This is a genomic window from Actinoplanes couchii (assembly GCF_016862075.1).
Classification (GTDB): domain Bacteria; phylum Actinomycetota; class Actinomycetes; order Mycobacteriales; family Micromonosporaceae; genus Actinoplanes; species Actinoplanes couchii.
In genome coordinates, this window is the sequence record NZ_BOMG01000056.1 from 54,470 (window position 1) to 110,479 (window position 56,010).

General features: G+C 68.6%; 56 protein-coding genes, 4 tRNA genes and 1 pseudogene (2 of these 61 only partly in view). 19 read left to right on the forward strand and 42 right to left on the reverse strand.

What is annotated here, in order from left to right:
* The 15 genes from Aco03nite_RS22665 to Aco03nite_RS22735 form a co-directional block, all read right to left on the reverse strand.
* On the reverse strand, positions 1-496 hold the 5' end (the start) of the coding sequence (locus Aco03nite_RS22665) for a DNA-directed RNA polymerase subunit beta' (RefSeq protein ID WP_203797603.1). It extends 3,398 nt beyond the left edge of the window; the window shows 496 of its 3,894 coding nt (coding positions 1-496); its start codon is at positions 494-496; its stop codon lies off the left edge, out of view.
* A 91-nt stretch (positions 497-587) separates the two neighbouring features.
* Positions 588-4,028, reverse strand: a complete 3,441-nt coding sequence (gene rpoB, locus Aco03nite_RS22670) for a DNA-directed RNA polymerase subunit beta (protein ID WP_203797605.1) — start codon at positions 4,026-4,028, stop codon at positions 588-590.
* A gap of 601 nt (positions 4,029-4,629) precedes the next feature.
* Positions 4,630-5,010, reverse strand: a complete 381-nt coding sequence (gene rplL, locus Aco03nite_RS22675) for a 50S ribosomal protein L7/L12 (protein ID WP_203797607.1) — start codon at positions 5,008-5,010, stop codon at positions 4,630-4,632.
* A 53-nt stretch (positions 5,011-5,063) separates the two neighbouring features.
* The gene (rplJ, locus tag Aco03nite_RS22680; RefSeq protein ID WP_203797609.1) at positions 5,064-5,609 is read right to left on the reverse strand and encodes a 50S ribosomal protein L10; all 546 of its coding nucleotides are present in this window, start codon (positions 5,607-5,609) and stop codon (positions 5,064-5,066) included.
* Positions 5,610-6,012: 403 nt separating this feature from the next.
* On the reverse strand, positions 6,013-6,729 hold the full coding sequence (gene rplA, locus Aco03nite_RS22685; protein WP_203797611.1) for a 50S ribosomal protein L1: 717 nt from the start codon (positions 6,727-6,729) through the stop codon (positions 6,013-6,015).
* 135 nt (positions 6,730-6,864) lie between these two features.
* Complete coding sequence (nusG, locus tag Aco03nite_RS22690; protein ID WP_203797613.1) at positions 6,865-7,572, reverse strand: transcription termination/antitermination protein NusG; 708 nt, start codon at positions 7,570-7,572, stop codon at positions 6,865-6,867.
* Positions 7,573-7,619: 47 nt separating this feature from the next.
* Complete coding sequence (secE, locus tag Aco03nite_RS22695; RefSeq protein ID WP_203797615.1) at positions 7,620-7,991, reverse strand: preprotein translocase subunit SecE; 372 nt, start codon at positions 7,989-7,991, stop codon at positions 7,620-7,622.
* A gap of 107 nt (positions 7,992-8,098) precedes the next feature.
* Positions 8,099-8,171 (reverse strand) — tRNA-Trp (locus Aco03nite_RS22700).
* 81 nt (positions 8,172-8,252) lie between these two features.
* Positions 8,253-8,648 (reverse strand): MaoC family dehydratase, encoded by a 396-nt coding sequence (locus Aco03nite_RS22705; protein WP_203797616.1) that lies wholly within the window; start codon positions 8,646-8,648, stop codon positions 8,253-8,255.
* Positions 8,648-9,094: a MaoC family dehydratase N-terminal domain-containing protein gene (locus tag Aco03nite_RS22710; RefSeq protein ID WP_203797617.1), complete on the reverse strand. Its 447-nt coding sequence runs from the start codon at positions 9,092-9,094 to the stop codon at positions 8,648-8,650. Before Aco03nite_RS22710 ends, Aco03nite_RS22705 begins: the two co-directional genes overlap by 1 nt.
* 137 nt (positions 9,095-9,231) lie before the next feature.
* Entirely contained in the window at positions 9,232-9,399 is a 168-nt protein-coding gene (rpmG, locus tag Aco03nite_RS22715; protein WP_092548861.1) for a 50S ribosomal protein L33, read from the reverse strand.
* A 109-nt stretch (positions 9,400-9,508) separates the two neighbouring features.
* A tRNA-Met gene (locus tag Aco03nite_RS22720) sits at positions 9,509-9,581 on the reverse strand.
* A 50-nt stretch (positions 9,582-9,631) separates the two neighbouring features.
* Positions 9,632-9,704, reverse strand: a tRNA-Thr gene (locus Aco03nite_RS22725).
* Between the two features lie 95 nt (positions 9,705-9,799).
* A complete protein-coding gene (locus Aco03nite_RS22730) occupies positions 9,800-12,328 on the reverse strand; it encodes a putative bifunctional diguanylate cyclase/phosphodiesterase (RefSeq protein ID WP_203797618.1) in 2,529 nt (842 codons plus the stop codon).
* 53 nt (positions 12,329-12,381) lie between these two features.
* The gene (locus Aco03nite_RS22735; RefSeq protein ID WP_203797619.1) at positions 12,382-12,522 is read right to left on the reverse strand and encodes a hypothetical protein; all 141 of its coding nucleotides are present in this window, start codon (positions 12,520-12,522) and stop codon (positions 12,382-12,384) included.
* Positions 12,523-12,783: 261 nt separating this feature from the next.
* On the opposite strand from Aco03nite_RS22735, the gene Aco03nite_RS22740 reads away from it, so the two are divergent.
* Entirely contained in the window at positions 12,784-13,119 is a 336-nt protein-coding gene (locus tag Aco03nite_RS22740) for a hypothetical protein (protein ID WP_203797620.1), read from the forward strand.
* On the opposite strand, the gene Aco03nite_RS22745 is transcribed toward Aco03nite_RS22740, so the two are convergent.
* On the reverse strand, positions 13,078-13,707 hold the full coding sequence (locus Aco03nite_RS22745; protein WP_203797621.1) for a LysE family translocator: 630 nt from the start codon (positions 13,705-13,707) through the stop codon (positions 13,078-13,080). The genes Aco03nite_RS22740 and Aco03nite_RS22745 overlap by 42 nt on opposite strands.
* A 117-nt stretch (positions 13,708-13,824) precedes the next feature.
* Positions 13,825-14,316 (reverse strand): YajQ family cyclic di-GMP-binding protein, encoded by a 492-nt coding sequence (locus tag Aco03nite_RS22750; RefSeq protein ID WP_203797622.1) that lies wholly within the window; start codon positions 14,314-14,316, stop codon positions 13,825-13,827.
* 147 nt (positions 14,317-14,463) lie between these two features.
* On the opposite strand from Aco03nite_RS22750, the gene Aco03nite_RS22755 reads away from it, so the two are divergent.
* Together Aco03nite_RS22755 and Aco03nite_RS54745 are read left to right on the forward strand one after the other, a co-directional pair.
* Positions 14,464-14,544: transfer RNA gene (locus tag Aco03nite_RS22755), tRNA-Tyr, on the forward strand.
* 882 nt (positions 14,545-15,426) lie between these two features.
* Positions 15,427-15,762 (forward strand): phospholipase, encoded by a 336-nt coding sequence (locus Aco03nite_RS54745; protein ID WP_373872630.1) that lies wholly within the window; start codon positions 15,427-15,429, stop codon positions 15,760-15,762.
* A gap of 565 nt (positions 15,763-16,327) precedes the next feature.
* Here Aco03nite_RS54745 and Aco03nite_RS22765 read toward each other — a convergent pair.
* On the reverse strand, positions 16,328-16,699 hold the full coding sequence (locus tag Aco03nite_RS22765; RefSeq protein WP_203797626.1) for a peptidase inhibitor family I36 protein: 372 nt from the start codon (positions 16,697-16,699) through the stop codon (positions 16,328-16,330).
* 187 nt (positions 16,700-16,886) lie between these two features.
* On the opposite strand from Aco03nite_RS22765, the pseudogene Aco03nite_RS22770 reads away from it, so the two are divergent.
* Positions 16,887-17,570: pseudogene (locus tag Aco03nite_RS22770) on the forward strand (transposase family protein); the annotation flags it as partial.
* A 68-nt stretch (positions 17,571-17,638) separates the two neighbouring features.
* Here Aco03nite_RS22770 and Aco03nite_RS22775 read toward each other — a convergent pair.
* Positions 17,639-18,748, reverse strand: coding sequence for a DNA cytosine methyltransferase (locus Aco03nite_RS22775; protein ID WP_203797628.1), 1,110 nt, complete (start codon positions 18,746-18,748; stop codon positions 17,639-17,641).
* Positions 18,749-18,876: 128 nt separating this feature from the next.
* Here Aco03nite_RS22775 and htpX point away from each other — a divergent pair, with 128 nt between their 5' ends.
* The 6 genes from htpX (at position 18,877) to Aco03nite_RS22800 (ending at position 23,702) form a co-directional block, all read left to right on the forward strand.
* Complete coding sequence (htpX, locus tag Aco03nite_RS22780; RefSeq protein ID WP_203797630.1) at positions 18,877-19,752, forward strand: zinc metalloprotease HtpX; 876 nt, start codon at positions 18,877-18,879, stop codon at positions 19,750-19,752.
* A 110-nt stretch (positions 19,753-19,862) separates the two neighbouring features.
* On the forward strand, positions 19,863-21,131 hold the full coding sequence (locus Aco03nite_RS22785) for an MFS transporter (RefSeq protein WP_203797632.1): 1,269 nt from the start codon (positions 19,863-19,865) through the stop codon (positions 21,129-21,131).
* 51 nt (positions 21,132-21,182) lie between these two features.
* Complete coding sequence (locus Aco03nite_RS22790) at positions 21,183-21,617, forward strand: DUF1707 SHOCT-like domain-containing protein (RefSeq protein WP_239145346.1); 435 nt, start codon at positions 21,183-21,185, stop codon at positions 21,615-21,617.
* Complete coding sequence (locus Aco03nite_RS22795) at positions 21,614-22,624, forward strand: LLM class flavin-dependent oxidoreductase (protein WP_203797634.1); 1,011 nt, start codon at positions 21,614-21,616, stop codon at positions 22,622-22,624. The genes Aco03nite_RS22790 and Aco03nite_RS22795 overlap by 4 nt, the downstream gene beginning before the upstream one ends.
* Entirely contained in the window at positions 22,621-23,019 is a 399-nt protein-coding gene (locus Aco03nite_RS54750; protein ID WP_373872626.1) for a GNAT family N-acetyltransferase, read from the forward strand. The genes Aco03nite_RS22795 and Aco03nite_RS54750 overlap by 4 nt, the downstream gene beginning before the upstream one ends.
* The gene (locus Aco03nite_RS22800) at positions 23,016-23,702 is read left to right on the forward strand and encodes an MOSC domain-containing protein (RefSeq protein WP_203797636.1); all 687 of its coding nucleotides are present in this window, start codon (positions 23,016-23,018) and stop codon (positions 23,700-23,702) included. Before Aco03nite_RS54750 ends, Aco03nite_RS22800 begins: the two co-directional genes overlap by 4 nt.
* Positions 23,703-23,825: 123 nt before the next feature.
* On the opposite strand, the gene Aco03nite_RS22805 is transcribed toward Aco03nite_RS22800, so the two are convergent.
* The 10 genes from Aco03nite_RS22805 to Aco03nite_RS22850 all read right to left on the reverse strand — a co-directional run bounded on the left by Aco03nite_RS22805 (position 23,826) and on the right by Aco03nite_RS22850 (position 33,226).
* Positions 23,826-24,539, reverse strand: coding sequence for a hypothetical protein (locus Aco03nite_RS22805; RefSeq protein ID WP_203797639.1), 714 nt, complete (start codon positions 24,537-24,539; stop codon positions 23,826-23,828).
* 99 nt (positions 24,540-24,638) lie between these two features.
* Positions 24,639-25,166 carry a SigE family RNA polymerase sigma factor gene (locus Aco03nite_RS22810; protein ID WP_239145347.1) on the reverse strand — a complete coding sequence of 176 codons (528 nt, stop codon included), beginning with the start codon at positions 25,164-25,166 and terminating at the stop codon, positions 24,639-24,641.
* Positions 25,167-25,228: 62 nt separating this feature from the next.
* Complete coding sequence (locus Aco03nite_RS22815) at positions 25,229-26,734, reverse strand: NADH-quinone oxidoreductase subunit N (protein WP_239145348.1); 1,506 nt, start codon at positions 26,732-26,734, stop codon at positions 25,229-25,231.
* Positions 26,731-28,278 (reverse strand): complex I subunit 4 family protein, encoded by a 1,548-nt coding sequence (locus Aco03nite_RS22820; protein ID WP_203797645.1) that lies wholly within the window; start codon positions 28,276-28,278, stop codon positions 26,731-26,733. The genes Aco03nite_RS22815 and Aco03nite_RS22820 overlap by 4 nt, the downstream gene beginning before the upstream one ends.
* On the reverse strand, positions 28,278-30,158 hold the full coding sequence (locus Aco03nite_RS22825; RefSeq protein ID WP_203797646.1) for an NADH-quinone oxidoreductase subunit 5 family protein: 1,881 nt from the start codon (positions 30,156-30,158) through the stop codon (positions 28,278-28,280). The genes Aco03nite_RS22820 and Aco03nite_RS22825 overlap by 1 nt, the downstream gene beginning before the upstream one ends.
* A complete protein-coding gene (nuoK, locus tag Aco03nite_RS22830; RefSeq protein ID WP_203797647.1) occupies positions 30,155-30,526 on the reverse strand; it encodes an NADH-quinone oxidoreductase subunit NuoK in 372 nt (123 codons plus the stop codon). The genes Aco03nite_RS22825 and nuoK overlap by 4 nt, the downstream gene beginning before the upstream one ends.
* Positions 30,526-31,044, reverse strand: a complete 519-nt coding sequence (locus Aco03nite_RS22835; RefSeq protein WP_203797648.1) for an NADH-quinone oxidoreductase subunit J family protein — start codon at positions 31,042-31,044, stop codon at positions 30,526-30,528. Before Aco03nite_RS22835 ends, nuoK begins: the two co-directional genes overlap by 1 nt.
* Positions 31,041-31,619 (reverse strand): NuoI/complex I 23 kDa subunit family protein, encoded by a 579-nt coding sequence (locus Aco03nite_RS22840; protein ID WP_203797649.1) that lies wholly within the window; start codon positions 31,617-31,619, stop codon positions 31,041-31,043. The genes Aco03nite_RS22835 and Aco03nite_RS22840 overlap by 4 nt, the downstream gene beginning before the upstream one ends.
* A gap of 51 nt (positions 31,620-31,670) precedes the next feature.
* Positions 31,671-32,615 (reverse strand): NADH-quinone oxidoreductase subunit NuoH, encoded by a 945-nt coding sequence (gene nuoH / locus Aco03nite_RS22845; RefSeq protein WP_203797651.1) that lies wholly within the window; start codon positions 32,613-32,615, stop codon positions 31,671-31,673.
* Positions 32,615-33,226 (reverse strand): NADH-quinone oxidoreductase subunit C, encoded by a 612-nt coding sequence (locus Aco03nite_RS22850; protein WP_203797653.1) that lies wholly within the window; start codon positions 33,224-33,226, stop codon positions 32,615-32,617. The genes nuoH and Aco03nite_RS22850 overlap by 1 nt, the downstream gene beginning before the upstream one ends.
* 64 nt (positions 33,227-33,290) lie before the next feature.
* On the opposite strand from Aco03nite_RS22850, the gene Aco03nite_RS22855 reads away from it, so the two are divergent.
* From Aco03nite_RS22855 to Aco03nite_RS22870, 4 genes are read left to right on the forward strand one after another with little or no spacing between them, the layout of a single operon-like run.
* A complete protein-coding gene (locus Aco03nite_RS22855) occupies positions 33,291-33,821 on the forward strand; it encodes an RNA polymerase sigma factor (protein WP_373872627.1) in 531 nt (176 codons plus the stop codon).
* Complete coding sequence (locus Aco03nite_RS22860) at positions 33,814-34,770, forward strand: hypothetical protein (protein WP_203797656.1); 957 nt, start codon at positions 33,814-33,816, stop codon at positions 34,768-34,770. Before Aco03nite_RS22855 ends, Aco03nite_RS22860 begins: the two co-directional genes overlap by 8 nt.
* Before the next feature lie 37 nt (positions 34,771-34,807).
* Positions 34,808-35,353, forward strand: coding sequence for an RNA polymerase sigma factor (locus Aco03nite_RS22865; RefSeq protein ID WP_203797658.1), 546 nt, complete (start codon positions 34,808-34,810; stop codon positions 35,351-35,353).
* The gene (locus Aco03nite_RS22870) at positions 35,350-36,369 is read left to right on the forward strand and encodes a hypothetical protein (protein ID WP_203797659.1); all 1,020 of its coding nucleotides are present in this window, start codon (positions 35,350-35,352) and stop codon (positions 36,367-36,369) included. Before Aco03nite_RS22865 ends, Aco03nite_RS22870 begins: the two co-directional genes overlap by 4 nt.
* 11 nt (positions 36,370-36,380) lie before the next feature.
* Here Aco03nite_RS22870 and Aco03nite_RS22875 read toward each other — a convergent pair whose 3' ends face one another.
* Positions 36,381-37,670, reverse strand: coding sequence for a DUF2252 domain-containing protein (locus Aco03nite_RS22875; RefSeq protein ID WP_373872628.1), 1,290 nt, complete (start codon positions 37,668-37,670; stop codon positions 36,381-36,383).
* Between the two features lie 49 nt (positions 37,671-37,719).
* Between Aco03nite_RS22875 and hemC the strand changes: the two genes are divergently transcribed.
* The gene (gene hemC, locus Aco03nite_RS22880; RefSeq protein WP_203797660.1) at positions 37,720-38,646 is read left to right on the forward strand and encodes a hydroxymethylbilane synthase; all 927 of its coding nucleotides are present in this window, start codon (positions 37,720-37,722) and stop codon (positions 38,644-38,646) included.
* Here hemC and Aco03nite_RS22885 read toward each other — a convergent pair.
* From Aco03nite_RS22885 to Aco03nite_RS22900, 4 genes are all read right to left on the reverse strand, one after another.
* On the reverse strand, positions 38,630-39,262 hold the full coding sequence (locus Aco03nite_RS22885) for an NADH-quinone oxidoreductase subunit B (RefSeq protein ID WP_239145349.1): 633 nt from the start codon (positions 39,260-39,262) through the stop codon (positions 38,630-38,632). The genes hemC and Aco03nite_RS22885 overlap by 17 nt on opposite strands.
* A 149-nt stretch (positions 39,263-39,411) precedes the next feature.
* Positions 39,412-40,758 (reverse strand): MFS transporter, encoded by a 1,347-nt coding sequence (locus Aco03nite_RS22890; protein ID WP_203797661.1) that lies wholly within the window; start codon positions 40,756-40,758, stop codon positions 39,412-39,414.
* 141 nt (positions 40,759-40,899) lie between these two features.
* Positions 40,900-42,369, reverse strand: coding sequence for a pyridoxal phosphate-dependent decarboxylase family protein (locus tag Aco03nite_RS22895; RefSeq protein ID WP_203797662.1), 1,470 nt, complete (start codon positions 42,367-42,369; stop codon positions 40,900-40,902).
* A gap of 10 nt (positions 42,370-42,379) precedes the next feature.
* On the reverse strand, positions 42,380-43,774 hold the full coding sequence (locus Aco03nite_RS22900) for an MFS transporter (RefSeq protein ID WP_203797663.1): 1,395 nt from the start codon (positions 43,772-43,774) through the stop codon (positions 42,380-42,382).
* 49 nt (positions 43,775-43,823) lie between these two features.
* On the opposite strand from Aco03nite_RS22900, the gene Aco03nite_RS22905 reads away from it, so the two are divergent.
* Positions 43,824-45,215 carry a gamma-glutamyltransferase gene (locus Aco03nite_RS22905; RefSeq protein ID WP_203797664.1) on the forward strand — a complete coding sequence of 464 codons (1,392 nt, stop codon included), beginning with the start codon at positions 43,824-43,826 and terminating at the stop codon, positions 45,213-45,215.
* Between the two features lie 311 nt (positions 45,216-45,526).
* On the opposite strand, the gene Aco03nite_RS22910 is transcribed toward Aco03nite_RS22905, so the two are convergent.
* Entirely contained in the window at positions 45,527-46,450 is a 924-nt protein-coding gene (locus Aco03nite_RS22910) for an NAD-dependent epimerase/dehydratase family protein (RefSeq protein ID WP_203797666.1), read from the reverse strand.
* Between the two features lie 278 nt (positions 46,451-46,728).
* On the opposite strand from Aco03nite_RS22910, the gene Aco03nite_RS22915 reads away from it, so the two are divergent.
* Positions 46,729-47,385: a TetR/AcrR family transcriptional regulator gene (locus Aco03nite_RS22915; RefSeq protein WP_203797668.1), complete on the forward strand. Its 657-nt coding sequence runs from the start codon at positions 46,729-46,731 to the stop codon at positions 47,383-47,385.
* Between the two features lie 106 nt (positions 47,386-47,491).
* Here Aco03nite_RS22915 and Aco03nite_RS22920 read toward each other — a convergent pair whose 3' ends face one another.
* Together Aco03nite_RS22920 and Aco03nite_RS22925 are read right to left on the reverse strand one after the other, a co-directional pair.
* Complete coding sequence (locus Aco03nite_RS22920) at positions 47,492-48,295, reverse strand: class I SAM-dependent methyltransferase (RefSeq protein ID WP_239145350.1); 804 nt, start codon at positions 48,293-48,295, stop codon at positions 47,492-47,494.
* The gene (locus Aco03nite_RS22925; protein ID WP_203797670.1) at positions 48,283-48,585 is read right to left on the reverse strand and encodes an MGMT family protein; all 303 of its coding nucleotides are present in this window, start codon (positions 48,583-48,585) and stop codon (positions 48,283-48,285) included. Before Aco03nite_RS22925 ends, Aco03nite_RS22920 begins: the two co-directional genes overlap by 13 nt.
* 62 nt (positions 48,586-48,647) lie before the next feature.
* Between Aco03nite_RS22925 and proB the strand changes: the two genes are divergently transcribed.
* On the forward strand, positions 48,648-49,760 hold the full coding sequence (gene proB, locus Aco03nite_RS22930; protein WP_203797672.1) for a glutamate 5-kinase: 1,113 nt from the start codon (positions 48,648-48,650) through the stop codon (positions 49,758-49,760).
* 21 nt (positions 49,761-49,781) lie between these two features.
* On the forward strand, positions 49,782-51,023 hold the full coding sequence (locus Aco03nite_RS22935) for a glutamate-5-semialdehyde dehydrogenase (protein WP_203797674.1): 1,242 nt from the start codon (positions 49,782-49,784) through the stop codon (positions 51,021-51,023).
* A gap of 5 nt (positions 51,024-51,028) precedes the next feature.
* Here the strand turns inward: Aco03nite_RS22935 and Aco03nite_RS22940 are convergent, their stop codons facing one another.
* The 5 genes from Aco03nite_RS22940 to Aco03nite_RS22960 all read right to left on the reverse strand — a co-directional run.
* The gene (locus Aco03nite_RS22940) at positions 51,029-51,832 is read right to left on the reverse strand and encodes a prenyltransferase/squalene oxidase repeat-containing protein (RefSeq protein ID WP_203797675.1); all 804 of its coding nucleotides are present in this window, start codon (positions 51,830-51,832) and stop codon (positions 51,029-51,031) included.
* 88 nt (positions 51,833-51,920) lie between these two features.
* On the reverse strand, positions 51,921-53,102 hold the full coding sequence (moeZ, locus tag Aco03nite_RS22945) for an adenylyltransferase/sulfurtransferase MoeZ (protein ID WP_203797677.1): 1,182 nt from the start codon (positions 53,100-53,102) through the stop codon (positions 51,921-51,923).
* Positions 53,103-53,210: 108 nt separating this feature from the next.
* Positions 53,211-54,815 carry a DUF3152 domain-containing protein gene (locus tag Aco03nite_RS53075; protein ID WP_239145351.1) on the reverse strand — a complete coding sequence of 535 codons (1,605 nt, stop codon included), beginning with the start codon at positions 54,813-54,815 and terminating at the stop codon, positions 53,211-53,213.
* 167 nt (positions 54,816-54,982) lie between these two features.
* A complete protein-coding gene (locus Aco03nite_RS22955) occupies positions 54,983-55,813 on the reverse strand; it encodes a DUF3152 domain-containing protein (protein ID WP_203797679.1) in 831 nt (276 codons plus the stop codon).
* Positions 55,814-55,898: 85 nt separating this feature from the next.
* Positions 55,899-56,010, reverse strand: partial view of an alpha/beta fold hydrolase gene (locus Aco03nite_RS22960; RefSeq protein WP_203797681.1) — the final stretch only. Its footprint extends 857 nt past the window's final position; only the last 112 of its 969 coding nucleotides appear in the window; its start codon lies beyond the right edge, outside the window — the gene reads right to left on this strand; it ends in the stop codon at positions 55,899-55,901.

Consider the following 56,010-nt stretch of genomic DNA (forward strand, 5'->3'; position numbering starts at 1 on the left):
GGCCGTTCTCGGACTGGCGCTTCTCGGCGAAGATCTCGTTCTCGATCGTGGACATGTCACGGTGACGCGACTCGGCGTCAACGCTCGTGATCACGTACGAGGCGAAGTAAATGATCTTCTCGAGGTCCTTGGGAGCCAGGTCGAGCAGATAGCCCAGACGGCTCGGGACACCCTTGAAGTACCAGATGTGGGTCACCGACGCGGCCAGCTCGATGTGACCCATGCGCTCACGGCGGACCTTGGACCGGGTCACCTCGACGCCGCAGCGCTCACAGATGATGCCCTTGAACCGGACCCGCTTGTACTTGCCGCAGTAGCACTCCCAGTCCCGCTGAGGACCGAAGATCTTCTCGCAGAAGAGTCCGTCCTTCTCGGGCTTGAGGGTGCGGTAGTTGATCGTCTCGGGCTTCTTGACCTCGCCGTGCGACCACTGCCGGATGTCGTCAGCGGTAGCAAGGCCGATGCGCAACTCGTCGAAGAAGTTGACGTCGAGCACTTGGACTATCCCTCGTGTTTCGTTGCTCGGGTGAATTCAAGGCCGGCGGGTGCGGCCCCGGGGCTCCTCGCGGAGTCCGGGGCCGCTTCCGTCAGATCTCTTCGACGCTGCTGACGCCCTCGTTCGGGCGCCGGGACAGGTCGATGCCGAGTTCCTCCGCGGCCCGGAAGACCTCGTCGTCGGTCTCGCGCATCTCCAGGGCAACGCCGTCGCTGGAAAGCACCTCAACGTTCAGGCACAGCGACTGGAGCTCCTTGAGAAGCACCTTGAACGACTCCGGGATTCCCGGCTCCGGGATGTTCTCGCCCTTGACGATGGCCTCGTAGACCTTCACTCGGCCGAGGACGTCGTCGGACTTGATGGTGAGCAGTTCCTGCAGGGCGTAAGCGGCCCCGTAGGCCTGCATGGCCCAGCACTCCATCTCACCGAAGCGCTGACCACCGAACTGCGCCTTACCACCCAGCGGCTGCTGCGTGATCATCGAGTACGGACCGGTCGAACGAGCGTGGATCTTGTCGTCGACCAGGTGGTTGAGCTTCAGGATGTAGACGTAGCCGACCGAGATCGGGTCCGGCAGCGGCTCACCCGAGCGGCCGTCGAACAGGTGCGCCTTACCGTCGCCGTTGACCAGCCGCTTACCGTCGCGGTTGACCAGCGTCGACTCGAGCAGACCCTTGATCTCCTCTTCCTGCGCACCGTCGAAGACCGGAGTCGCGACGTTGCTGTCGGCGATCGACTCGTGGGCCTCGATCGAGCGGAGCTGACGCTTCCACTCCTCGTCGTCACCCTCGACCGACCAACCGGTCTTGGCGATCCACCCGAGGTGGGTCTCCAGAACCTGACCGATGTTCATACGCGAGGGCACACCGAGCGGGTTGAGCACGATGTCGACAGGCGTACCGTCCTCGAGGAACGGCATGTCCTCGACCGGCAGGATCTTGGAGATGACGCCCTTGTTGCCGTGCCGGCCGGCGAGCTTGTCGCCGTCCTGGATCTTGCGCTTCTGGGCGACGTAGACCCGGACCAGCTCGTTCACGCCGGGGGGCAGCTCGTCGCCGTCCTCGCGGGAGAACGTCCGGACACCGATGACGGTGCCGGTCTCGCCGTGCGGAACCTTCAGCGAGGTGTCCCGGACCTCCCGGGCCTTCTCCCCGAAGATGGCGCGGAGCAGGCGCTCCTCCGGAGTCAGCTCGGTCTCGCCCTTGGGCGTGACCTTGCCGACCAGGATGTCGCCGGGGACGACCTCGGCACCGATCCGGATGATGCCACGCTCGTCCAGGTCCGCCAGCATCTCTTCGCTGACGTTCGGGATGTCGCGGGTGATCTCTTCCGGGCCGAGCTTGGTGTCCCGGGCGTCGACCTCGTGCTCCTCGATGTGGATCGAGGTGAGGACGTCCTGCTGGACGAGGCGCTGCGACAGGATGATCGCGTCCTCGTAGTTGTGGCCCTCCCAGCACATGAAGGCGACGAGCAGGTTGCGCCCGAGCGCCATCTCGCCCTCGTCGGTGCAGGGACCGTCGGCGATGACCTGACCGGCCTCGACGCGGTCGCCCTCGAACACGATCGGCTTCTGGTTGACGCAGGAGCCGGCGTTCGACCGACGGAACTTGTGCAGCAGGTAGGTACGACGGTGGCCGTCGTCCTGGTGAACCGTCACGTAGTCGGCGCACAGGTCCTCGACCACGCCACCGACCTCGGCGACGACCACGTCACCGGCGTCGACCGCGGCGCGGTACTCCATACCCGTACCGACCAGCGGCGACTCGGCCTTGACCAGCGGCACCGCCTGGCGCTGCATGTTCGCGCCCATGAGTGCACGGTTGGCGTCGTCGTGCTCGAGGAAGGGGATCATCGCCGTCGCGACCGAGGTCATCTGTCGCGGCGAGACGTCCATGTAGTCGACCTCGGTGCCGGGCACGTAGTCGACCTCACCGCCCTTACGGCGGACCAGGACGCGGTCCTGGGCGAAGGTGCCGTCGCTGGACAGCACGGCGTTCGCCTGGGCCTTGATGAACCGGTCTTCCTCGTCAGCGGTGAGGTAGTGCACCTCGTCGGTGACGACACCGGCCTCGACCTTGCGGTACGGCGTCTCGATGAAGCCGAACGGGTTGACCCGCGCGAACGTCGAGAGAGCGCCGATCAGGCCGATGTTCGGGCCTTCCGGGGTCTCGATCGGGCACATCCGGCCGTAGTGGGACGGGTGCACGTCACGGACCTCGAAGCCGGCCCGCTCACGGGACAGACCACCCGGGCCGAGCGCCGACAGACGGCGACGGTGGGTCAGACCCGCGAGCGGGTTGGTCTGGTCCATGAACTGCGACAGCTGCGACGTACCGAAGAACTCCTTGATCGCAGCCACCACGGGGCGGATGTTGATCAGGGTCTGCGGCGTGATCGCCTCGACGTCCTGGGTCGTCATCCGCTCACGGACGACGCGCTCCATCCGGGACAGGCCGACGCGCACCTGGTTCTGGATGAGCTCGCCGACGGTGCGGAGACGACGGTTGCCGAAGTGGTCGATGTCGTCGGCCTCGTAGCCATCCTCACCGGCGTGGAGCCGGCAGAGGTAGTCCACGGTCTTGACGATGTCTTCCTCGGACAACGTGCCCCGGACGATCGGGACGTCGATCTCGAGCTTCTTGTTGAACTTGTAACGACCGACCTTGGCGACGTCATACCGCTTCGGGTTGAAGAAGAGGTTGTCGAGCAGGGTCTGGGCGTTCTCGCGCGTCGGCGGCTCGCCAGGGCGCAGTTTGCGGTAGATGTCTAGCAGGGCCTCGTCCTGCCCCGCGATGTGGTCCTTCTCCAGCGTCGTCATGAGCAGCTCGGACCAGCCGAAACGCTCACGGATCTGGTCAGCGGACCAGCCGATCGCCTTGAGCAGGACGGTGACGGCCTGCCGGCGCTTGCGGTCGATACGAACACCGACGGTGTCGCGCTTGTCGATGTCGAACTCGAGCCAGGCACCCCGGCTCGGGATGACCTTGACGCTGGTGAGGTCGCGGTCGGAGGTCTTGTCCGGCTCCTTGGTGAAGTACACGCCCGGCGAACGGACGAGCTGGCTCACCACGACCCGCTCGGTGCCGTTGATGACGAACGTCCCCTTGGGGGTCATCATCGGGAAGTCACCCATGAACACGGTCTGGCTCTTGATCTCGCCAGTGGTGTTGTTGGTGAACTCCGCGGTCACGAACAGCGGGGCACAGTAGGTCAGGTCCTTCTCCTTGCACTCCTCGATCGAGGCCTTGACCTCGTCGAAGCGCGGAGCTGAGAAGGACAGCGACATGGTGCCGGAGAAGTCCTCAATGGGACTGATCTCTTCGAGGATCTCTGCGAGGCCCGAGTGGGCGTGCGGGTCGTCCGTCGTCCGGGTCTGCCATGCCTCGTTGCCTACCAGCCAGTCGAAGGAGTCCGTCTGGAGGGCGAGGAGGTTGGGGACCTCTAGCTGCTCGGTGATCCGGCCGAAAGAGACCCGGCGGGGTGCGTAAGCGCTCGACGTACGGCTGGTCTTCGCAGGGCGGGAAGCTGCCAAGATGCGTCCTTCCGAGGACCGGTGCTGCTATGCGGCTGAGTTGCTGATGCAACTGGTCTGCGTGCACTCCAATGAGCCCCCAAGAGAGTTATCCACATGGATATCTCAGTCGAAGGCAAGGCAGAAGGCAGCGCAAACTAGCAGTGTAGCCGCTCGGCTAACCGCTGTCCAGCCCCACACCAGAGGTGTTCTGCGGAACGTGCCCTCATCCTTCCTGACCTGCGCAACTGCGGTCAGTGCGGTGACGGGGCCGCTCAGAAACGCGGCAACTGTCCTCTGGTGCCGGTCCGTTGGGTGCCGGGCATGAACCCGTTACCCAGAGGGCGGCTGTCGCAAGCGCGGAAACTTGCTGCTGTCAGCGTGCCTGGCGGGCGACACACAGTCAAGGGCTGTGCCGCGGGTCGGACAAGCCCAGTCATACACCTGGCGCACCAAACGGACCTGAATGCAGGAAAAGCGAGCTTTGATCAGGTTTGTCGCCGGCCCCGGATCGCCGCTGGTGAGGCGACCCTGACCTGCGGCGAACCGCCGGACAACGACGATGGCGGAGACCCGCGAAACGGATCTCCGCCATCGACGGATAACACTGTGGAGCGTTAGGTCACTTGAGGGTGACCTTGGCGCCCTCACCCTCGAGCTTGGCCTTGGCGGCCTCGGCCTTCTCCTTGTTGACACCCTCGAGGATCGCCTTGGGGGCGGACTCGACGGCGTCCTTGGCCTCCTTGAGGCCCAGGCCGGTCAGCTCACGCACGACCTTGATGACCTGGATCTTCTTGCCACCGTCGCCCTCGAGGACAACGTCGAAGGAGTCCTTCTCGGCCTCGGCCTCGGCGACCGGGGCACCCGGGCCGGCGGCGACGGCGACCGGAGCGGCAGCCTTGACGTCGAAGACGTCCTCGAACTGCTTCACGAACTCGGAGAGCTCGATGAGGGTCATCTCCTTGAAGGCCTCGAGCAGGTCTTCGGTGCTGATCTTCGCCATGGTGGGAAACCTTTCCTAAGAACTTTTGACGTTTAAACGGTTCACGCGAGGGCTCAGGCCTCCGCGGAACCGGCCTTCTCGCGCTCAGCCCGCAGAGCGTCAACCGTGCGCACCGTCTTGGTGAGGGGCGCCTGGAAGGTCGCAGCAGCCTTGCTGAGGTTCGCCTTCATGGCACCGGCCAGCTTGGCCAGCAGCACCTCACGGGACTCGAGGTCAGCAAGCTTGTTGACCTCGTCCGCCGTGATGGCCTTGCCCTCGAAGACACCGCCCTTGATGACGAGAACGGGGTGGGCCTTGGCGAAGGCACGAAGGCCCTTGGCCGCCTCGACCACGTCACCGTTCACGAAGGCGAGCGCGGTAGGACCGGTGAACAGCGCGTCGAGACCCTCGATACCCGCGTCGCTCGCAGCACGCTTCGCGAGCGTGTTCTTGGCGACGGCGTACTTGTTCTCGCCGCCCAGCGACCGCCGGAGCTCGGTGAGCTCCTTCACGGTGAGGCCGCGGTATTCGGTCAACACGGTGGCCGCCGAAGCACGGAAGTGGTCCGTCAGTTCGGCAACAGCCGAAGCCTTGTCGGCCCGGACCGGCTTGTCCGCCATGTCCCTCCTCTCTCAGTGCTGTGTCCACTGGTCGAGAGGGTCCGCACAAAACAAAACGCCCCGGGCACGGGGCACGGGGCGAACTCGAACACACGCTGAGCGTGGTCGGCGATCACGAACCGTTCTCCCCTGCACGGGTCGCCCGCCTGTGACGGGACCTTCGGCCGCGACATCCGCCATGCTGACGGGTGTTGCGACGACCAGCGGTCTATGGGTGGAACTTCGAGGGGAAGAGTACGCGGGCACTCCCCCGATCTCCAAATCGGCCCCCGGTCACCGGGCGTGACGGTGGCGCTTGTCACTCGTACCGACGCTGCTCTTTCGAATCCCGGGGAGACCGTGAGCGGGCCGGCCATGGAAAAACCCCCGGGGAAGGCCCCGGGGGTTCTCGTCGAGCGGTGGATCAGGCGTTGGCGTCGCCCTGCAGGTTCTTGTGCACGTTCGGGTCGATCTGGACGCCCGGGCCCATCGTGGTGGCGACGGTGACCTTCTTCAGGTACTTGCCCTTGGCGGCGGACGGCTTGGCCCGGAGGACCTCGTCGAGCACCGCGGCGTAGTTGTCGACCAACTGCTCGGCCGAGAACGACGACTTGCCGATGATCAGGTGCAGGTTCGAGTGCTTGTCCACCCGGAAGGTGATCTTGCCGCCCTTGATCTCGTTGACGGCCTTGGTCACGTCGACGGTGACGGTGCCGGTCTTCGGGTTCGGCATCAGGCCACGCGGGCCGAGGATGCGGGCGATGCGGCCGATCTTGGCCATCTGGTCCGGCGTCGCGATCGCGGCATCGAAGTCCAGCCAGCCCCCCTGGATCCGGGCGACGAGCTCGTCGGTACCGACCTCGTCGGCGCCGGCCGCGACGGCCTCCTCGGCCTTCGCGCCCTGGGCGAACACGATGACGCGGGCGGTCTTACCGGTGCCGTGCGGCAGGTTGACGGTGCCGCGGACCATCTGGTCGGCCTTACGCGGGTCGACACCGAGGCGCATCGCGACCTCGACGGTGGCGTCGAACTTGACCGGGTTGGTGTCCTTGGCGAGGGCGATCGCGTCCTTGGGCTCGTAGAGCTTGTCGGCGTCGATCTTCTCAGCCGCGGCGCGGTAGGCCTTGCTGCGCTGTGCCATTTCTCTTTACTCCTGTGGTAGATGGCGGGGCCGCGCGTTCATCCGCTTCGCGGATTTTTGCGACGGCCCCTCCCACTGATATCGCCGGGGATCCGGCGATCAGATCTTGGTGACCTGGCCTCGGAAGAACCCGGATCAGATCTTGGTGACCTGGTTGAAGTTCAGCTCGACCGGGGTCTCGCGACCGAAGATCGAGACCAGGACCTTGAGCTTCTGCTGGTCGGCGTTGATCTCGCTGATCGAGGCCGGCAGCGAGGCGAACGCGCCGTCGGTGACGGTGACCGAGTCGCCGACCTCGAAGTCGAGCACCTTGACCTCGGGCTTCGACTTCTTCTCCTCGGCCTGGACGGCCGGGGCCAGCCACTTCAGCACCTCGTCGAGCGAGAGCGGAGCGGGACGGTCCACCCGGTCGGTGGCGCCGACGAAGCCGGTCACACCGGGGGTGTTGCGCACACAGGAGTAGGACTCCGGCGTCAGGTCCATCCGGACCAGGATGTAACCCGGGAAGACCTTGGCCTGCACCTGGTTGCGCTTGCCGTTCTTGACCTCGACCTCTTCGCGGGTCGGCACCTCGACCTGGAAGATGAACTCCTCCATGTCGAGGCTCGTGATCCGGGTCTCGAGGTTGGTCTTGACCTTGTTCTCGTAACCGGCGTAGGAGTGCACCACGTACCAGTCGCCGGGCGCGTACCGCAGCTTCTGCCGCAGCTCCTTGACGGGGTCGTAGTCCTCGTCAGCCTCGGGCGCCTGGGCCACGGCCGACTCGTCGTCGGCCGCCTCTACCGACTCGTCGATCGCCAGCGACGACTGCTCGTCAACTGTCTCGTCGTCGTACTCAGGCACGCTCGCTCACTTCCAGAAATGTAACGTCGGTCGGACTCGCGGGGGCGTCAGCCCAGCGCCGCGAGGATCGCCTTACCGAAGCCGTAGTCCAGGCCGGCGACCAGCGCCGTCATGATGACCACGAAGACGATGACCACACCGGTGTAGGTCAGGAGCTCCTTGCGGGTCGGCCAGATGACCTTACGGAGTTCACTGGTGACCTCGCGGAAGAACCCGCCCACCCGGCCGATCGGACCCTTGCCGCGGGCCTTCTTGGGCCGTTCGGTCTCGTCCTTCGACGACTCGGCCAGTGCGGTTCCACCATCGCGGTCGCGGGCCTCGTCGGCGTCATCGGCCGGAGCACCACCGCCGGCGGCGGAGTCGGCGAGAACCTCGTCGTCACCCGGGACGTCGTCACCGGGCCGGTCCTTCTCGGCCACTTCGTCCTACCTCCGTCGTCGGTGGTCTTGAGTTCCTGTCAGAGCTCGACCTGGACGCGGAATTTGTGCGAACCGCGCACCGGGCGGGCACGTCGAGGAGAAATGCGCAGGGGTGACAGGACTTGAACCTGCAGCCTGCGGTTTTGGAGACCGCTGCTCTGCCAATTGAGCTACACCCCTATGCGGAACCTGTCGTCTCTCGACTTCAGAGCCCCACGGCGCACCAGTGTACGGGTACGCCCGGCCTTATCCCAACCCGGGCTACCGCTTCCTGATGAGCGCCTGTGCCATGGACAGTACCTTGTCCCCGTTGCATGTGGCACTCAGGCTCAGCCGAGTGTGTCCCTCATCGGTGATCTCCTTGATCGTGGCGGTCACCACGACCTCGGTCCCCTCGTCGGTGTCGGGCACCGGAACGGGCTTGCTGAAACGCACGCTGAACTCGACGACCGCGTCCGGGGCGCCGGCCCAGTGGGTCACCGCGCGGCCCACCAGAGCCATCGTGAACATGCCGTGCGCGATGACGCCGGGCAGTCCCACTCCGGTGGCGGTGCGCTCACTCCAGTGGATCGGGTTGAAATCGCCTGAGGCGCCCGCGTAGCGCACCAGGTCGGCCCGGGTCACCCGGAAGGTCTGCGGTTCCAGTACGACGCTCATCAGGCCTCTCCCCGCACCACGAGCTTCTGCCAGACACGTACCACCGGCTCGCCGTCCTCGGTCGTCACGTCGGTGCGGGTGGTCAGGAAGTCGTGCCCGCCCCGGCTGAGGATCTCCTCCACCGTGTTGACGCACACCAGGGCGTCACCCGCGACGACCGGCCGGGAGTACGCGAAACGCTGGTCACCGTGGACGACACGGCTGTAGTCGACACCGAGCGCGGGGTCGGCGACGACCTGACGGGTGGCCGGCATCGTGATCGCGACCGGGAAGGTGGGCGGGGCCACCACGTCGGCGTAACCGAGGACACGGGCCGCCTCGGGGTCGTGGTACTCCGCGTCGGTGGCGCCGATGGCCCGGGCGAACTCCCGGATCTTCTCGCGGCCGACCAGGTAGGGCTCGGTGGGCGGCCAGCTGCGGCCCACGAAGGATTGGTCCAGAGGCATGCCGACAAACTACCTGCCGGGCCGCGGCGAGAAATAGCATCCTCAGTGCAGAAATATGTGCCAGGGTGCGAAAACAGCACTACGCCGCCCGGACCGAAGTCCGAACGGCGTAGAGGAAAGCTGTTGGCTGCGAGCGCTCAGCGAGTCTCGCGGTGCAGGGTGTGCTTCCCGTCGCGGGGGCAGAACTTCTTCAGCTCAACCCGGTCGGGGTCGTTGCGCCGGTTCTTCTTGGTGATGTAGTTCCGGTCCTTGCACTCCGTGCACGCCAAGGTGATCTTCGGACGGACGTCGGTCGACTTGGCCACCGCGGGGTGCCTTCCTGCTAACGAGTTCTAACTGACAGCGAACCAGCTTATACGCTGGGCCCGCCGCAGGCAAAGTGGGTCCCCGGGTGGGGAATCACTGAGGAGAAAGTAGCGGTGGCCGGACTTGAACCGGCGACACAGCGATTATGAGCCGCTTGCTCTGCCATCTGAGCTACACCGCCGAGCCAGGCTCACATGTCCAGCGCCAGGCAAGGCGGAACGAACCCGGTAGAGCCCCCTTACGGAATCGAACCGTAGACCTTCTCCTTACCATGGAGACGCTCTGCCGACTGAGCTAAGGGGGCTTGCCGCTTGCGATCTCTCGCTTGCTGCGTGGATAAGACTACACGGCCACCGGTCGGGGGTGAAATCAGTACCCCCCTTCCCGTTAAATCCCAGGTCAGATCACTGCTCGGAGCCTTCTGACCTCGCCGGTCGGAGTGGACTCCGGCTCGGTCTGGGCGCTCAGCCAGGCCTCCAGGCGCTCGGACGGCAGCGGCCGGCTGAACAGGTATCCCTGACCGATCTCGCAGCCCATCTCCTCGAGCAACTCCAGCGTGAGCTCGCTCTCCACCCCCTCGGCCACCACCTTCAGGCCGAACTCGCGGGAGAGACCGATCACCGCCCGGACGATCGCCAGATCACCGGAGTCGGTCGCCATGCCCTGCACGAAACTGTCGTCGATCTTGACCTCGTGCACCGGCCACTGCCGCAGGTACGCCAGCGAGGAGGCGCCGGTGCCGAAGTCGTCGACGCTCAGGCGGACACCCAGGTCCCGAAGCCGGTAGAGGGACGGCAGGACCCGCTCGATGTCGTTGAGCATGCCCGGTTCGGAGATCTCGAAGGTCACCTGCGCGGGGTCGACGGCGTGCTCCACCAGCAGGTCACGGACCAGTTCCGGGAAACGGGAGTCGAGCAGCGTACGAGCGGAAAGGTTGACGGCGATGTCCAGCGGCCGCTCGGCCGCCGCCCACGCCTTGCACCGCCGCAGGCCGGCCACCAGCACCACCTCGGTGAGGCGGGCCAGCTGCCCGGTGTGCTCGGCGACCGCCACGAAGTCCTCCGCGGCCACCTCGCCGTGCGCCGGATGCACCCAGCGGGCCAGGCACTCCACACCCACCACGTGCCGGTCGGCGAGGGTCACCTTGGGCTGGAAGTAGACCTCCAGCTGATCGTTGTCGAGGGCCCGGCGCAGGTCGGCGGCGATGCCTAATCGGCGGACCGCGCGGGACTCCAGCGCCGGGTGGAACGGCTGCACGCCGTAGGGCAGGACCTTCGCGGCGTTCGCGGCCAGCTCGGCCCGCTGCAGCAGGGACTCCGGGTCGCTGCCGTGATCGGGGTAGACCGAGACGCCGACCGCGGTGTTCACGTCCAGGGTGAGCGAGCCCACCGCCATCGGGCCGCGCAGCCGCTCCCGCATCCGGGTGGCGATCTCGATCGTCGCGTCGATGCTCGGGGCGCGCAGGGTGACCACGAACTCGTCGCCACCGATCCGGCCGACCAGCGCGCCCGGGTCGGCGATGTCACGGATCCGGTCGGCGGTCTCGACCAGCAGCTTGTCGCCGGCGGCGTGGCCCATCGACTCGTTGACGTTCCGCTGGCCGTCGACGTCGAAGAGCATGATCGCGACGACCTCGTCCTCGGCGCGCACCTTCACCGACTCGGCCAGGGCGTCGATCACCCGGCGGCGGTTCGGCAAACCGGTCAGACGGTCGTGGTATGCGTCGTAGCGCAGCCGGTCGACCAGGCGCGAGTTCTCCACCGCGACCGCGGCGTGGGCGGCGACGGTCTCCAGCACCTGCACGTCGGTCTCGCGGAAGCTGCGGTTCTGCCCGAGCCGGTTGACCACCTCGAGCGTCCCGATGGTGGTCCGGCCCGAGCGCAGCGGGATCACGATGACGTCCTTGACCTTGGTCTCCCGCAGGCTGGCGCGGAGACTCTCGGTCTCCGGGAACCGGGAGCCGACACCGAGCGCGGTCCCGGACTCGACGGCCTGCCGGCGTACGTCATCCGGGGTGGCGCCGATGTCGAGCAGGCCCTTGTGCTCGACCCGGGCGGTGAGCAGCACCTCCGGGTGGCGGCCCTGCGGGGAGAGCCAGAGCGTCGCGTACTCCGACTGCATCAGCGCCCGCACCCGGCCGAGCAGTACGTCCGGCAGACCGCTGCGGCCGCCCTCGTCCCTTATCGCCTGGGTGAGCTCGTACACGTCGGCGAGCGTCTGGTGCCGGCGGAAGAATTCGGAGTACGACTGGAGGATCATGCCGAGCGCGACGATCAGGATCGCCAGCAGGATCGCGGACCAGGGGGTCGACTCCAGCGCCACCAGGAAGATCAGGCTGATCACGATGGTGATGCCGGTGACCACGATCGAGGCGAACCCGTCGCGGAGCACGTCCCGGCCGGCCCGCAGGCTCTGCACCAGGCTGATCACCCCGGCGAGGCTGAACAGCTCGACGAAGAACGTCACCAGCACGGCCGCGGCGAGGATGGCCCAGGTTCCGGGGCCGACGTCGGTGATCGCGGGGAACGCGAGGATCAGCAGGATCGCGGCACAGTCGCCGGCCGCGGACTTGGCGACGTTGAAGGAGAGCTTGGTCGCCGGATATCGCAACCACAGGTGGTGAACCAGGCTGGCGCTGCTCACCGACACCACCACCATCATCGGTGGCAGGTAGTAGAGCGCCAGCAGCAAAGGAATCTCGGTCAGGCCGACGGAGAAGTTGCTCCGCCAGATGACGATGCTCAGGCTGGCCCGGTAGGAGCCCAGAAGAATGACGAAGAAGACCACTCCGAGAGGCCAGGAGTGGTACCAATCGGGATCGGCGATCCAGAAGGCCACCGAACAGATGACTGCAAAGATTCCCAGCGGGTAAGTGATCAGCCAGGAACGTTGGGAACCACCGTGTCGTGCCCGGGGCCGGTCGACCATCGAGTTCCCTCTCTAGCCGATCGGCCGCTCCGGCCTCTCAGCGGGACGCGGACTCAGTTCCAATCCAGCGACGAGGTCAAGCGCGCCGAAGCAGTGCTGCTCTCCGTGGTTGTCGCCCCGATGGACACACCACCGAAAACGACCGCAAGCGCCAAGACCAGGCCGGCAAAGCGGCCCAGTTTCTTCGCAGACATAGCTCGCTCCTCTAGACGGGGACTCACATCAGGTTGGGGGGTCACATGATGGTGCCACACCAGTTGTACGACAGGGAGCGTTCATCGGCGGGTCGTGACGACGCTCCGGCAAATCCTGGCCGAACGGTTGAGCAGGAACCCCATCCCCCTCTTGAAGAATTGACGGCTTTATGGTCGATTTAGGATGAAGAGTGAGACTAATTCGCACCTGGTCGTCAGGGTTTCTTGACGTCAGGAGAGCCTGACGAAACACTGCTCGGCGTGACCTCTCCGGACGAGTTCGAGCGGCGGCACACGCTCACCACCGCGACCCAGCGATACGACGCCCTGCGGATGCGGGACGCCCTGGCCGCGATGGACCCCGACGACGAGCCGGCCCTCTCCCTCACCGAGACGCTGGAGATGCTCGCGCTCAGCGAGGTCATCATTCGCAAGGCGGGGTACGGGCGGCAGGCCATGATCCGGTCGGCACGCTCCGCCGGGGCGTCGTGGACCCAGATCGGAACCGCTTTGGGCACCACCAAACAGGCCGCCTGGGAATCACACCAGCGGTCCTCAGTTGCTCGACAACCCCAGGCGGACGCCGAAACCGAGTAGCACGGTGCCGGTGCCCACGTCCACGGCGCGCCGGACCGCGCGGCGGGCCAGGAAACCCCTCGCGGCCTGCGCGCCCAGGATGATCACCGTGAAGAAGAGCAGGCCCTCGACGTCGTGCACCAGGGCCAGCAGCAGGCCGGTGGTGAGCGGGTCGGCATCCGGCGGGATGAACTGCGGGATCACCGCCAGATAGAAGGCGCCCACCTTCGGGTTCAGCAGATTCGTCAGCAGACCCCGGCCGAACGTGCTCCAGAACGTCGCGCCGGCCGGGGTCTCCGCGACCTCGTCGATGTCACCGCTTTTCCGCAACGCGGCACGGACCATCCGGAAACCCAGGAAGATCATGTACGCGGCGCCGGCCAGCCGGAGGCCCGTGTAACCGACCTCGGACGCCGCCAGCAGAGCCGACGCTCCGACCGCTGCCGCCGCGCCCCACGCCAGGGCGCCCGCGTTGATGCCCAGCGCCGTCGCGAATGCCGGGCCGCGGCCCATGGTGATCGCGGCCCGGAGGACCAGGGCGGTGTCCAGGCCCGGGGTGATCGTCAGCAGCGCCCCGAGCAGGGCGAACGAGAGGACGGCATCGGTCATGCCGTCATTGGAAGCCCCATGGGTATCCGACCGCCACCACTTTTGTCAGTGATCTCTTCTGTCACCGGCTTTGGGGCTCTTCTTTTGCCGCCGGCTTCGGGTGGCGGTCGGCTCAACTCAGCGGTAGTTGGTGAACTGCAGGGCGACGCCGAAGTCCTCCTGCTTCAGCAGCGCGATGACCGCCTGGAGGTCGTCACGCTTCTTACCGGTCACCCGGAGCTGGTCACCCTGGATCTGGGCCTGCAGACCCTTCGGGCCCTCGTCCCGGATCTTCTTGCTGATCGCCTTCGCCTTCTCGGTCTCGATGCCCTCGACCACCTTCAGGTCGATCTTCCAGGTCTTGCCGGACTGGCGGGGCTCGCCGGCGTCCAGCGACTTCAGCGAGATGTTGCGCTTCACCAACTTCTCCTTGAAGACGTCGAGAGCGGCCGTCGCCCGCTCCTCCGTCTCCGAGGTGATCGTGAAGGCCTCACCCGATTTGGCGAGAGTCGTCCCGGTCCCCCGGAAGTCGAACCGGGAACCGAGCTCCTTCTCCGCCTGGTTGAACGCGTTGTCGACCTCCTGCCGGTCGACCTTGCTCACGATGTCGAACGACGGGTTGGCTGCCATGTCAGACTCCTGCGGCTGGATGCTTGTCGATGCTCTACAGCGGGCACTTACGGGCCCGCGACATGCCGACCGTACCCGGTTGTTGATGCGGCGGACGCTACGGCTATTCTTATGTCCGCTGCCGCGGGAGACCACGGCAGTTGCCCAGGCGGGTTGCCCGAGCGGCCAATGGGAGCGGACTGTAAATCCGTCGCGAAAGCTACAGAGGTTCGAATCCTCTACCCGCCACAGGCAGGCAGAACGGCCCCGGTTACCAGCGGAAACGCTGAACCGGGGCCGTTCTCGTTGGTCCCACTGAGTCTCAGTCAGGACCGCTCGATCTCGCTGGTCGTGTCGTATACGTGTCGGCGATCAGGTGGCGTTCCGGTCGGGCGTCGTCACTGTGCCGAGGTCGACCTCAACCCTCCGGCACGACGCCTCACATTGGCCATGGATGCACTTACACTTCGAACACACCCGCATGAGGACGTGAACGCGGCGCCTCACCAACTCAGCGACCTGGGTCGCCGGGACACCCGCGTTCGGCCAGAGCGATAAAGCAGCGTGCAGCAGATCATCGGCTGGCCAGCGGGGATCGATGTTGCGCAGGCGCGAGGACATCCTCGCAGGCGTCGCTCCGAGCCTTGTCGTAGGAGTTGCTCGGTACGGGTTGATTTGTAGTTGCACGTAGCGGCCGCCGGGACCGCGCCGCGTAAAAACAGCCGACCGCCGGACCGGGCTTGCAATCGGCGACGACTGCACAGCAGTAGAAAAGCAGGCACCGGCCGCGTCGCGTTCGAGCTCGACGATTGAGGCCATGCCGTTCGATTGCCAGATCTCCCCAGCGAACAGCCACACTTGCCCCCAATCGGGTGATCGCCTTTGACTGCGTGCGTCGTACCCTCGGATGCTTCTCCAAAAGTCGCGTGAGTTGCAGTGGCCAACTTTCATTGAAGAACCGAGCGGAGGATTCATGAACAGTCCAACCAGGTCCCACACTTCGCTGTCGAATATGGTCAAGCGTAGTGGGGTTCTAATCTCGGGCCTCGTGATAGCAGTTTCGGCTCCAACCAGTGCATACGCGGATCCTCCCCCGGGCCCTCGCGGTTACATCTGGAGCATCACCGAAAAATTGCTTTTCCCACACCCATGGCAGATTTCATGGCTGCCAAGGCTCGGGCCGCCGACGGCACCTATCTTGATTGGACCGACAACGGTTGCAGCGTTCCGGGAGGACACGGCGATCGACCGGGCGGGTTCTACTTCGGATACGCATGCGTCCGCCACGACTTCGGATACCGGAACTATAAGCGACAAACACGTTTCAGTCAGGAAAATCGGCTCCGGATCGACGGTAACTTCAAGAACGATATGTACGCTGTATGCGCCCGGCACCGATTGGCCATCGGCTCGACATGCCGCAAATATGCTCAGGCGTATTACGCTGCCGTCCGCCGGTGGGGATGAGGACTCGACAGCCGAGATCTATGTATAGGCACTCCCGCATTGCCACCTTGGGTATCGGAGATACAAACCGGGTGACCAACTGACGGGACATGACTGGACAAGTTCGACATTGCGGGTCGCCTGCGCAGGCCAGAACCGGCCATCCGCGCAGGCCAAGGCGAGTGTCACGCGTACTGCAATCGTCGTGAATGCTAAGAGGTTCGAATCCTATACCCCGCCTGCCAACGTTCTACTACTCTGCAGCGGCAGCCACTGCCGATCTCGGGGGTCACACAACCATCGAGCTCAGCAGTGGCTGTTTGCTGTCCACAGACAAACCCACACCATCACAGCAGCTCAGAAATGAGCTCCTGCTGGAGTACTAGGGTCCGGGCCTGGTGCCAAGCCAGCGGTGCCGACCACCGCACCCACGCCGAGCAAGATACGGCGATCGGTGACTACATCCGCTGGCACGACCAGCGAATCCACCCTAGAACCGGATACAAGGCCGAACCCAAGACCCGCCGACCAGACTACTCGTCAAGGTTGCATTACGAGGCACTAGCTAACTATGAGGGCGTCTGGACTAACCCAAGACACCCAGATCGCGATAGCTTTTCGCGAAGAATCCGAGACCCGCATCTCGCGCCCCATTGTGGACGACCCGCGACGTTCCCGTGCAATTCGCGCCGCTGTAGAACGCGAATCCGAACAGCGACCGGTTCAGGATCGACACCGGATTATTCGCGATGGGGCGGCAGGAACCATTCCAGTTGCCATCGGTGCCAAATGCGTAGAAGTTGCCCGTATAGTTGGCGCCCGACCACCGGCAAAGACTACCGTTAAACGTTGATGCCGGACACTGGCTGGCCGCAGCTTGTGCCTGCACCGGCCCGACCAGTGTAAAAACCATCACCATGGCCGAGCTGGCGACGACCATCTTGAACGCTTGCTTCAAAACCTGTCCCCTCGGAAAATAAACAGTGATGCAAGCCTATAGATTATGGACTGCGGTAGTCAATGAGCCTTTTTCATCGTGACCGTGCAGGTCACGGGAGGCGTGGCAGGCCGGTGTCGACATAGGACGATGCTCCCGGTAAGACAGCAGTCGACCAAGATCCGATGCCCCGACCGGGAGCCTCGCTGTGCTGTCTTACCCTGCCGCGATTCCGTTGTCCACTCGCAGCCTGAACCACCTCGCCAGCCTCATTCGGGCCCACCGCAGCCGGCGCAGGTCCCGGTGGCGGCGCCTCGACCCCAGCCGGCAAGCCCTGCTCGCCCTGGCGCACTTGCGTAACGGCGACACCTTGACCCGCCTTGCCTGCGGTTTCGAGATCGGCGTGACCACCGCGTGGCGGTACGTCCGCGAGGCCATCGACCTGCTCGCCGCCACCGCCGACGACCTCGATGCGGCGATGACCAGGATCCAGCTGCTCGCCTACGTGATCCTCGACGGCACCCTGATCCCGATCGACCGGGTCGCCGATCAGAAGCCCTACTACTCCGGCAAACACCGCCGCCACGGCGTGAACGTCCAGGTCATAGCCGACGCAGCAGGCCGGCTCATCTGGGCATCAGCAGCTCTGCCCGGCGCCGTCCACGACCTGACCGCCGCCCGCACCCACGCCATCATCGAGGCCTTGCCCAGTGTGAACGTGATGACGTTCGCCGCCAAGGCCTACCAAGGTGCCCGAGGCACCATCCGGACACCGTTCAAACGACACCGCTACCGGCCGAAACTCTCCGCCTGTCAAAAGAAGGTCAACCGGGCCCAGGCCCGGATCCGAGCCACCGGCGAACGCGCCAACGCCACCCTCAAGACCTGGAAGAACGGTCCCGGTTAGCAGCGGAAACGCTGAGCCGGGGCCGTTCTCGTTCTGGGGCTGGGCGGGCTGTCCTACGCCGTTCTGGTGAGTGGCCTGGTGGGCGTGGCGGTCAAGGTGTGGCGGACGTGGGTGGCCAAGGATGTGGCCAAGCGGACCGGGACTGCGTTTCCTACCAGTCGGTACTGGTCGGCTCCTCGGCCGTTGAAGAGCCAACTGTCGGGGAACGTCTGGATTCGGGCGCACTCCCGGACCGTCAGAGGGCGGTCCTCCGTGGGGTGGCACAGGGACGTGCTGGCGTTGTTCGGTTCGGTCAGGATGGTGGGGGCCGGGAGCCGGAATGAGAGCCTGCGCCAATAACCCGAGCGGCCGCCCTTCGCGTAAAACGCGCGGCCCATCGACTCCCTCTGGATGTCCTCGGGCAGGGCGCGCCAATTGCCGCCCTCCGGGATCATCTTCAGATACCTGAGCTTTCGCTCGCTGAAAGCCGCGCAATGGGAGTCGTCGGCGCCCAAGTCCTGGAAAGCGTCGGCCAGCGTGCGCCATGACGGGTTCGGGGCGGCTCCGTGGGTGGGGGGTGGGAACGTCACGGGGGTCCTGTCCCGGTAGCCGATCAGGAACACTCGCTGGCGGGTCTGGGGGACTCCGAAATCCGCGGCGTTGATCTGGCGGTAGCCGACGCTGTAACCGATTTCTGTCAGGCGTGCCCACAGGTCCCGGAACAGGGAACCGTGGTGCTCGTCGATGATTTTGCCGTTGTTGTTGTACGGCAGTTCGCGCCAGACCGTGGACGCCGACAGCAGGCCCTTGACGTTCTCCATGACGAAGGCTCTGGGGCGCAGCTCGCGGATCAGGCGCACGTACTCGAAGACCAGCGGGCCCTTCGCGGCGTCGGCCAGGCCCAGCCTCTTCCCGGCCGTACTGAAACTCTGGCATGGTGGGCCGCCGGCCAGCAGGTCGATCCCGCCCTTCCCCAGCCCGGACATCGCGAAGACCGTGTCGGCGGTCAATCCGCTCACGTCTCCGGTGTAGAACGGCAGGTCCGGGCGGTTGATCCGGGCCGTCCCGGCGGCCGCGGGCATGTTGTCGGCAGCGAAGCGCAGGTCGAAGCCGGCCGCCTCGATGCCCAGATCGAGCCCCATGCCGCCGGAGAACAACGAGACGCAGGTCAACGGGGCGGGCACGTCCGAACCTTATCCCAGCGGGACCGGTGATCCGCACAGCGAAGTCACAGCGGGTACATGGATGAACACGAAGGCGCCGGATGTTCTCTGGAGTGCGGGTCACGAGCCCGCGAACGAAGGAGTGAACCGTGTCCAGTCATCACAACGGGCTCAAGACAGCCGCTCTGCTGGGGGTGCTCACCGGGCTGATCCTGGCGGTGGGTTACTGGCTGGGTGGCAGCGCCGGCCTGGTTCTCGCCGTGATCGTGTCGCTGGTCACCAACGCCGTCAGCTACTTCTACTCGGACCGGATCGCGTTGCGGGCGATGGGTGCCCGGCCGGTCACCGAGGCGGAGCTGCCGGGGATCTACCGGATGGTGCGGGAGCTGGCCGTGACGGCGGGGCAGCCGATGCCCCGGATCTACGTGTCGCCGACGATGCAACCGAACGCGTTCGCCACCGGGCGTAACCCGGAGAACGCCGCGGTGGCGGTGACCACCGGGATTCTGAACCTGCTGGAGCCGCGCGAGATGCGGGCGGTCATCGGGCACGAGCTGTCGCACGTCTACAACCGCGACATCCTGATCTCCAGCGTGGCGGCGGGTCTGGCCGGCATCGTGACGATGCTCGCGAACCTGGCGTTCTTCCTGCCGTTCCTGGGGTCGGACGACGAAGACAGCCCGAACCCGGTGGGGCTGCTGCTGATGATGATCCTGGGGCCGCTGGCCGCGTCGATCATCCAGCTGGCGATCAGCCGGAACCGGGAGTTCCAGGCGGACGCCTCCGGAGCCACGCTGACCGGGGATCCGCTGGCGCTGGCCAGTGCCCTGGAGAAGATCCACCATGGAGCGTCGCGGGCGCCGCTGCCGGCCGAGGGACAGCTGACCAGTGCCGCCCACCTGATGATCGCCAACCCGTTCGCCGGTGGTGGGATCGCCGCGATGTTCTCCACCCACCCGCCGATGCAGGAGCGGGTGCGGCGGCTGCGGGAGCATGCCGCACTGACCGGCCGAGGACGTTGGTGACCCCCAGCACCACCAGAAGCAGGCGCTGGTGACCCCGGCCATATTTCGGGTGTGTTAATCGGCCTCCGGCAATAGCCTCGGATTCACCCAGCTACGCCGGAGGCCAGCCCGTGACCGCATTGCGTCAATACCTCCGGGTGTGGCAGCTACCCGGCGCCAAGGTCCTGTTCCCGGTCGGGATCATCGCCCGGCTCGGCATCGGCATGACGCCGCTGGCCCTGCTGCTGCTTGTCGAACAGACCACCGGGCGGTACGCGTCGGCGGGTCTCGCGGGCGGCCTCTTCGCCCTGTCCGGCGCCGCGGTCAGCCCGTTCGCCGGGCGGCTCGCCGACCGGATCGGCGCCGGGCCGATCCTGCTGGCCACGGCCGTTCTGCACCCGCTGGCGCTGGCCGGTCTGCTGCTGGCCAGCCGGGGCGGAGCGGACGCCCTGGGGTGGATGTTCGTGGCCACCGCGATGGCCGGCGCGACGTACCCGCCGTCGACAGCGGCGATCCGCCGCGCCTGGACCGACATGACCGCGCCGGGCACCGGCCACCATGATCTGCGGCCCGCCGCGATGGCCGCCGAGACGTCGCTGTTCGAGCTGGTGTTCGTGCTCGGCCCGATGCTGGTGGCGGCGTTCATGGTGCTCACCGGCGATCCGGCGGCCGCCCTGATCAGTGCGGCGGTGGCCACCCTGGTCGGCACCGCCTGGGTGGCCCGCCTTCCGGTGATGCGGCATCGGGGCACTGTGGACACGATCGCCGCCGCCAAGGGGCTGGGCCCGCTGCGGGCGGCGGGATTCCCGGTGCTGCTGGTGTGTGCCGGCGCCCTCGGGGTCGGGTTCGGGTCGGCGGGCGTGATCGCTCCGGCGTACGCCGCAATGCATGGTGGTGGTGAATCGCTCGGCGGTGTGCTGCTCGGGATCTGGGGCTTCGGCAGCGCCGTCGGTGGGATCTGGTTCGGCACGCGGCGGCCGGTGATGGCCCTGTACCGGCAGTTCGCGTGGCTGCTGGCCGCGGTGTCGGCGAGCTTCGTGGTGCTGGCGCTGATGCCGGACCCGTACTGGCTGGGTGTCGCTCTGGTCTTCGGTGGTGCCGCCATCGCGCCGGCGTTGACCGTGGAGAACAACCTGGTCGGGCGGATCGCGCCGGACGGCATGATGAACGAGGCGTACACCTGGCTGATCACCGTCTCGGTCGCCGGTAACGCCGCCGGTGGCGCGATCGCCGGGGTGATCGTCGACCAGCCCGGTGGTCTGCCCTGGTCGTTCCTCTTCGCGGCCGGGGTGCTGCTGCTCGGGGCCGTGGTCGCCGCTCTGCCGCGGGGCCCGCTGGCACGCGCCGACCGGCACGCCGGGGAACGGTTGTCCACAGCCCCTGCCGGTGACCCCGCTTGATCTTCCGGATTCGATAGCCTGCGCAAGGAGGCTTTCGACGAGGGGGCGGCGATGTCCAAAGAGGTCGACACGATGCGCGCGGCGGACGGCGATCGTCAGCAGATCGCCGATCAGTTGAAGGCCGCGCTCGACGAGGGCCGGCTGTCGCTGCACGAGTACGACGAGCGGACCGGTCTGGCGTACGCCGCTCGCACCTATGCGGAGCTTCTTGTTCTGGTTCAGGATCTGCCACGTCCGGGCATGACCAACGCCGAGGTGAAAGCCCAGGCCAGGAAGGCGGCCCGTCGCCTCCCGACCGCTTTGCTCGTTCTCTGGACGATCTGGGGCGCGCTGGCCGCGGTGAACGTCGTCGTCTACGCCCTGGTCGCGGTCTCGCTCACCGATTTCGTGTACCCGTGGCCGATCTGGCTGCTGGTGCCCGGTGTCGCGCTCGGCGCGGTGACCGTCGGAGTGCAAGTGATCCGTAACCAGAACGGGGAGCCATGACCGCACCGACCCGCGTCCCGCTGTCCGTGCTCGATCTGGCCACGGTCCGGGAGGGCTACGGCAGCGCCGACGCGCTGCGCGGCACGATCGAGATCGCCCGCGCCGCCGACGAGCTGGGGTTCGCCCGGTTCTGGGTGGCCGAGCACCACAACATGCCGGCTGTCGCGTCCACGTCTCCGCCGGTGCTGATCGGGGCCGTCGCCGCGCACACCCGGGACATCCGGGTGGGTTCCGGTGGGGTGATGCTGCCCAACCACATGCCGTTCGTGGTGGCCGAGCAGTTCGCCATGCTGGAGGCGCTCTATCCGGGCCGGGTGGATCTGGGCATCGGCCGGGCGCCCGGCACCGATCAGGCGACCGCGGCGGCGCTGCGCGGAGCCTCGCCGTACCTGAAGGTCGAGCAGTTCCCGGAGCATCTGCGGTCGCTGCTGGGGTTGCTCGGCGACGCGCGGGTGCCGGCCGGCAAGGTGAGTGCCACGCCGGCGCCGGAGACGTTCCCCGAGGTGTGGATGCTCGGGTCGTCCACCTACGGCGCGCAGCTCGCGGGAGCTCTCGGGCTGCCGTTCTGTTACGCGTATCACTTCGCCATGGGTTCCGATGTGGATCGTGCGCTGGGGCTCTACCGGGACGGGTTCCAGCCGTCGCCGCGCTGCCCCCGGCCGTGGGTCATGGTCAGCGCCTCGGTGCTGGCCGCGGAGACCACCGAGGAGGCGCTGTTCCTGGCCGGACCGAGCCGGATGATGGCGCTCAGCCTGCGGACCGGGCGGCTCGGTCCGATCGTGTCGCCGCAGACGGCCGCGCAGCGTGATCTGTCAGACATGGAGCGGGCGATGCTGGAGACGCTGCCCGGGACCCAGTTCTCGGGCACCGCCGCCGAGGTGGTGGCCGGGCTGGAGGCGCTGGCCGAGCGCACCGGCGCCGACGAGCTGATCCTGGCCGGCTCGGTCTACGACCCGGCGACCCGCATCGACAGCCTTACCCGTATCGCCAAGGAGTGGATCCGATGACCTGGCGGTTGACCTCCGACGGCGACGGGGCGACACTGCAGACTCCGCCTATCCGCTCACCCTCACCGAGGTGCCGTCCGAGGCGGCGTACGCGCTGGTGGATCGTGGTCCGTCGGCCGCAGCCAACCTGCTCACGGCGAACCCGTCACGGTGGACGCCCGGTCCCGGTTCGAGGCCGGCATGGTCCGGAACCAGTACGTCTACACCCGCCCGCGTACCGACGGAAGGGTTTCGGTGGTGCCGCCACCACCGCGGCCACCCGAAATGCGCTGGACTTGGGCGCCACCGAGTTGGTTCTCTTCACCGATCTGGCGAAGTCGGCCAGCAACGCCCTGTACCCGCGGCTGGGTTACCGGCCGATCGAAGACCGAGCGGTGGTGGAATTCGCCCCATGAACAACAACCCCCTGAACAGCGGCACAGTCCTCTCCCTCAACATGGGTGGCTCCGAGGCCACCCCGGTCCGCGGCCCCGGCGTCACCGGCATCGGCAAGCGCCCGGTGGATCATCCGGTGACGGTGCGCCGCCCCGGGCCGAAGACGACCGGCCTGCACAGCGGGGTCATCGGCGACTTCATCGGCGACACGAAACATCACGGCGGAGACGACCAGGCGGTGTACGCATACGCCGCCGAGGACTACGACTGGTGGTCCGCCGAGCTGGGCCGGCCACTGGAGCCCGGCCTGTTCGGGGAGAACCTGACGACGCGGGGCCTGAACCTGTTCGACGCTGTCCTCGGCGAAAAGTGGCAGGTCGGCGACGAGGTGGTGCTGGAGACCACCTTCGGCCGGGTGCCATGCACCACTTTCCAGAACCGGATGGGCGAGCCGCGCTGGATCAAGCGGTTCGCGGCGTCCAACCGCACCGGCGCCTACCTACGCATCCTCCAGGAGGGGTCAATCAGTCCCGGCGCCCGCATCGAGGTGATCGACCGGCCCGCGCACGGTTTGACGCTGTCCGAGGCTTTCCGCATCTACATGCACGCACCGGCCGAGCTGCCCCGCCTACTGGTCGCTGACGCACTCCCCCCATCGATCCGCACCAAAATCGAGAGCCGTTCCTCGACAGCCGCCCGATGACTCCGCCGCCGTCTCCCGGCCGAACGCCGTCCGGCCAACGTGATCCCAGCGTCGGAACGACACCCGGCCGGCTCGGCGGAAGGCCGGACCGGCAGGGGTCTCATCGGCCTGGTGGCCGGGGAGTCACTTGGTGGGGAAAGGCCTGGCGTTCAGTTCCTTGTTGGCGGCTTCGGCCTCGGCGATCGCTTGCGGAGTCAGGTTGATGCCGCCGGCGATCTCGATCATCTGGTCCTCGGTGAGGCCTACGCTCCCGGCGAACTGCACCGTCAGGTAGACCGTTGAGGCCTGGACCACGAACACCTGCACCGTGCCGTTTTCGCCGGGGACGGTCCGCAGCGCCGCGGCCTTGCCGTCGATGGTGAAACTGCGGTCGCCGGTGGGGTCGACCATGTATTCCTTGTTCTGCAGATAGACGGCGATCTTGCCGGTGTAGAACGCGGGGTCGGCCAGCTCGCTGCCGGGGGCGGCGTTCTTCGCGCTTTCGGGGGCGAGCACCAGCTCGTACTCGTTCTGGCCTTGAACGAAGAACCCCTGCGGCACCGTGTCGATGGTGAACAGGCGGGGCTGTTCGCCTTGGAAGGCGACCAGCTTCAGGGTGCCGGCGCTGTGGGCGACCGCCGCCGGGCTGTCCTGCCGGGTGGAGCCGGGCAGCGCGGTCCCCAGCGTGAGTGCGGCGGCGAGGGCCACCACCCCGAAGGCGGAGCCGGCGGCGATCCGGTTCGTGCGGCGGCGGGAGCGGGCCCGGTGGGCTCGGGTGAGGTCGTCCGCGATGATCGCGTTCGACGGCTGCTCGATCGATCCGCCGAGACGGTCCATTCGAGAGTGCAGGTCCATCATGTGATTCGACTCCGTCTTCTGGTGCATGGTGGGTTGGGCGGAAGGCGCACGAGGGGCAGAGAACCCTTCAGCGCGAGATGGGCCGGGTAGGGGGTCCTTCTAGTGCGAGGTGGGCTGGGGGACGGACAGGGCGTCCCGCAACTTGTCGAGAGCCCGGGCGGTCTGGCTCTTGACCGTGCCGACCGAGCAGCCCAGCGCCGCTGCCGTCTCCGCCACGTCGAGTTCGTGGAAGAAGCGGAAGACGACCGCGGCCCTCATCCGGGGTGGCAACTCGCGCAGAGCGCGGGCGAGTTCGGGGTCGATGCCATCCGGCGCCGTGGTGTCTGCGATCCGCTCGGGCAGGCGCTCGGACGGCCGCTCGAACCTCCACCAGGCCCGGCGGCGCTCGTTGATCAGGGCGTTGACCATGACCCGCCGGACGTATCCGGCCGGATTGTCGGCCCGGCGGTAGTTGCTCCAGGAGAGGAACAGTTTGGTCAGTACCGTCTGCACGAGGTCCTCGGCCAAGTGCTGATCGCCCGCGGTCAGCAGCCGGGCAGTGTGCAGCAGATGCCCGCGCCGCTCCGCCACGAATGCGTGGAACTGCTCGTCATGCTCGGATCTCGCCGAGCTTCTGTCCGGTCTCACGCCCACCATGACACCGCCGCGGAGCCAACGGTTGCATGGCGTCCGGGAATCCGCCGGATGTCTCAGCTGAAGGCGTTGAACAGGAGTTGGGGGGCGAAGCCCAGCAGGATCGCGGCGGCCGCGGTGATCAGCAGGGTGGCGGTCAGGGGGCGCGGGACCGGGAAACGCGGGTGGGTGATGTCGTACAGCAGGGCGGGGTCGACGACCGGAATGCCGGGGCTTCTCGGGTACGTGTAGAGCAGCGCGCCCACCCGGACGTAGTAGGCCAGGGCGATCACCGCGTTGATCACCACGATCACCGCCAGCCAGGTCCAGCCCTCGGCTATCAGGGCTCCCACCACCGTCACCTTGGCGAACAGGCCGGCCAGGCCCGGGGGCAGTCCGGCCAGGCCGGACAGGGCCACGATCATCGCGGCGCCCAGCCAGCGGTGCTGGTGGGCCAGGCCGCGGTAGTCGTTCAGGGTGCCGCCGTCGGTGTCGGTGGGGGTCGGCGCGGCCAGGGCCACCGCCTCCCGCGCCACCCGGCCGGCCGGGCGCAGGGCCGCCACCACGCCGAACGCGATCAACTCCAGGATCACGAAGAAGACGGCGTACGACAGGGCCGCCGGCACCCCGGGGGCGCCCATCGCCAGGGCCGCCAGGATGTAGCCGGCCTGGGCGATCGAGGACCACGCCAGCAGCCGGACCATCCGGGTCTGGCGCAGCGCCACCAGGTTGCCGACAGTCATCGTCAGGACCGCCAGCGCGGACAGCACCGCCCCGGTGTCCAGGCGGGCCGCCACCGCGGCCAGGGCCAGGATGCCGCCCAGCTTGGACGCGGTGGACAGGTAGGCGGCGATCGGGATGGGAGCGCCGTCGTAGGTGGCCGGCGCCCAGGCGTGCAGCGGCACCGCGGCCACCTTGAACGCCAGCCCGATCACCAGCAGGGCCGCGCCGACCCCGCCCAGCGCGGTGAACGGCGCCGGCGCGGGAGCCAACCGGCTCAGGTGCACGACGCCGGTCGCGGCGAAGACCAGGGCCAGGCCCAGCAGGGCTACCGCCGTCGAGATCACGCTGACCAGGAAGAACGTCAGGGAGGCTTCGGCGGGCCGGATGCTGGGGCGGGCGAACGGGACGTAACGCCGCAGGCCGACCAGGATGTACAGCGGAAGGGTCAGCGTCTCCAGGCCGACGATCAGGGTCAACAGATCGCCGGCGTACGCCACTGTCACGCCGCCGGTCATCGAGCAGGCCAGCAGGAAACAGAACTCGCCGACCGGGACCGCGCCCTCGCGCAGTGCCGGGGCGGACAGTCCGAGGACACCGGCGGTCAGGGCGGCGAACAGGGCCGCTGCCACCGCGGCCGGCTGGGTGGGGATCCACGAGCAGCCGCCAGTGGTGCAGAACGTCGCATCCCACGTGCCGACCACCAGGGCCGCGGCCGCGGTCGTCAGGGCGCCGGCCAGGGTCGACACCACGATCGCGGTACGCCGGGCGACGAACAGGTCGACCAGCAGGGCGAGAATGGCGGTGCCGGCGGCGGCGTACAGCGGCAGCAGGGCGATGTGGTCGACGGCCTGGCTTCTCACCGGGCAACTCCCAGCAGGGTGGTCAGTGGCTGGAGGGTGTCGCCGATGATCAGGGCGGGCGCCACACCGACGGCCAGGGTGAGCAGGACCAGTGGGGCCCAGGCCAGCCATTCGATCCCGGAGATCCCGGCGGGCGCGGACGTGACCGACGGGGTGGGCAGGCCGTGGGTGAGACGGCGCAGCAGGCGCAGGAAGTACGCGGCGGTCAGCGCGCCACCGATCGCGGCGATCACCGCCAGGGTCGTCCACAGCGGGCCACCGCGCTGGACGGCGGCGACCACCGCGAACGCCTCGCCCCAGAACCCGGCCAGACCGGGCAGCCCGAGGGAGGCGACGGCGGCGAACCCGACCAGGCCGGCCAGGCGCGGCGCGGTCTCCCGCAGGCCGCTGAGCTGGTTGAGGGAGCCGGTGCCGGTCCGGTCCTTGATCGTTCCGGCGAGGAAGAACAGCAGGCCGGTGATCAGGCCGTGCGCGACGTTGCCGAGCAGGGCGGCCTGGATGCCGGTGACCGACAGGGTGGCGATGCCGAGCAGGACAAAACCCATGTGCCCGACGCTGGAGTAGGCGATCAGGCGTTTCAGCTCGGTCTGGCGCAGGCAGATCAGCGCGCCGGCGATGATCGCGACGACGGCCAGGACGCCCAGGGCGGGGGCGGCCCACGCGGCGCCGAGCGGGGCGACGCCGACACCGACCCGGATCAGGCCGTACGTGCCCATCTTGAGCAGCACCCCGGCCAGGATCACCGAGCCGACCGTGGGCGCCTCGGTGTGCGCGTCGGGCAGCCAGGTGTGCAGCGGCCAGAGCGGGGCTTTGATCGCGAACGCGACGGCGAGCAGGGCGAACACCGCGTACTGGGTGTTCCGCGAAAGCTCGGCGGCGCCGGTCAGCGTGACCAGGTCGCCGGTTCCGGCGCCGGTGACGACGATCAGGACACCGAGCAGCAGCAGGACCGAACCGGCCAGGGTGTAGAGCACGAACTTGCGGGCGGCGGCCCGGCGGGCGAGACCGCCCCAGCCGGCGATCACCGCGTACATCGGCAGCAGGACGACCTCGAAGAACAGGAAGAACAGGATCAGGTCGAGGGCGAGGAAGGTGCCGAGGACACCGACCTCCAGGACCAGCAGGAGTGCGGCCAGGGTGCGGCCGGACCCGCCGTCCGGGACCTTCTTCACCGTGTACGCGCAGCAGAGCGCCGTGAGCAGCCCGGTCAGCACGATCAGCGGGTAGGAGATCCCGTCGATGCCGAGGTGCAGGTCGAGTCCGAGCGACGGAACCCAGTCAAGATCGACTTCAACCCACGGCAGCAGCGGTACGGTCGACCGGCCACCGTAGGCGAACCAGCCCTCCCCCCGGGAACTGAACGCCGGAGCGAGCGTGAGCAGGAAGGTGACCGTGGCGAAGCCGGTGGCGACGAGCCGGGCCTGCCGATCGCGGGCCGCCGGGAACAGCGCGACCACGGCCGCCCCCAGCAGCGGCACCGCGAGCAGGGCGATCAGCAGCGCCTGCGGCAGTCCCCAGGAAGGTTCGAGGTAATCCCGGTACATCAGGCGGCTCCCCACCAGGCGATCGCGCCGAGCAGCAGGGCGGCCGCGCAGACGGCGACCGCGGCGGCGGGCAGGGGCAGCCGGTGGGCCTCTTTCAGCGCCTGGCCGACCGCGGTGGTGCCGGTTCCGGTTCCGGTGACTGCCGCGTCGACGATGCGGATGTCCCCGGCGGTGACCCAGCGGGCGAGCACCTTCGCCGGGCGTACCAGCAACCGGTCTTGCAGGTCGTCGATCCGGAAACCGGCGGCGAGCAGCGGACGGGCCCGGCCCAGCGCCTGCGCCGGGTCGAAGCCGGCCAGCCACAGCCACCACGCGGTCCCGGCGCCGGTGACGAGCAGCAGCATCGGCAGGGCGACGGCGACGCCGAGGTGCGGGTCCTCGAGTTCGAGGGCGGTGCGGAAGCCGGGGGCGAAGGCGGCCAGGCCGAGCAGCGCGGCCGGGATCGCGAGCAGGATCAGCGGCGCGCGCATCAGGATCGGTGGATCGTGCGGGGCGGACGGGGCCTGGTAGCGGGCGTCGTCGAAGCCGATCTCCCAGGCCGGGCCGGCCGGGCCGTGCGCGCGGGAGACGCCGAAGAAGGTCCGGAGCAGGAGCCGGGTGGAGTACCAGGCGGTGACGCCGACGGAGAGCAGGGCACTGATCCAGATCAGCCAGGCGGCCCAGATCGGCACGGTCTCGCCGCCCTCGGTGGCGTGCGCGGCGGCGGTGAGCACGTTCTCCTTGGACCAGAAACCGGAGAGCGGCGGCAGGCCGGCCAGCGCGCCGAGGCCGATCACGAACGACCAGAAGGTGACAGGCATGTGCTCGCGCAGGCCGCCCATCCGGGTCATCAGGTTGGTGCCCACCGCGTGGATCACCGCGCCCGCCGCGAGGAACAGCAGCGCCTTGAACGCGGCGTGGGTGAGCAGGTGGAACAGGGCGGCGGCGGGTGAGCCGACGGCCAGCGCGCCGGTCATGTACCCGATCTGCGAGACCGTCGACCAGGCCAGCACACGTTTGATGTCGTCCTGGGCCGTCGCGGACAGTGCGCCGAGCGCGATGGTGATCGCGGCGAGCACCGCGAGCACGGCCAGCGCCGCCGGTGACCGGGTGTAGAGCGGGAAGAGCCGGAAGACCACCCAGACGCCGGCCGCGACCATGGTGGCGGCATGGATCAGCGCGGAGATCGGGGTCGGGCCGGCCATCGCGTCGGGCAGCCAGGTGTGCAGCGGGAACTGCGCGCTCTTGCCCGCCACCCCGGCCAGGACCAGCAGCAACGCGGCGGTCAGGGTGCCCGGGGAGTAGTCGGTGGCGAGCACCTCGGTCAGGTTCGGCGTACCGGCCGCGGTGATCAGGACGGCGATGCCGAGCAGGAAGCCGATGTCACCGACCCGGGTGACCAGGAACGCCTTCACCGCGGCGGCCGGGGCCTCGGGCAGCCGCCGGTCGTGGCCGATCAGCAGGTAGGAGCAGGCGCCCATCACCTCCCAGCCGATCAGCATGACGATCAGATCGTTCGCGATCACGACCAGGAGCATCGCGCCGGTGAAGAGGCTGATCTGGGCGGCGTACGGCCCGTAACGGTCGTCGTCGTGCAGGTAGGTGATCGAGTAGACCTGCACACACAGGGCCACGATCGTGACGGCCAGCGCGACGTAGACCACGGCCGGGTTGATCGCGACCCCGAAACTCACCGTCAGGTCACCGAAATCGGCCAGGTCCACCCCGGTCTCGAACGGCCCGGAGGCGCTGAGCAGCACCAGCGTGAGCAGCAACGCCACCGCGGCGCCGGCCGTCCCCAGCGCGGCGGCGGCCCGGCGGCCGAGGGGCAGGACCAGACCGATCAAACCCGTGATCAGCGGTACGACCGGGAGCAGCGGCCCGGCTACATCGACGCTCACCCGGCCACCCGTTCCTCGTCGTCGTCCAGGCGCACGTCGTCCAGCACGACGGCTTTCCGCATCCGGTAGTACTGCAGCACGATCGCCAGGCCGACACCCACCTCGGCGGCGGCCAACACGATCACGAACAGGGTCAGGACCCCGCCGGTGCCGGGCTGGGCGGCGCCCGGCCGGGCCCAGGACTCGACGGCGACACCGGTCAGCGCGGAGCGCAGCGACACGTCGGCGGTGACCAGGATCAGGTTGACCGCGTTCAGCATCAGCTCGACCGCCATCAGGACCAGGATCGCGTTGCGCCGGCGCAGCACTCCGTAGACGCCCAGGCCGAAGAGCAGGGCGGCGACCACGTACGGGATGACGACGTGCATCAGGCCTCCGGTTCGCCGGCTCGGGCCCCGATGTCCGGGCGGGACAGCACGATCGCGCCGACCAGGGCGGACAGCAGCAGGATCGACAGCACCTCGAACGGCAGCACCCAGGCGCCGAAGATCTGCTCACCGACCCGTTCGGCAGTGCCCGGTTCCACTTGCGGGTACTCGGCCCAGCGGAAGGCGTCGGCGAACAGGGCGGCCAGGCCGAGGCCGGCACCACCGCCGATCAGGACGGCCGGGAGGGCGGGCCGGTCCAGGTCGGGTGACGGGCCGATGGGAGCGCGGGTCAGCATCACCGCGAACAGCAGCAGGACGACGACCGCGCCGACGTAGACCAGGATCTGCACCCAGGCCACCAGTTCGGCGCCGAGGACCAGGTACAGCCCGGCGATCGCGCCCAGGCTGACGACCAGGTAGAGCCCGGACCGGACCAGGTGGGAGCTGGTGACGACGAGCGCCCCGGAGCCGACCGCGACGGCGCCCAGGGCCAGCAGGAGCACGTCGGCGACGGTCACCGGTCGGCACCCGGCCTCGGACGTACCGCAGCAGGCCTTGCGGTCTTGGCCGCGGTGGCCGCACCCGGACCGGCCGCCTTGCGTGCCGCCGTCGCCTCCTCCTTGGAGGGCTCGCCGAGCACGTCGTGCGCGGGCGGCGGCGGAACGGTGCGCATCCACTCGCCGAGGCGGGTCTTGTCGTGCAGCAGCGAGAGGACGTCGGTCTCGGCGTACTCGAACTCGGGCGTCCAGTGCAGCGCGTCGAACGGGCAGACCTCGATGCAGATGCCGCAGTACATGCAGAGGGAGAAGTCGATGTCGAACTTGTCCAGCACGTTGCGCTGGCGGGCGCGCGCGGCGCCGGGAACGACGACCTCCTCCTTGTGCGAGTCGATGTAGATGCACCAGTCCGGGCACTCCCGGGCGCAGAGCATGCAGACCGTGCAGTTCTCCTCGGACAGCGCGATCACACCCCGGGAGCGGGGTGGCAGATCGGGCTCGACATCCGGGTACTGCTGGGTGGTGGCCCGCTTGGTCAGCGTCTTCAAAGTCACGGCGAGGCCGTCGAGCAGGCCTTTACCGGGAGTCTCACTCACAAGGGACCATCCTGCCCCGTCACCGGAGTCGGCGCGACCTTGCCCCGCTTGTCAGACGAGGGATTTGACGGCAACCGTCAGAACGAGCTGGCCCAGCGACACCGGAACCAGGATCAGCCAGCAGAAACGCTGCAGCTGGTCCTCCCGCATCCGGGGATAGGTGACCCGCAGCCAGATGATCACAAAAGCCAGGGCGAAAATCTTCAACAAGGTCCAGAGCCAACCCAGTTGCTGCTCGTACGGGCCGTGCCAGCCGCCCAGGAACAGAACCGTGGTCAGCGCGGCGATCACCACGATGCCCACGTACTCGGCGAGCAGGAAGAACGCGAAGCGCAGCCCCGAGTACTCGGTCATGTAGCCGAAGACCAGCTCCGAGTCGGCGATCGGCATGTCGAACGGGGGCCGGCGGATCTCGGCCAGCCCGGCGACGAAGAAGACCAGCGCGGCCGGGGCCTGCCAGATCAGCCACCACGGCTGCCACGCCTCGACGATGCCGGGCAGGCTCAGCGTGCCGGCCGCCATCGCCACACTCGCCGCCGACAGCACCAGCGGCAACTCGTAACCGAGCAGCTGGGCGGCGCCGCGGACCCCGCCGAGCAGGCTGTACTTGTTCGCCGACGACCAGGCCGACATCAGCACCGCGACCACGCCGATGCCGAGCACCGCGAGTACCAGGAACAGGCCGATGTCCAGGCTCGCGCCGACCAGTCCGGGGCCGAGCGGGATGGTCATGATGACGATCAGGTACGGGAACAGCGCCACGATCGGGGCGAGCTGGAACACCGTACGATCGGCGTCCTTCGGGGTGATGTCCTCCTTCTGGACGAACTTCACGCCGTCGGCGATCAGCTGCGCCCAGCCGTGGAAGGCGCCCGCGTACATCGGCCCGACCCGGCCCTGCATGTGCGCCATCACCTTGTGCTCGACCTGGCCGACGACCAGCGGCAGCACCAGGAAACCGGCCATCACCGCGAGAACCCGGACGACGAGGTCCATCAGGACTTCGCCCCCTTGGCCGGGCCCCACTCGTTCGGGTCGGGGACACCCGGTGGGCGCATCGGGGCGCGCCGGCTCGTGCCGCCCTCCGACTCCCCCGGCTCCTTGGCGCCCGGCCACGGCTTGGCCACCCGGGCGGCCAGCACGAACTCCTTGCGCAGCGGATGCCCCTCGAACTCGGGCGGCAGCAGCAGCGGGGTCAGGCCGGGATGCCGGGAGAAACCGATCCCGAACATCTCGTACGTCTCCCGCTCGTGCCAGGCCGCGCCCGGATAGAGGTCCACCAGCGACTCGACGAGCGGATCCACCCGCGGCACCCGGGTGCGCAGCAGCAGACCGTGCCGGCGCCGGGTGGACCACAGGTGGGCGAGCACCGAGAAACCGCCGTCCAGCTCGTCCACCGCGGACAGCCAGTCGAAGAAGTCGCAGCCCAGAGCCCCGGCGTCCCGGGCCGCCTCGGCCGCGAACCACCACCGGGCCACCGGCACGTCCACCACCGCGCGGGCATGGCCCGGACCGCCGCCGGTGACCGAGGCGGTGACCGTGCCCTTCTCCGGGTCGTCGGTGGCCAGCAGATTGACCAGGCGTTCACCGACCTCTTCGGGCGTCATGCCGGTCATCCTATGATCCGGGGCCGCTCCGCAACCCGTCACCGCGCTCAGGCGTGTAGTCGTCGTGACAGCCATCGCCGAACCCCGATCGGAGAAGCCGGCCGCCGTGCCCCATGATCCGCCGACCTTCGACGAGGTCTACGCCGCGCACTACACCGGGCTCACCGTGCAGCTGTACGCCTACTTCGGGGACCGGCAGGAGGCACAGGACGTGGCGCAGGAGGCGTTCTGCCGGGCGTTGGCCCGCTGGTCCGCGGTCGCCGAGTACGACGATCCGGCCGGCTGGATCCGCCGGGTCGCCTGGAACCTGGCCGTCAGCCGCTGGCGGCGGGCCCGGACCGCGCTGAACTTCCTGCGCCGGGAACGGCACGAGGAACCGCTCGCCGACGGGCCGTCCAGCGAGTGGGTGGCTCTGGTCGCCGCGCTCGCCGAACTGCCCGCCACCCAGCGCCGGGCGATGGTCCTGCACTACCTGGGCGACCAGCCGGTCGCCGAGATCGCCGCCCGGGAAGGGGTGGCCGTGGGCACCGTGAAGTCCTGGCTGCACCGGGCCCGGACCACACTCGCCGGACGGCTCGGGGTGAAACATGTCTGACCAGTTCTCGGACCTCTTCACGCAGGCCCGCCCGGCCGCGGTGTCGGAGATCCGGCCGCCCGGCGCCGACGCGGCCCGGCGCACCGTGCGCGGCCGGCGCCGCCGCCGCAACACCCTGCTCGCCGCGGTGGCGGTGGTCGCCCTGTTCGGCGTCCTCGTCATCCGCCCCGACCCGGCGCCCCAACCGGATATCCTGCCCGCCGAACTCGTGCAGCAGGCCCGGAACGCGCTCGGGGAGGCCACCGGTCCGGTGGCCGTCGAGAAGTCCGGCGAGGTCCGCAAGGGCTGGTCCTATTCGGGAGACTCCTACCTCGGGGAACAGACGCTGACCCTGGTGTGTGCCGGCGCCGGATCGGTGACCCTGGCGATCACCGGCACTCCGGTCTCCGAAAACCCCTCCCAGGATCCGATCGACATCAGCTGGCAGGTGGCAACCTGCTCGGACAAGCCGGTGACGGTCCAGAGCCAGTACATGAGCGGGCCCGGCCTGGGGAGCATCGAGTACACGATCGTGGCGGTATCCGGCACCGGGGCCTTCGCCTTCCGGGTGCTCACCACCGACACCGGCGAGCCCATGACCACCGCCGACAACCGGGCCAACCCGACCGCCGCGCTGCACCTCACCGAGCAGGAGAGCAACAGCCAGTTCGGGATGATCGCCTCGGTGCCGGCGGACGGAACGTTCGCCGAAGAGCTGCCTGCCTGGATCGGTGGCCGGTTCACCGTGGCCGCGGCCTGCGCCGGATTGGGCACGCTCAAGGTCGCCGTCAAACAGGCCCGCGACGGGAAGACCGTCGACACGTGGGAACTGCCGTGCCGGTGGCCGCCGAAACGGTACGACTGGAAACCGGCCCGCGGTGTCGGCGCCCTCGAACTGCACGTGGAGTTCGAGGAGTCCACCGAGTCGCTGGACGACGCCGACTTCTCCTTCCAGTTCGCCCCGAAGTAGCCTGCAACGTTTCGTGAGGGCTCGGCGTGTAGTCGCCATGACAGCCATCGTCGAGCCCCGATCGGAGACGCCGGACCCCGTGCAACATGATCCGCCGTCGTTCGACGAGGTCTACGCCGCGCACTTCGCCGACCTGACCGTGCAGCTGTACGCCTACTTCGGCGACCGGCAGGAAGCACAGGACGTGGTCCAGGAGGCGTTCTGCCGGGCGTTCGCCCGATGGAAGACCATTTCCGGGTACGACGATCCGGTCGCGTGGATCCGCCGGGTCGCCTGGAATCTGGCGGTCAGCCGGTGGCGCCGCGCCCGGACCGCACTCGGCTTCCTGCGCGGGCAGCGGATCGCCGAACCAGCCGCCGAAGGGCCCAGCCCGGAGCGGATCGCCCTGGTCGCCGCGCTCGGCACCCTGCCTCCGGCCCAGCGCCGGGCGGTGGTCCTGCACTACCTGGCCGACCTGCCGACCGCCGAGATCGCCCAGCGGGAGCGGGTCACCGAAGCCGCTGTCCGCTCCAACCTGCACCGCGGCCGGGCGGCACTGGCAGCCCAGCTCAAGACTTCGGACTCGCGTGGGGGTGCGGCATGACCACTGATCATCTGGAAGCCCTCTTCGCGGATCTGCGCGCCGAGACCCTGCCCGAGGTCCAGCCACCGGGAACACCTGCCGTCCGGCAGACCGTGCGCCGCCGCCGGACCAGGCGCGCGGTGCTCTCCGCGGCCGCGGCGGTCCTGCTGATCGCCGGTGGGATCACCGTGGTGAACGGCCACCGGTCCGCTGCCCCGCCGGCCGACGGGATCCCGTCACCGGCACCGTCGGTTTCCGCTCCCGCGGCTCCGGTTTCCCCCTTCCGGCAGGCCGACATCGCCCGGCAGACCCTGCTCGACGGTGACTACGGGACGCCGCTGATCGACCTCGCCGAGCCGGTGATCAACAACTATGCGGCCTCGCACGGCACCTACCCCGGCCAGTTGGTGCTCCGCGCCACCTGTGCCGGAACCGGCAGTTTCGAGCTGTACGTCGATTCCCAGATGAAGAAGAGGGGACGCCAGACACGGCTCGCCAGCCTGAAGGTGCCGTGTTCCGCCGAGCCCGTCCCGGTGGCCATGCCCCTCACCATGACGGCGGATGCCTTCGTGCACACGTTCCGGATCCACGAGGCCCCCGAACGCACCGTCGACAAGGCCGGATTCGCCTATCAGGTCTACAGCAAGAGCGGCGCACCCGTCACCGGAAGCCCGGAGCCCTTCGACGAATTCGACCCCGACCGGCGGTTGGACCTGACCGGGCGGGAGATCGTGTTCGAGGGAGTGGCGCGGCCCGGAAGTGATGTTCCGGGCGCCCCTCGGCCGACTGTTCCGGCGGGTGACTACGCGCTCCTGACGAAGTGCACCGGAAAGCCCGCCATCGGGCGGATGACGGTGGGTCGACTCCGGCCGATGGGCTCGGGCTTCGACCTCATCGCCTCAGCGGATTCACCCTGCACCGAGCCGGCCGGGAAGCAGGTCGAGACCCCGGTGAGCTGGACCGGCGATCCGGCGGAGATCTCCTTCGGGCTCGTCACCGAAGAGGGCCTGCTGCACTACGCCCTCGTCCGGAGGTAGCGCTCACCGCGTCACAGGCCGGGGAGGCGGCCGTTGCGGAAGACGTCGACGAAATCCTGGTGGTCCTCGCGGGCCTGGTCACCGTACCGGTGTGCGAACTCGACCAGATGCCGTACAAAAGCCGCCTCGTCCTTGTCGACGACCGCCACGATCGCCTCCTCGGTGGAGAAGTCGACGAGGTCATGACTCGACTCGTCGTCGGCGACCGAGTGCATACGGGCCACCGCCCGGCCCAGGTCGGCGATCACCCCGGACAGTTCCTCCGGCTCGTTCACGTCCGACCAGTCGAGATCGGCGGCGTACGGCGACACCTCCGCCACCAGCTGACCGACCCCGTCCAGCTCGGTGAAACCCAGCCACGGGTCGGCGTGCGCCTGGAGTGCCCGCTGCGACTCCGCCGTACGGTGGCCCTGGTGCTTGAAGTAGCTCTTGACCCGCTCGTCGTCGATCCAGCGGGCCACGGCCGGGACCTGCGCCTGCTTCATGTAGATGATCACGTCGTTCTCCAGGGCCTCGGTGTGGCCTTCGAGAAGCAGGTTGTACGACGGCAGCCCGGCCGAGCCGATGCCGACGCCCTTGCGCAGCTTGATGTCCTTGATGTGTGTCGACACCGGGCGGGTCGACTCGGGCAGCGTGCCCAGGTAGCGGTCGAAGGCTGTCTTCACCCGTTCGGACGTCTCACCGTCGACGTCGTAGACGCCGTCACCGAGGGAGAACCGGCGCTCGAAGTCGTCGACCGTGGTCTGGCTGTCCAGCAGATCGACACGCGTGTTGAGGCGGGCCTCCTGGAGCACCCGGCGCAGCACCCCGTCGGCGTTCGCCAGGGTGATCGACCCGATCGCGTCGTCGCCGCCGTGCGCGATGGCCCGCAGCTCGGTCAGGTACGACCTGGCGAACTCGCTGACCAGGGCGGTGATGTGATCGTCGGAGAGCGCCTTGGAGTAGCCGATCAGGGCCACGCTGGCGGCGAACCGCTTCAGGTCCCAGCTGAACGGGCCCACGTACGCCTCGTCGAAGTCGTTGACGTTGAAGACGAGATGCCCGGACGAGTTCATGTAGGTGCCGAAGTTCTCGGCGTGCAGGTCACCGTGGATCCAGACGCGGCTGGTCCGCTCGTCGAGAAAACTGTCATCTCGGAAATCGCCGCTCAAATCGGCGTAGAAAAGTGACGCGCTGCCCCGGTAGAACGCGAACGGGGACGCCGCCATCTTCCGGAATTTGCGCCGGAAAGCGGCCGGGTCCTGCGCCATGAGCTCGCCGAACTCCCGGCTCAGGACGTCGATGATGAAGTCGGCCCTCATGTCGGCCACGCTACTCAGCCCGGTCGACCCTATGGTTACGCTTTCCGCTATGTCCGCTTCCCGTCTGGTGCGCATCGGCACCCGGTCCTCCCCCATGGCACTCGCCCAGGTCGAGAGGGTCCGCCGGCTGCTCGCCGATCTGCGACCGGAACTCACCGTCGAGGTCGTCCCGCTCACCACCAGCGGCGACCGGTGGCAGGGGGCGCTGTCCGAGCTCGGCGGGAAGGGCGCGTTCACCAAAGAGGTCGACCAGGCGATCCTCGACGGGCGGGCCGACCTGGCCGTGCACTGCGTCAAGGACGTGCCCGGCGACCGGCCCGCACCCGCCGGCACGGTGTTCGCCGGCTACCTGACCCGGGACGACGTGCGCGACTGCCTCGTTGACCCGCAAGGGCGTTCGCTCGACACGCTGCCGGCCGGAACCCGGGTGGGCACCTCCGCCGTCCGGCGCATCGCCCAGCTCAACCTGCACTGGCCGCACCTCACACCGGTCCCGATCCGGGGCAACGCCAACTCCCGGCTCGCCAAACTCGACGCCGGGGAGTACGACGTGCTCCTGCTCGCCGTCGCCGGACTGCACCGGATCGACCTGCCGGCCCGGATCACCCATCCGATCGACGTGGACACGTTCGTGCCCGCCGTCGGGTCCGGCACCCTCGTCCTGCAGTGCCGCCGCGACGACGAGTTCGCGTTGTCCGTCGCTTCAGTTCTCGATGATCGGCGGACCGCTCAGGAGACCGAGGCCGAGCGGACCATGTTGCACATCCTGCAAGGCAGCTGCTCGTCGCCGATCGGCGGTTACGCCCGCACCGAACCGGACGGGCGGATCAGCCTGCGGGCCCGGGTGATCAGCCTGGACGGGAAGACCGTGCTGGACGCGCACGAGTGGGCCGCGGATTCGGTCGTGCTCGGCACCTCGGTCGCCGCCGCACTGCTGCGCCAAGGAGCCCGGGAGATCCTCACTCAGGCCGGTTGACGCTCTCCGGCTTTTGATCGCTCACCGGCTTTTGATCGCTCACCGGCTTTTGATCGCTCACCGGCTTTTGATCGCTCACCGGCTTTTGATCGCTCACCGGCTTTTTGATCATGGGCGCTGTCAGCGCCAGCGGGTCCGGGCGGTGCACACCGCCCACTCCCGACTGCTCGGCCGCGATCTTCTCCTGCAACTTCAGGATGCCGTGCAGCAGCGCCTCCGGCCGCGGCGGGCAACCCGGCACGTAGACGTCCACCGGGATGATCTGGTCGACGCCCTTGGTGACCGAATAGGAATCCCAATACGGTCCGCCGCAGTTCGAGCAGGAGCCGAAGGAGATCACATACTTCGGCTCCGGCATCTGGTCGTACAGCCGCTTGATCGCCGGGGCCATCTTGTCGGTGACCGTGCCCGACACCACCATCAGGTCGGCTTGGCGCGGCCCGTGCGCGAACGGGATCACCCCGAGCCGCATGAAGTCGTGCCGCGCCATGCTCGACGCGATGAACTCGATGGCGCAACACGCCAGTCCGAAATTGAACACCCAGAGCGAATAACGCCGCCCCCAGTTCAACACGAACCGGATGGGTTCCCCGAGCACTCCTGGCAGACCGGCCATCCGGTCAACCTAACGCATCCCGCTGTACGCCTACCGCGGTGTCACCGGCGTTCGCGGAGCTACGGGGTCACCGTCCCGGGCTACGGGTCACCGTCCTGGGGCTACGGTTCACCGTCTCGGGCTACGTGTCACCGTCCTGGGGCTACGGGTCACCGTCCCGCGCTACGTGTCACCGTCCCGGGGCTACGGGTCACCGTCACCACCGCGGCCAGCAGCGGCGGGGCGGCGGCCAGGGCGAAACACACCGCGAGCGGCAGGCGGGTCAGCAGCAGACCGACCAGGGCGGTGCCCGCCGAATTGGCCAGGTTGAACGCGGTGTTCACCCAGGCCCCGGCCTGGATCCTGGTCTCCGGGGTGGCGGACTCGTCGGCCAGCAGGTAGGCGGTGGACAACGCCGGGGAGACGAACAGCCCGATCACCGCCGCGCAGCCCGCCAGCAGGTAGAGATTCCCGGCCAGCCCGGACAACGCGAACGTCACCCCGAGCCCGGCAGCAAGCATCCGCAGCCGGTGGGCCTCCGAGAGTCGCCAGGTCACAGCCCCGTAGGCCAATCCACCGACAACACTGCCCACGGCGAGAGCCGCCTCGATCCAGGCGACGGCGGCGAGCCGGCCCGCATTCTGGGCGAAGGCGACGACCAGCAGGCTGAGAGCCCCGAGACACATACCGACAGCCGCAGAAATCACAATCGGCCGGTACGAGTGAGCCAAAACCCGCAGCCCGCTCACCGCCTCGGCTGCCGCCGCTTCCGACACAACCGTTTCGGATGCCGCCGCTCCCGTCACAACTGCCTCGTGCACCGCCGCTCCCGACACAACCGTTTCGGATGCCGCCACTCCCGTCACAACCGCTTCTTGTGCCGCCACTCCCGCCACGAACGGGGCCGACCCGCCCGTTTCGGGGGCCGGCGTGGCTTTGTCGCCGGGCGTCTGGCGTTGTTCGCCGGCCGCGCGGTGCTTTACCGCGGGCGACGTGATCAGCAGGAGGCTTCCGGTCAGGATCAGGGCGGCGCTCAGAGCCACACCCAGCGCCGGGTTGGCGATCGCGGCGACAGCTCCCGCTACCAGGGGCCCGACGATGTACAGCGTCTCCTCGGCCACCGTGTCCACCGAGAAAGCCCGCTGCCGCAGATCCGGATCAGGCAGCAGATCACTCCAGATCGACCGCATGATCGGGCCGAGCGGCGGGGTCGACGACCCGGCGAGAACCGCCAGCACGTACAGCGGAAGATCGGCAACCGACGTGCCGGGCCGCCAGGTGGCGACGGCGATCGCCGCCAGAGCCGACACGTAGACGACGACCATCGGCGGCAGCGCACGCCGCAGGCCGTACCGGTCGATGAACCGGGCCCGCACCGGCGAGAGCACCGCACTACTCAGACCGAAAAGGGCGACTAAGACACCGGCCACGCTGTACGACCCGGTGGCCCGGACGACGGCGAGCATGACGGCCAGAAAGAGAATGCCGTACGAGAGCCGGCCGACCAAAGCGGGCAAAAAGGTGCGAACTGCATGAGGGGTACGCAGTACAGCAGCGTATGAGGGCATGACTTTTCCTCGAAGGACGATGCGACAGGGCGGCGGAGTAATGCCGCGCACCTACGCACAGAGGAAAGCCATGAGCGCCACTCTAACGGGTCATGGTCGCTGGAGCAGACTCAGAAATCCGGCCAGAAGAGCCTCCCGGAGCATCGGCGGAGCCGCATTCAGCACACTGTTCACAGCGGCCATCCGCCCGAAATCACCACCCGCCTTGTTCGATCCGCCCGCCGCGCCGGCTCCGTTTGTGCTGGTGCGTAGGCCCAGACTCGCGGCCAAAGCGGCTATCAGGTCCGGGGTGATCATCTCGGGGGTCAGGGGTGGCAGTGGGGGCAGCTCGATCGGGCCTTGGGCACGGGTCGTCGCCACCGCTTCGGCAAGATCGGTGGCGAAAGCAGGCACGGTGGCCCGGACCGCTGCGGTCACCGTCAGGTGGATCGTGGGCGGTAGGTCGGCGAACGCCATCTGGGGCTGGGTGTGCCAACCCCGGGCCGCCAATTCGTCGACCAGAACGAAGAGGTCCACGCCGTCGTCGGTGGTCAGGCAGACCACGCTGGTCTCGGCAGGGGCGAAGAGGCGTACTCCATCGGTGGTTTCGACAGCCGCCGCGAGAGTCGTCACCGCCGAGCGGGTCGTGGCGGCCAGATCCAGATAGCCCTCGTCGCCGATGCTGCGCAGCGTGGCATAGGCGGCAGCGATCGGGCCGCCGGAACGGGTGGACGAGATCACCGGGTTGACCATGGTGTAGCCGGGCCAGCCCGCATACGCGAAGTACTGCGACCTGCGCAATTCCTCGGACGCGTGCAGCAGGATCGAGACACCCTTCGGTGCGTAGGCGTATTTGTGCAGGTCAACCGAAATGCTCGTGACACCGGGAACCGAGAGATCAAAATCGGGCAGCCCCGGCGTGGGGCTGGAGGCCAGGCGGCGTAGGTAGGGCAGGATCCAGCCGCCGAAGCAGGCGTCGACGTGGAAGCGGATGTTGTGTGCGGCGGCGATGGCGGCCAGCTCCGGGATGGGGTCGACGACGCCGTGGGCGTAGCTCGGGGCTGAGACGGCCATCAGGACCGTCTCGGGGGTGATCGCGGCGGCCATCGCCTGCGGGTCGGCCCTCAGGTCTCGCACCGGGACGGTGTCCAGCTCGACTCTCAGGTAGTGCGCCGCTTTCGCGAAGGCCGCGTGTGCGGTGGACGGGACGACCAGACGCGGCCGGGTGATGTCGGGGCGGGAGTCACGCGCTGCTTTGACGGCCAGGATCAGGGACTCGGTGCCGCCGCTGGTCACACTGCCGACCGTCTCGCTGCCACCGCCGAGCAATCGGGCCGCCGCCGCGACCAGCGCGTTCTCCATCGCCAGCAGGGACGGGAACGCGGTCGGGTCGAGGCCGTTGACGTGGTCGGACGTCGCGTGGGCGGCGCGGGCCAGGTCGTCGAGGCCGTCGAGAGCCGGGTCGTAGACGTAGGCGAACAGCCGGCCGCCGTGTGTCGGCAGGTCAGCGCCGCGCATCTCGCGCAGCTCGGCGAGGATCTGCTCGCCCGGAACGCCCTTCGCGGGCAGCGCATCGGTCATGCCCGCGACGCTATCCCTTCTCCGGCGCCGGACCCTCGGTTGTCCACAGCGGCGACTTATCCACAGGGCCGTCGGCGGCCTCGGCCCGATCGTCGTACCTTCGCAGCAGCACCACGGCAGCCCCGACCAGCAGGGCCGGGACGACCGTGAAGCCGAGCAGCACCCCGAGTCGTGCCGTGTCGCTCTGAGCGGCCGACTCACCGGTGGCCGACGAGACGTAACCGAAAATCTGGAGGATCAATGCGTAGATTCCCGGACCGAGCGCCAGCCCGAGCGTCTCCCCCGCGGTCCACAGGCCGGTGAAGACGCCGGCCTGGCGACGGCCGGTGCGAGCGGTGTCGTAGGCGATGCAGTCCGGCAGCATGGCCAGTGCGAAGACCTGCTGCCCGGCGTAACCGACACCCACCAGGGCGACGATCAGGTAGACGGCGACCGCGGGCAGGACCGGCGAGACGACCAGGGCCAGGGCTCCGAGGGCGAAGAGCAGCGAGGCCGCGACCAGGGAGCGCAATTTCCCGTGGCGTTTACCGACGGCTGACCAGAGCGGCATGACCAGCAGGGCCGGGCCGACGAACGCGGCGAACAGGAAGGTCGAGGCGGATTTCTGGGCCAGGACGTGGTCCCCGAAGAACTTGACCCCGGCCAGCATGGTGCCGATGCCGGCGGCCTGGACGATCCAGCAGATCAGCAGGGCACGGAAAGGGGCGTTGCCGTTGGCTACCCGCAGTTGGGCACGGAGACTCGGCTCGGATTCGGAGGCGGAGAGGGTGGCTGCTCCACGCGTACCGAAAAAGGTGGCAAGGGTGCCCACGACGATGAGTGCGCCGACGAACGCTCCGGACCACCGGTGGCCTTCGCGGCCGCCGCCGGTGGCTTCGACGACCAGCGGGGCGAGTGCGCCGGAGATCAGGATGGCCAGGGCGAGGATCGCGACGCGCCAGGTCATCAGCCGGGTGCGTTCGGCGTACCCGTCGGTCAGCTCGGCGGGCATCGCGACGTAGGGCACCTGGAAGAAGGCGAACGCGGTGGCGGCGGCGAGGAAGACGAGGGCGACCCAGGCCCCGGAGGCCGGCCCACCCGGGAACGGCGCCGCGAAGATGGCGGCGAAGAGCACCCCCAGCAGCAGTCCGGCCACGAGCAGGAAGGGGCGACGAGAACCGCGGCGGTCCGAGATCCGGCCGGCTACCGGATTGACGAGGACATCCCATGCCTTCGGTAGGAGAACCAGGAGTCCGGAGATACCCGCGGCCACACCGAGTGTGTCGGTCAGATAAGGCAGAAGAAGCAAACCGGGCACCGTGCTGAAAGCTCCGGTGACCAGCGAGCCGAGCGCATATCCAGCCAAAACATTGCGAGGCAGGCCACCCGACGGAGGGACCACGAGAGAGGGACCGGAGGTCGTCATCGACGCGCATCGTAACCATGATCGGTCTGATCCGCCTACGCTCGCCGCTATGAAAAGCGTTGCTGCCGGCGTCGCCGCCAGTCACCCGGCGACCGCTCGAACCGGGATGCGCGTGCTGGAAGCCGGAGGGTCCGCAGCCGACGCCGCGGTGGCCGCGGTGCTGGCCTGCTGCGTCGCCGAGACCGTCTACACGGGGCTGGGCGGGGGCGGGTTCGCCACCTTCTACGAGGCGAGTACGCGCGAGGTCACCTGTCTCGACTTCTTCGTGGCGGTGCCGGGGCTCGACGGCGACCGCAGCGCGGCGGACATGGTGGCGGTGGACGTGTTCTTCGGGGGGCTGCCACAGATCTACTCGATCGGCGGCGCCAGTGTGGCGGTGCCGGGAGTACCGGCCGGGCTCGGTGAGGTGCATCGCCGCTGGGGCCGGCTGCCCTGGCCCGAGGTGGTGGCGCCGGCCGCCGGTCTGGCCCGAACCGGGGTGCTGCTGCCACCGGCTCACGCGCGGACGCTGGAGTCGTGTGCGCCGGCGCTGGCGTACGGCGAAGGGGCCACCTCCTATCAACCGGGTGGACGGCTGTTGCAGGGCGATGAGCTGCTGTTCCACTCCGGGCTGGCGACGGCGATGGACGCACTGGCCAGTGACGGGCCGGAGGTCTTCTACAGCGGGGAGTACGGGAAGCTGCTCGTCGACACGGTTCGGGAGTCGGGTGGGGCGATCGGGCCGGCTGACCTCGCGGCCTACCGGGTCGAGTCGGTTCCGGTGGATCACGCGCCGCTTGCCGGTTATCGGGTGCATGCGCGTCATGATCTGAATCGGACCGTGGACACGATCGGTGCTCTGCCGACCGACCTGTCGCGGCCAGGGCGGGCTCCCGGAGTGGCGAGTGCCCTGGTCAACCGGGGGCAGCAGCGGCTCGGGGACACCACCAACGTCTCGGTCGTGGATACCGAGGGCAACGCCTGCGTGATCACCACGACGCTCGGGCTGGGTGCCGGGGTGTGGCTTCCGGGGCTGGGCATCAATCTGAACTCGATGCTCGGTGAAGGAGAGCTGCTCTCCGAGGAACTGGTGCCGGGGCAGCGGATGTCGTCGTACATGTGCCCGCTCGTGGTGACCTCGCCGGATGGTGGGCTGGCTGTCGCGGCGGGGTCGGCCGGGGCCTCCCGGATCCGGACGGCGCTCATCGACACGCTGCTCGGGGTGCTGGTCGACGGGGTGAGCGTGCCGGAGGCGATCGCCCGGCCGCGGTTTCACGCGGTGGAGGACACCGTGCATGCCGAAGCCGGCTGCCCGCCCGGTGAGCTGGAGGCTCTGGCGGGTGCCGGCTGGCAGATCGTGGAGTGGCCGGAGATCAACCACTACTTCGGTGGGGTGACCGCGGTCGGCGATGCCGGTGCGGCGGGAGATCCACGGAGAGGCGGGGTCGGGATGCTGCTCTGACCAGCGGCGCGAGAAGCGGGCTGTCTGCCGCACCCGGTGCGAGCTTCGCGCGGGGCGTGGGCTGCGCAAAGTAGCGCGGTGGGCAACTCAGGGCCGCGACTTGCTTGGGATCGCGAGTTAGGCGGGCCGTGGGTGACGCGAGCCCGCTTAGGCAGGCCGTGGGTGACGCTGACCCGCGGGTTCCACGAGGCCGCAGGTTCCACGACGGCCACGGGTTTCGCGAGCCTGAGGTTCCGCGAGCCTGAGGTTCCGCGAGGCTGGGATTCCGCGAGGCTGCGGAGTGCCAGGTGGTTGGGCTGTGGGGAGGCGGGTCACATGGTTCGGGCGGCGGTGGCCTTTGCGGAGGCTGCGGTTTCGTGGAGAGGGACGTCCAGGTCGGTGGGGGTCAGGCCGAAGGTGCGTTCGGTGGTGGAGGAGTCCAGGATGAATGGGGCGTAGAACTGGTAGTCCATCTCGGCCAGCTCTCGGGCCATCGGGACGGCCAGGCCCGCGGTGCGCATCACGAAGCGGGGCAGTTTGTGGATCGTCAGGTGGGGCTGGCCGGTCAGGTCGCAGTAGCGGTTGGACAGTTCGCGGATGCTGATCGCCTTCGGTGACGGGACGTGCCAGGCGCGGCCCCAGGCTCGGTCGTCGCGGGCCAGTTCGACCAGGGTGCGGGCCATGTCGCCGGTGTAGGTGAAGGTGTGCGGGGCGTCCACGTCGGCGGGAGCCCAGGCGGCGCGGCCGGCGCTGATCGCGGGCAGCAGCACGCTGGAGAAGACGCCCACCGCGCCGGCGCCCAGGTAGTCGGAGGCGCGGGCCTCGAACGTGCGCACCCCGCTGCTCAGGGCGTCCTGCCACATCTGGATGCGGATGCGGCCCTTGCGGCCGGTGGCGGCCAGCGGTGACTCCTCGGTCATGTGGCCGCCGGGCTGGGTGCCGTAGCCGTACAGGTTGCCGGTGATGGCGTAGACCGCTCCGGACGACTTGGCGGCGGCGATCATCGCGTTGTTCATCGGGAACCACTTCTCGGTCCACTCGGTGTATTTCGGGTTGGCGCAGTTGTAGATCACCTCGGCGCCCTCGGCCAGCTCGGTGAGGCGCCGGGTGTCGGAGGCGTCGGCGGCGACCCGCTCGATCAGCTGATGCTCCGGGCCGCTGCCACTGCGGGTCACCATGCGGACCCGCTCGCCGCGCTCGACGAGCAGGCGGGCGACGGTGGAGCCGATGGGACCGGAACCGACGACGACGTGCATGGCGTTCTCCTTTGTGAGCACTGCTCTCTGTTGAGAACAACGATCGCACGAGCGCGGCCGGAAAAGCAAGAGCAGTGCTCTCGTTATGGCACACTGACCTCATGAGCGAGCTACCACCAGGCACGACGCCGACGAACCGGGACGCAGTGGGAGAACCCCGCCAAGGGCTGAGAGCTTCGGAAGAGCGGAGGTTCGAACCGGGGCGGGGGGCCGAAGAGGGGCGGGGGGCATCTGGAGGGCGGGGGGCTTCGGGGGTTCGGGCTCGGGTTCGGGCTGAGATGACTGGGGAGATCAAGGCTGTTGCCCGGCGGCATCTGGCTACTGACGGGGCCAATCTGTCGTTGCGGGCGGTTGCCCGGGATCTGGGGATGGCCTCGTCGGCGGTTTACCGGTACTTCGCCAGCCGGGACGAGCTGCTCACGGCGCTGATCATCGACGCCTACAACACTGTGGGTGAGGCCGCTGAGGTGGCCGCCTCGGGGCAGACCACGCCCCTGGAGAAGTGGCTGGCGGCGGGGCATGCGGCTCGGGACTGGGCGCTTGCCAATCCGCACGAGTGGGCGCTCATTTACGGCAGTCCGGTTCCCGGCTATCAGGCGCCGGAGGACACCATCGTGCCGGCCACCCGGATTCTGCTGCTGCTGGGCGCGATCCTGACCGAGGCCTACCAGGCCGGCGCCGTCTCCGAGCGGGAGCCGCTCACCGGGCGGTTCATCGAGGAGCTGGCACCTATTGCGGCGCAGTACTCCCCCGGCATGCCGACCCGGGGTATCGCCGAGACCATCGCCGCCTTCTTCCAGTTCTGCGGCGCGATCAGTTACGAGCTGTTCGGGCAGCTCAAGAACTCGGTCGAGGAGGACCGGCGGGGCTTCTTCGAGTTCCAGATGCGCACCGCGGCAACAACCGCGGGCCTGATCGACACCGCCGCGAGGTAGCAAAGCAAGGCAGCCAACGCGAGGTGGCAAAGCAAGGCAGCCAAGCGAGACAGCCGAGCAAGGCTGAAAAGCGAAAGAAGGGCCGAAGGAGAAGCCAAAGAAAGGCTTACCGAGCCCGCAACAAATGGCCTCCGGACGTCGCGGGCGGGACGTCGGTGCGGCCGAAGTAACGCGCGGCCAGCGCCGACGGCCCCAGATCCTCGATCTCGGCAAACCCGAGTGACCGCATCCGGGAGTCGATCTCGTCAGGCTCGAAGTAGCTGAGCCACGGTTCGCCGAGTGCGGCGACCCGATCAGCACGAGCTTCCAGAGCCACCCGACGCTCCCCGACCGCGACCGCAGGTGACTGGGCGTAGTCAAAAACGACTTCGTGCCCAACGGTCACGGCCAGCGTCTCGGCAAAGGCATCAGGCGTCAGATAGGGCACGACGCCGAGCCACATGAAGAACGACGGCCGCTCAACGGAAAGGTGGGCGGCCAGCGACGAGGTCTCGAAGTCGACGCCCAGATAACGCACGTTGGGCGGCACATCGATACCGGCCGAGGCCAACTGCTCCCGTTTCCACGCCTGCGTGTCCGGATGGTCGACTTCAACGACCGAAAGATCCAGATCCTGATTGCGGTACGCGAAAGTGTCCAGCCCCGCCCCCAGCACCACGACCTGCCGCACTCCACGGGACACCGCGGCGGCCAGCGCGTCCTCGGCGAACCGGTGCCGGGCCGCGATGAACAGGCGCATGCCCCGGCGCGGTGCGTCGGCGAGCAGCACGGAATTCGGTTCGCCGGAAAGGCGTACCGCCAGATCGTCTTGGAAAATGGCACCGCCCTCCAGGAGCTGATGGGCGGCCCGGTAGCGCGCGGCGCTCCAGGCGGTCCGGCTGGGTGACCCGGCCCGCATCAGGGCATCCATCCGGCGTCGGCGATCAGCACCCGGTCGCCGCGCATCGGCACGCCCTCGGCCAGCAGCAACGCTTTGGCGCGGGCCTCGTGCCCGGGTGGGAGGCGCCCGCCGCCGCTGCACACCCGGTACCAGGGGACGGCGCTGCCGTGCAGCGACATGATCCGCCCGACCTGTCGTGGCGAGTTGCGGCCGGAGCGGTCGGCCAGGGCGTCAGCGATGGCGCCGTACGACATGACCCGGCCTTCCGGGATGCGCTCCACGAGGCTGAGGACCTCTTCGACGTACTCCTGTGGTGTCATCACCCGCCACGATATGGGATCGGACCACGATCGACGACCGCCTGCCGAGCACAATGGGCCGGGTGCGGGATGTGGTTACCGGTGCGCGCCGGATCGTGGTCAAGGTGGGTTCGTCCTCGCTGACCACGACGGCGGGCGGCATCGACGAGCAACGGGTCGACGCCCTGATCGACGAGCTGGGCAGACTCTCGAAAGACAACCGTGAGGTGGTCCTGGTCTCCAGCGGCGCGATCGCCGCCGGTCTGGCGCCGCTGCATCTGCCGCGCCGGCCGCGTGACCTGGCCACTCAGCAGGCCGCCGCCTCGGTCGGCCAGGGCCTGCTGATCGGGCGGTACATCTCCGGTTTCGCCAGGCACGGCATCGCGGTCGGGCAGGTGCTGCTGACCGTGGACGACGTGACCCGGCGGGCGCACTACCGCAACGCCTATCGCACGCTGCGCAAACTGCTCGACCTGGGCGCGCTGCCGATCGTCAACGAGAACGACACGGTGGCCACCGAGGAGATCCGGTTCGGCGACAACGACCGGCTGGCCGCGCTGGTGGCGGTGCTGGCCGACGCGGATCTGCTGGTGCTGCTCTCCGACGTGGACGCGCTCTACACCGGCAATCCGGCCGATCCGGCGGCGCGGAAGATCCCGCTGGTCCGCGACGATCGCGACCTCGACGGGGTGACGATCGGCTCGGCCGGCAAGTCCGGTGTCGGCACCGGTGGCATGGTCACCAAGGTGGAGGCGGCCCGGATCGCGACCGGTTTCGGTATCCCGGTGGTGTTGACCGCGGCGCCGCTGGCGGCCGAGGCGCTGGCCGGCAAGGAGGTCGGCACGCTGTTCGAGGCGGCGGCGAAACGGCCGGCGGCCCGGCTGTTCTGGCTGGCCCACGCCACGTCGCCGCGCGGTCGCCTGCACCTGGACGCGGGCGCGGTCGCCGCGGTGGTGGCCCGGCGCAAGTCGCTGCTGCCGGCCGGGATCACCGCGGTGGACGGGTCGTTCGCGGCGGGTGATCCGGTGGACCTGGTGGACGCCGGTTCCGGCACCCCGGTGGCCCGTGGCCTGGTCAACTACGACGCGGTGGAGCTGCCGGCGCTGCTCGGCCGGTCCACTGGGGAGTTGGCCGCGGAGCTGGGCCCAGGATATGAACGAGAGGTCGTCCACCGCGACGACCTGGTCCTTCTTTAACAGCGCTAGGGAGTGCAGAAAATGAGCGTGCTGGAGCAGGCCGCCGCCGCACGGGTCGCCGCCATCGATCTCGCCCGGGCCACCCGCGCCGAGAAGGACGCCGCCCTGCTGCTGATGGCCGACCGGATGGTCGAGCGGGCCGACGACATCGTCCACGCCAACGGGGTGGACATCACGAACGCCCGGGCGAACGGCCTGTCCGAGGCGATGATCGACCGGCTGACGCTCACCGGGGAGCGGGTCGCGGCGATGGCCGACGGGCTGCGCCAGCTGGCCGCGCTGCCGGATCCGATCGGTGACGTGGTGCGCGGTTCGACCCTGGCCAACGGGCTGGAGTTGCGGCAGGTGCGGGTGCCGTTCGGCGTGGTCGGGATGATCTACGAGGGTCGTCCGAACGTGACCGCCGACGCCGCCGGGATCTGTCTGAAGTCCGGCAACGCGGCCCTGCTGCGCGGGTCCGGTTCGGCGTTCTCGTCGAACGCGGCGATCGTCGCGGTGCTGCGCAAGGCGGTCGCCGACGCGGGGCTGCCGGTCAACACGATCCAGCTGCTCGACGCCACCACCCGCGACTCGGTGAAGGACCTGATGAAGGCCCGGGGCCTGGTCGACGTGCTGATCCCGCGCGGTGGCGCCTCGCTGATCAAGACGGTGGTCGAGGAGTCGACGGTGCCGGTGATCGAGACCGGGGTGGGCAACTGCCACGTCTACGTGGACGCGGCCGCCGATCTGGAGAAGGCGCTGGCGGTCACGGTCAACTCGAAGACGCAGCGCTACTCCACCTGCAACACCGCCGAGTCGCTGCTGGTGCACGCGGAGATCGCGGACACGTTCCTGCCGCTGGTGCTGGAGGAGTTGCAGAGCCGCGGCGTCACCGTGCACGGCGACGCCCGGGTGGCGGGTCACGGCGACGCGGTGGTCGCCGCCACCGACGACGACTGGGGTACGGAGTACCTGTCCCCGGACATCGCGGTGGCGGTCGTCGACTCCCTGGACGACGCCCTGGACCACATCCGGCGGTGGGGCACCGGCCACACCGAGGCCATCGTCAGCGAGTCGACCACCGCGACCAGGCGTTTCGTCGCCGGTGTGGACGCGGCCGCGGTGATGGTCAACGCGTCGACCCGGTTCACCGACGGCGGCGAGTTCGGTTTCGGCGCGGAGATCGGCATCAGCACCCAGAAACTGCACGCCCGTGGTCCGATGGGCCTGCCGGAGCTGACCTCCACGAAGTACGTGGTGACCGGAAACGGTCACACCCGCTAGAGCTTTTAACGCACGGCCCGCAGCGCCGTCAGCGTCGCGTTGACGTCGAAGAGCGGGCCCTCGTTGCTGTCCCATCCGCCGTCCGGGCGCTGCGTCTCACCCAGTCGTTTCCAGGCGCCCGGCAGCAGCCAGTCGTCGCCCAGGTTGACCCGGCGCAGCGCCACCGCCATCGACGCCACGTCGGCCGGGGACATGTCCGGCAGGCGGCCGCCGAGCACCTGCTGGACGCGGGCCGACTCGTAGAAGAAGTTCTGCTGGTGCAGGAGCCCGGCGGCGTACCAGCCGGTGGCCAGGAACGACGGCCAGCTGCCGTCCGGGCGGAGCTGGGCCACCACCCACGTCGCCGACGAGCGCACTGTCTCCCCGTACGGCGAACGGGTTTGGAAGGGGTCGGTCGCGACCGCCGCGGCGGTGAGCCAGAAGCCGGCCAGCGAGGTCAGGTAGAGCGTCGCCTCGGGGTCGCCGGGCAGTGCCCAGGACGGCGCCAGATCGGCCAGCGACCCGTGCTCCTGCCAGGTGCCGTCACCGCGCTGCGCGGAGGCCAGCCACTGGAGGGCCCGCTCGCCGATCGGGCTGGTCAGGGCGCCGATGTCGTCGAGCTCGGCGAGGCGGAAGCAGGTGGCGTCGATCGATGGGATCGCGCCGTCGGCGGAGGCGGGCCAGCCGCCCTCGGGCATCTGCCCGGCGGCGATCCGTTCCACGGTTTCCGGCGGGGGCGGCTGACCGGTCCGGATGTGGGACAACCGCGCCCGTTCGACGGGGTCACCATGGGCGACCACATATCCGATCGCGGCGTCTATATCGATCACGGTGACGACGGTACCGGCCGAACCTGTCGAACGCAGGCCCCCGCACACCGGGGAGTCACCCGTTGGTGACTCCCCGGGACGAAAACGATCAGTACGACGGGAGCGACGGGTCGACCGTGTTGACCCAGGAGACGATGCCGCCCTGGACGTGCACGGCGTCCTTGAAACCGGCCGCCTTGAGCGCGGCGAGGGCCTCCGCCGAGCGCACGCCCGACTTGCAGTGCAGGACGATCTGCTTGTCCTGCGGGAACTGCGCCAGGGCCGCGCCGGACAGGATGTCGCCCTTCGGGATCAGGACCGCGCCGGGGATCCGGTTGATCTCCCACTCGGCCGGCTCGCGGACGTCGGCGAGGAAGACGTCCTTGCCGCTGTCCTGCCAGTCCTTCAGCTCGCGGGCGGTGATCGTGGAACCGGTGATCGCCTCCTGCGCCTCGACCGAGACGGCGCCGCAGAAGTCCTCGTAGTCCTCGAGCAGGTCGGTGACGGTCGGGTTGTCGCCGCAGAGCGCGCAGTCCGGGTCCTTACGGACCTTGATCTTGCGGTACTCCATCTCCAGGGCGTCGTAGACCATCAGCCGGCCGACCAGCGGCTCACCGATGCCGGTGATCAGCTTGATCGCCTCGTTGACCTGGATCGAGCCGATCGACGCGCAGAGCACACCGAGCACGCCGCCCTCGGCACAGCTCGGGACCATGCCGGGCGGCGGGGGCTCCGGGTAGAGGCAGCGGTAGCAGGGACCGTGCTCCTCCCAGAAGACCGAGGCCTGGCCGTCGAAACGGTAGATCGATCCCCAGACGTACGGCTTACCCAACAGCACGGCGGCGTCGTTGACCATGTACCGCGTGGCGAAGTTGTCGGTGCCGTCGACGATCAGGTCGTACTGGCTGAAGATCTCTTTGACGTTGTCGCGGTCCAGCGCGGTGTTGTGGATGACCACGTTCACCAGCGGGTTGATCTCCGCGATGCTGCGGGCCGCCGACTCCGCCTTGGGCGTGCCCACGTCCGAGACGCCGTGGATGACCTGACGCTGCAGGTTGGACTCGTCGACCGTGTCGAAGTCGATGATGCCGAGCGTGCCCACCCCGGCCGCGGCCAGGTAGAGCAGAGCCGGCGAGCCGAGGCCGCCCGCGCCGACCGCGAGGACCTTGGCGTTCTTCAGGCGCTTCTGCCCGTCCATCCCGACGTCGGGGATGATCAGGTGACGCGAGTAGCGGCGGATCTCGTCGACGCTCAGCTCAGCTGCCGGCTCGACGAGCGGTGGCAGACCCACATTCACTCCCCGGGTTGGTGATAAAGGATCGCCGCCCATTGTTGCTCGGTTCGCGGGCTCGTATCCATGACGTCGGCCACGGGCCCGACATGCGGGATAGGGAATATTTCAAGCGACCGGCTCGCCCCGGTAACGCTCGCCGTCCAGGTAGGGCCACGCGTTCGGGGTACACCCCTTCAGACCGAACGTCTGCTGCTGCATCACCGGCGCCGGCTCGCCCTTGCCCGGGCACGCCTCGTGATCGTGCCCCAGCTCGTGCCCGACCTCGTGGTTGATCGCGTACCGGCGGTAGGTGGTCAATCGGTCCCCGAACTCGGGCACCGCACCGGACCACCGGTCGGCATTGATGATCACCTTGCCGGGCACCCGGCACGAGGTGTAACCCTCGGTGTCCAGGCCGCCCGTCGCGCACATCTTCTCCGAGGTCTCCGCGGACGCCAGATAGATGGTGAAGTCCACGTCGTCACCGGCCTTCGGCACCCGGCGCATCCGCAGCTTGCCGGTGTGCACCCAGCTCCGGTCGTCACCGAGCGTCTCGTCGATCGCCGCGGCGAAATCCGCGGGCGCGGTGTCCGCGACGACCTCCTCGACCGCCACCCGGAAGCGGTACAGGCGACCGGCCTCACCGAGCATCGGACCGCGGCTCCGCTCGTACGCGAAATCGCCTCTCTTGCCGGGTTTGCTGGTCGGCTCCTCAGTCGGTGCACCGGTCGGCTCCTGGACCGCCTGCGCCCCACCGGTGGGTTCCGGGGCCTCCACCGGACCGGCCTGCTCGGCCGGCTGGGCGGCGTCCATCCGCGGAGTGACAGGCTTCTCGTTGTTCCACACCTCATGACCGACGATCAAGAGCAGAAGGACCGCCATTACGTACGCCACCAGAACCGCACGCCTGCGCCGCCGGATCCGCCGGGCCGCCGGTGACTCGGGCACCAGGTGCCGGGCGACGTACTCGTCCTCGTCCTCGTCCTCGTCCGGCTCGGCCGCCGTCTCCAGCGGTTCCTCGGGGGCGAACAGCACGTCGGGCCGGAAGTCGGGCTCCGGGACGTAGATCCGCTCCTCGGTGACCGGCTCGAACTCCGGCACGTGATGCCGGCCCTCCGGCTCGGGAACCGTCTCGACCCGGGGCGGGACCTGGATGTTCTCCGCGAGGTTCCGTTCCAGCAGGGCCTTCGGCGGCCACAGGTTGTCCGGCAGCTCGGCCGGCAGGCGCAGGCTCGACGGCAGGCCACGCCGGTTCGGGGTCTGCGGGTACTGGCTCTCCGGCGGCAGCGCCGGGGTCTCCACCGGGTCCTCGATCATCTCCGGGGCGGGCAGAGCCTCCGGGGCGGGCAGGGCCTTCGGCACGCCGGTACGGACCGTGCGCCGGACGCCGGTGGCCCGGGGGCCGACGGTGGTTCCGGGCGCCGTCATCGGGTCGCCGGGATCCGGGGCGGGCGGCGGCGGTTCCGGGGTGCGCGGCCGGGAGGCGGCGAGCCGTTCCGCGGCGAGTTCCACGATGCCGCGGGTCATCTCCGGCGTCTCCGGCGTCTCCGGACTCTTCGCGACCGGCCGGCGGCGCTCCTCGGCCGCGGTCTTGCGGGCCGGTGTGCGGGCCGCCGACGTCCGCGCCGAGGTGCTCTTGACCGGTTTCTCCGCCGCCTGCTCCGCGGTGGTGGACTTCTTCGCCGCCGGTCTGCGGGCGGGCTTACGGGCCGGCTCGGTGGAGGCGGTCACCGGATTCTTCGCGGTGGCCGTCGCCGGCACGGTACGGGCACGGGCCCGGCCACGCCGCTCACTACCGGCGTCCGGGTCAACAGGGCCATTTGTCGCGTTTGCCATAGCAAGCGAAAGCCTGCCACGACCTAACCGTCCGTCACTGCACTTTCACGTTTCCGTACCTGTCAGATGCGCGGTCCGACCAGGTCCTTGCCGTTGCGGCGCGGCCACGAGTACGGCTTGCAGCCACGCAACGTCAGGGTCTGCTGCACCATCACCGGCGCCGGGCCATTCGCCTTGGGGCAGTTCTCGTGCCGGTGCCCCAGCTCGTGGCCGACCTCGTGGTTGATCACGTACCGGCGGTACTCGGCCAGGCCGATCTCCGCCTCCAGGTACGGCGTCGACGACTTCCGCCACCGGTCCAGGTTGATGATCGCCTTGCCGGTGGTCCGGCACGAGGTGAACGGTACCCCGCCGATCGTGACGTTGGTGCCACCCTGCAGGCACATCCGCCCGGTCGTGGTCCGCGTCGCCAGATAGACGGTGAAGTCGGCCTTGTCCGAGCCGGCCACCATCTGCAGCCGCAGGTCGCCGGACCCGGACCAGCTCCGCTCGTCCTCCAGCGTGGCCCGCACCTGCGCGGTGAACTCGGCGACGTCCTCGCCACTGCCCTTCTCCACCGCGACCTTGAACCGGCGGAGCGTGCCCTTCTTCCCGGCGACCTCACCACGCTCGGTGGAGTAGGTGAACTCGCCGGAGCCCTTGACCGGGACCTTGCCGTCGAGTTTCAGCACGTCCTCGGCGAGTGGCTCCGGCTCGTCGGTGGCCACGATCTCCACCGGCTCCTCCGACTCGACCGGCTCGGCCGGCGCCGGCGGCGTGACGCTCGCCGGAGGTGGCGTCACGAACGACGCGGCGGGCTCAACAGGTGTCCGGCTGCCGACCAGGAGCGCGGTCACCCCGAGCGAAACCAGAGTGACGGCGAGCACCACGAGCCAGATCCGCTGCCATCTCATCGATGGGAGATTTCCACACTCCACTCACCGAATCCGCCCGGGGAGGATCATGGTGCCCTGCGTTACATCAGGCAACCTAACCGGCTCAAACGTTTCCGCTGGTGGGCTGGCGGACCTCGTCCAGCAGGCCGACGACGGCACGGGCCACCACCCGGGGAACCTCCATCTGGGCGACATGACCGACACCCGGAAGGATG

Bases quoted from the DNA above. Each gene is read 5' to 3' on its own strand.
- rplL (WP_203797607.1), bottom strand. From the start codon at position 5,010: ATGGCGAAGATCAGCACCGAAGACCTGCTCGAGGCCTTCAAGGAGATG.
- rplJ (WP_203797609.1), bottom strand. From the start codon at position 5,609: ATGGCGGACAAGCCGGTCCGGGCCGACAAGGCTTCGGCTGTTGCCGAA.
- rplA (WP_203797611.1), bottom strand. From the start codon at position 6,729: ATGGCACAGCGCAGCAAGGCCTACCGCGCCGCGGCTGAGAAGATCGAC.
- Aco03nite_RS22705 (WP_203797616.1), bottom strand. From the start codon at position 8,648: ATGAGCGTCGTACTGGAACCGCAGACCTTCCGGGTGACCCGGGCCGAC.
- Aco03nite_RS22710 (WP_203797617.1), bottom strand. From the start codon at position 9,094: ATGCCTCTGGACCAATCCTTCGTGGGCCGCAGCTGGCCGCCCACCGAG.
- Aco03nite_RS22730 (WP_203797618.1), bottom strand. From the start codon at position 12,328: ATGGTCGACCGGCCCCGGGCACGACACGGTGGTTCCCAACGTTCCTGG.
- Aco03nite_RS22735 (WP_203797619.1), bottom strand. From the start codon at position 12,522: ATGTCTGCGAAGAAACTGGGCCGCTTTGCCGGCCTGGTCTTGGCGCTT.
- Aco03nite_RS22745 (WP_203797621.1), bottom strand. From the start codon at position 13,707: ATGACCGATGCCGTCCTCTCGTTCGCCCTGCTCGGGGCGCTGCTGACG.
- Aco03nite_RS22750 (WP_203797622.1), bottom strand. From the start codon at position 14,316: ATGGCAGCCAACCCGTCGTTCGACATCGTGAGCAAGGTCGACCGGCAG.
- Aco03nite_RS22790 (WP_239145346.1), top strand. From the start codon at position 21,183: ATGTCCAAAGAGGTCGACACGATGCGCGCGGCGGACGGCGATCGTCAG.
- Aco03nite_RS22795 (WP_203797634.1), top strand. From the start codon at position 21,614: ATGACCGCACCGACCCGCGTCCCGCTGTCCGTGCTCGATCTGGCCACG.
- Aco03nite_RS54750 (WP_373872626.1), top strand. From the start codon at position 22,621: ATGACCTGGCGGTTGACCTCCGACGGCGACGGGGCGACACTGCAGACT.
- Aco03nite_RS22800 (WP_203797636.1), top strand. From the start codon at position 23,016: ATGAACAACAACCCCCTGAACAGCGGCACAGTCCTCTCCCTCAACATG.
- Aco03nite_RS22805 (WP_203797639.1), bottom strand. From the start codon at position 24,539: ATGATGGACCTGCACTCTCGAATGGACCGTCTCGGCGGATCGATCGAG.
- Aco03nite_RS22820 (WP_203797645.1), bottom strand. From the start codon at position 28,278: ATGTACCGGGATTACCTCGAACCTTCCTGGGGACTGCCGCAGGCGCTG.
- nuoK (WP_203797647.1), bottom strand. From the start codon at position 30,526: ATGCACGTCGTCATCCCGTACGTGGTCGCCGCCCTGCTCTTCGGCCTG.
- nuoH (WP_203797651.1), bottom strand. From the start codon at position 32,615: ATGGACCTCGTCGTCCGGGTTCTCGCGGTGATGGCCGGTTTCCTGGTG.
- Aco03nite_RS22850 (WP_203797653.1), bottom strand. From the start codon at position 33,226: ATGACGCCCGAAGAGGTCGGTGAACGCCTGGTCAATCTGCTGGCCACC.
- Aco03nite_RS22860 (WP_203797656.1), top strand. From the start codon at position 33,814: ATGTCTGACCAGTTCTCGGACCTCTTCACGCAGGCCCGCCCGGCCGCG.
- Aco03nite_RS22865 (WP_203797658.1), top strand. From the start codon at position 34,808: ATGACAGCCATCGTCGAGCCCCGATCGGAGACGCCGGACCCCGTGCAA.
- Aco03nite_RS22870 (WP_203797659.1), top strand. From the start codon at position 35,350: ATGACCACTGATCATCTGGAAGCCCTCTTCGCGGATCTGCGCGCCGAG.
- Aco03nite_RS22875 (WP_373872628.1), bottom strand. From the start codon at position 37,670: ATGAGGGCCGACTTCATCATCGACGTCCTGAGCCGGGAGTTCGGCGAG.
- hemC (WP_203797660.1), top strand. From the start codon at position 37,720: ATGTCCGCTTCCCGTCTGGTGCGCATCGGCACCCGGTCCTCCCCCATG.
- Aco03nite_RS22885 (WP_239145349.1), bottom strand. From the start codon at position 39,262: ATGGCCGGTCTGCCAGGAGTGCTCGGGGAACCCATCCGGTTCGTGTTG.
- Aco03nite_RS22895 (WP_203797662.1), bottom strand. From the start codon at position 42,369: ATGACCGATGCGCTGCCCGCGAAGGGCGTTCCGGGCGAGCAGATCCTC.
- Aco03nite_RS22900 (WP_203797663.1), bottom strand. From the start codon at position 43,774: ATGACGACCTCCGGTCCCTCTCTCGTGGTCCCTCCGTCGGGTGGCCTG.
- Aco03nite_RS22905 (WP_203797664.1), top strand. From the start codon at position 43,824: ATGAAAAGCGTTGCTGCCGGCGTCGCCGCCAGTCACCCGGCGACCGCT.
- Aco03nite_RS22910 (WP_203797666.1), bottom strand. From the start codon at position 46,450: ATGCACGTCGTCGTCGGTTCCGGTCCCATCGGCTCCACCGTCGCCCGC.
- Aco03nite_RS22915 (WP_203797668.1), top strand. From the start codon at position 46,729: ATGACTGGGGAGATCAAGGCTGTTGCCCGGCGGCATCTGGCTACTGAC.
- Aco03nite_RS22920 (WP_239145350.1), bottom strand. From the start codon at position 48,295: ATGGATGCCCTGATGCGGGCCGGGTCACCCAGCCGGACCGCCTGGAGC.
- Aco03nite_RS22925 (WP_203797670.1), bottom strand. From the start codon at position 48,585: ATGACACCACAGGAGTACGTCGAAGAGGTCCTCAGCCTCGTGGAGCGC.
- Aco03nite_RS22935 (WP_203797674.1), top strand. From the start codon at position 49,782: ATGAGCGTGCTGGAGCAGGCCGCCGCCGCACGGGTCGCCGCCATCGAT.
- Aco03nite_RS22955 (WP_203797679.1), bottom strand. From the start codon at position 55,813: ATGAGATGGCAGCGGATCTGGCTCGTGGTGCTCGCCGTCACTCTGGTT.